The organism is Pseudomonas sp. MB-090624 (assembly GCF_003205245.1).
Taxonomy (GTDB): domain Bacteria; phylum Pseudomonadota; class Gammaproteobacteria; order Pseudomonadales; family Pseudomonadaceae; genus Aquipseudomonas; species Aquipseudomonas juntendi.
This window is the reverse complement of sequence record NZ_QJRK01000006.1, coordinates 1-55,117: the sequence shown is the minus strand read 5'-3', so window position 1 is coordinate 55,117 and position 55,117 is coordinate 1. Positions and strand designations below refer to the sequence as shown.

The window sequence follows — 55,117 nt, the reverse complement described above, 5'->3', positions numbered from 1 at the left end:
CGCCAGCAATCCAGTCTGCCGAAGAGCCAGCAGTTGGCTAAGGCGATGCTAGGCGGCGTGCCGATCATCGTCTGTACCTTGCAGACTTTCCCCTATGCACAAAAGGCCATTCTTGGGGAAACCAGCCTGCGTGATCGCCGCTTTGCCATCATCATCGACGAGGCGCACAGCTCCACTGGCGGCAGTACCGCCGATGACCTGCGCTATGTGCTGACCGGGCAGAGTGAGGACGAGTGGGACAAACTGAGCAAAGAGGAGCGTTTATCGGTATGGCAGTCATCGCGTAGCCGACCGGGCAATGCCAGCTATTTTGCCTTTACCGCCACGCCCAAGCATTCGACCCTAAGTTTGTTTGGCCGCCCGCGAAATGCGGCGCAGCCGGTGAACCAGGAAAATCCTCCGGCACCGTTTCACCTTTACACCATGCAGCAGGCCATCGAGGAAGGCTTTATCCTTGATGTGCTGAAAAACTACACCGGCTATAACGTGGCGTTCAAAATCGGCAGCGAGTTTGTCGACGACAAGCGTGTGGACGAGAAGAGTGCCCGGCGCAAGCTGGCCAAGTGGCTGTCACTGAATCCGGTGAACGTGGGGCAGAAGGTCGAGCTGATCGTCGAGCACTTCCGCAAGAACGTTGCACACCTGCTCGGTGGTCAGGCCAAGGCCATGGTGGTGACTAGCTCGCGTGCCGCTGCGGTGAAGTATCACCTGGCGCTGCTGGACTACTGCCAGCGCAAGGGCTACGACAACGTGCAGGCGATGGTGGCGTTCTCCGGTGAGGTGCCCAATAGCGATGTGCAGGAAACCGGCCTGCCTGCGGATCATCAGTTCAGCGAGACCAACTTGAACCCCGGCCTCAATGGCCGCGATATGCGAAAGGTGTTCGACACCCCGGACTATCGGGTGATGATCGTCGCCAACAAGTACCAGACCGGCTTCGACCAACCCAAGCTGGTGGCCATGTACCTGGACAAAAAAATATCGGGTGTGGAGGCGGTGCAGACGCTGTCGCGGCTGAATCGAACCTTTCCTGGCAAGGACAAGACCTACGTCATCGACTTTGCTAACGAGGCAGAAGAGATCCTGGCAGCGTTCAAGACCTTCTACCGTGATGCTCAGGTGGCCGATATTCAGGACCCGAACATTGTCTACGACATCAAGCAGCGCTTGGATGGCATGTTCATCTATGAGGTCGCTGAGGTCGAAGCGTTTGGCGAAGCCATCGTGAATCGCAATGTCACGCATCAGAAGCTTTATTCGCTGACTCAATCAGCCACCGACCGTTTCAACGGCAAGCTAAAGACCCTCAACGATGCCATCGACCAGTGGGAAAAGGCCTGGGAGGCCGCTCACGACAATGGTGACGAAAAGGGGATGGAGTACGCCGACGTACAAAGGGCGGAGTACTGCATGGCCCGTGATGAATTGATGATCTTCAGTGAGAGCCTGACCAAGTTCGTCCGCACCTATGAGTACATCGCTCAGTTGGTGGAGTTCGGCGACCCAGCGCTGGAAGCGTTTGCCAGCTATGCACGGCTGTTGCGTAAACGCTTGAAGGGCATCAGTGCCGAACAGGTGGACCTGGGTGATCTCAAGCTCAGCCACTACAAAATCAGAAAAGGCGAGGGGCTGGGTGGGCTTTCAGCCGTGGGCGAAACGCCCGAGCTATATGGCATTACCGACAACGGCCTGCGCGACGCGCGCGACCGCGAGAAAAAATACCTCACCGAGTTGATCGAAAAACTTAACAACGCCTTCGGCAAGGACATCACCGATACCGATCAGGTGGCCTTTGCCGTGCATGTGTCCGAGAAGCTGCGTGGCGATACCGTGGTCATGGCCCAGGTGCAAAACAACACCCTGGATCAGGCGATGAAGGCTGACCTGCCGAGCAAAGCCATCCAGGCCATTGCCAGTGCCATGAGCAGCCACACTAGCATGGCGACCAAGCTATTGAGCGACGAATCCACGCGGGATGTGTTCCTGACGGTGGTGTATGAGTTGCTGAAGAAAGATGCTGGGGCTGATCTGCTCGGTTCGGCGCGGACTTAAGCGGCAACAGCCAAAAGAAAAAAAGAAAAACGAGATTGAGGCAGGCAGGAGGCTCAGTAGCCCCCTGTTCGCTTCATGCCGTTTATTCGATTTTGGTTGACTGACCTCCTCAAGGCGTGAAGCTGCCGTTCACCAGCGGAAAAATGCTCCGCAACGGACTGTTGAATATAGCTCAGCGGAGAAATCAAAAAACCTCATCAGATCGTCGAGGTTTCAAGCGTATCGGCTTCATTGAACAGTTCGCGCATCACTACCACAAAAGCGTCAGCCGGACGGGACGGCTTCTGGGTTTGCGACGAGGCGATCACGACTCGTTGCGGTGGGATGCTAGCGTCAAATGGGCGACACACGATGGGTCGCCCATCGTAGCTCAAGTCTCCAGCTGGTCGAGTGACGAGAATCGACACTCCGTGCCCATGTGCCACGAGTGAGCGCACCATTTCCACCGAGCGCAACTCCATAATGACATTGGGCTCTACACCACCCGAGCGGAACAGTGACAGGAAATAGTCGCGACTGTGAGGCAGGTCTAGAAGGATGAAGGGCTCGGTTTGCAAATCCTGAATGCACAAGTTGGCTTTTGCTGCCAGATGATGCCCTTCGGGCAGCAGCACATAAGGTGATTGCAGTCCCACCGCCTGTAGCTTGACCTTACGAGCCAGGTTCATGTCATAGATCAGCGCTAAATCAAGGGTGCCGCGCTCCACCCGTTCGATCAGTTCCTCGGTGTCACCTTCGACAATGGCGACTCGTACCTCAGGAAAGCGCTGCTTGAAGCGCTCGACCATGGTGGGGACATGACGCGCGCCCAACGTTGCAAAGCAGCCAACCGAAAGGTCCCCCACCACGCTATCAGTCTCCTTGGCAGAGAGCTGCGCGGCACTTTGCAGTAGCTGCCGAGCTTGCTGATAACGGCGGGTTCCGGCGGAGCTGAGTTCGATTCCTTTGCCTGGAATCCTCACGAACAAGCGCTCATCCCATAGGGCTTCCAACTCCGCAATCGCGTTTGATATCGAGGGTTGGGACACACTCAGCGACTTGGCCGCATTGACGGTACTTCGACATTGGGCCGCTGCTACAAAATATTCGATTTGCCGAAGGCTGAAGTGAATCATTATTTTTAATTCGCAGTATCAAAAGTGCATATTTTTAATTATATACCCAGCTGCTTATCCTCAGTCCATCCACAGCCTGTGTCCTTCCAAAAAACGCGCTGATCTGGCGCAGATGCTGCACTAACAATATCGAGGATTCGCCCATGGCTCGTTCAACTGCGCCTGTTGCACCGAGGTCGGTGATTGAAACCCGCTCCATCGATTACATACCGGAAAACGAGCGCCATGGCAGCGCATTCGGTCAATTCACACTATGGCTGGGTGTGAACCTGAACATCACTGCCATCGTAACCGGCGCTTTGGTGGTGGTACTTGGAGGCGATGTATTCTGGTCATTGATCGGGCTTCTTATAGGTCAAGTGCTTGGCAGCATCGTCATGGGCCTGCAAGCCGCCCAAGGGCCGGCGATTGGCCTGCCGCAGATGATCCGCAGTCGCGTGCAGTTCGGTGTATATGGTGCGGTAATTCCGCTTGTACTGGTGAGCTTGTTGTACGTGGGGTTCTCGGCGGGCGGCACGTTGCTGGCCGGTCAATCCGTGGCAAAAGTGCTATCGATCGCGGACTGGCAAGGCATCGTTCTCTTCGGCCTGGTAACCCTGTTGTTGGCTACCCTTGGATATCGCACCATCCACTCCATTGCCAAAGTGGCCAGTGTGGTGGGCGTCATTGCCTTCATCTACATGTTCGGTGCGTTGCTGGCCCGGCACGATATCCATGCGCTGCTCGACAATCGTCACTTCGTCGCTGCCAATTTCGTGTTTTCAATCTCTTTGGCTGCGGCTTGGCAGATTTCGTATGGGCCATACGTGGCGGACTATTCCCGATACTTGCCCAGTCAGACTTCCAAGTTGAAGATCTTTCTGGCTGCATCGATGGGCACGGTACTGGGATCACAGGCAGCCATGACCTTCGGCGTGTTTGCCGCGGCCCTCGCCGGATCAGCCTTCTCGGGCCATGAGGTAGAGTTTGTTGTCGGCCTGGGCTCGACGGGTGTGTTGGCGATGATCCTGTATCTGGTGGTCGGCTTCGGCAAAATCACCATGATGACCCTCAACGCTTACAGCAGCTACATGTCCAGCGCCACCATTGTCAGCGCGTTCGGCGGCGTCAACAAAGTGTCTCTGACCCATCGCTTCATCTATGTGCTGGGAATGGTGTCCGTTGCAGTGCTGATTGCCCTGGCCGGTTCTCACAGCTTTATCAGTGCATTTTCTTCCTTCCTCATTTTTCTACTGGCGTTCATCACACCCTGGAGCGCTATCAGCCTGGCTGACGTGTTCTTCGTCAACGGCACACGTTATGACCTGGCGGCCCTCAACGATCCCGCTGGCCGCTATGGCCGTTGGAACTGGCCTGTTATTGCCACCTACTGCTGCGGGGTGCTGATGGAGTTGCCGTTCATTTCCAGCGGTTTCTACACCGGACCGATTGCCCGTGCGCTGAACGATGCAGACGTTTCCTGGGTGGTCGGCCTGCTGGGTACCGGAGCGCTTTACTGCCTGGTAAGCCGGCGAATGGTTGCCAGAGTGCCAACGTCCCTTGCGACTGTTGTCGACAGCAAAGTCTAACTGGAATGCCAATCCAATCAGCCTTCACTCCTCTCTCAGGTAGTCTTTTCATGACATCGGATGAATCCCGCTTCGCGCGCGAAAACTTGCCCGGCGACCCTTACGCAATGCTGTTGCACTGCGCGAACCGCTGGCCGGACAAGGAGGCGCTCGTATTTGACTCCACACCTCAGCGGCTGACCTTCAGCCAATGGTTGCTTGCTTCCCAGACACTGGCTTGTGCCTTGCGGCGGTGCGGGATTCAACCCGGCAGCTCGGTGGCATTGTGGGCGGAAAATAGAATCGAATGGCCAATCGCGCAGGTCGCCATTGCTGCCATTGGTGCGGTGCTGGTGCCGGTTAATACGCACTTTCGCGAGGACGACCTCCTGCATGTGCTGGACCACAGTCAGTCGGTGGCGATCTTGCTTTCCGCGCGCTTTCGGTCCAGTGACTATCTGACCATGACACTGGACACTCGCAACCGGTTACCCATTCTGCGCGACGTGATTTGCTTCGACGAACCTGAGCTTCACGCTGAGAGTTGCTGGAGTTACGCGGCACTGATGAGCGAAGGGCCGGAGTTGCCATTTCAGGCTTGGCCCTGGTCGCCTCGCGAGTTGGCCAGCATCCAGTACACCTCCGGCACCACAGGGCGGCCAAAGGGCGCTGAATTGTGCTTCGAAGGAATGTTGATGAATGCACGAGGCACCGTCGCGCGGCTGGCGGTTACTGCCGAGGATCGCTGGACTTCCATCATTCCGCTATTCCACTGCGCGGGCTGCATTATGAATGTGCTCTCAGCGCTGGCCGCAGGGGCCACGTATGTGGGGGTCAGTGCCTTCGATGCCGAGCGAATGTTGCGCCTCGTGGAGGCCGAGCGCTGTACGCTGCTGACGGGCGTTCCTACCTCTTATCTGGCCATGCTGGAGCACCCGCGACGAATACAATACGACCTTTCTTCGTTGCGGGCGGGCACTTGCGGTGGCGCAGATTGCGACCCGGCCTTGCTCGAACGCTGCGCTTCTGCGTTCCCGATTCCAGGCCTGGTGCAGGTGTACGGCCAGACCGAAGCCAGCACCCTTATCGCTTTGGACAGTTGCGAGAGTGCCCAGCGATTCACTACCGCGGGCATGCCATTGCCAGGCATGCAGGTGCGCGTGTGTGATCCGGACAACGGCCAGGTGCTGGCCTGCGGTGAGACCGGGCAGGTTCAGGTGCGCGGACCCATGGTGATGCTCGGCTATCATCGTGACCCGCTGGAGACTGCTCGCTGTATCGACCTCGATGGCTGGATGCAGACGGGGGATCTCGGACGCGTTACCGCCGACGGCCGAGTGGAGCTTGTGGGTGGACGGTTACGCGACATGATCATCCGCGGTGGCGAGAACATCTACCCGGTGGAGGTGGAGAACCTGCTACGCGCCCACCCGGCTATCACCGAAATCGCTGTATTTGCCATGCCGGATCCTTTCTACGGCGAAGTGGTCGCCGCGGCGGTCGAGCTGGGTGGGGCGCTCTCCGCTGCGCAGGTGAAGCAGGCGTGTGCCGGAAAAATCGCTGGGTTCAAGCATCCGTCCAGGGTGTTCAAGGTCAGCCAATGGCCCATGACGTCCAGTGGGAAAATACTCAAGCGCGAGCTGAAAGCCCAAGCCATGGCGATGCAGTTGGAGGAGTTACCATGAGCACACCGATCCTCGGCCATCAGCATCACTGCGCATTCGTACCAGGGCTTCAACAAACGGCTGCCGCCATCGGCAATGCCGGGGTGCAGGTGGTATCTACGCCGGCACTTATTGCTCTGCTGGAGGAAACGGCGGGCAGTGGCGTTCAGGCTTTCTGCGTTCCGGGATGGGGCACGGTTGGCACTAAAGTGGATATTGCGCATTTGAGCCCGGCCTGGCCGGGCATTGAGGTGCAGTGCGAAGCCGTGCTGGAGTCGACCAAGGACCGCACGTTGAGTTTCGCGGTGAGCGCGAGCCAACAAGGACGGTTAGTGATGCGCGGCCATCACGAACGAGTGATGGTCGACCTCAGCCGCTTCTCCATGCCGCAACCGATCAGCGCGGGCGAGCCAATTGAGTTTTTTTTCGATTTTCACAGTCCATGGTGCTACCTGGCTATGCCGCGCTTGCGAGAAATCGCCGCTGCCCATGGTCGAGCGATTCATTGGCGGCCCATGCACTTGGCCAACCTGATCGATCACATCGGGGGGCGGCGACCACTGGAAGCATCGCCAGCATTTGTGCGGTGGTTTCAGCAGGATTTGCAGGATTGGGCTCGACTGAGACGCTTGACGCTAAGCTACCACCCTCAGTTCCCATTGCGACCTTCCCGAGCTTTGCGTTGCAGCCTGTATGCAATCGAGAAGGGAAAGGGCGCGGAGTTCATCTTCAACGTGATGCGAGCTTACTGGACTGAAAGCCGGGATATCAGCGACCTGGACATCCTCGGTGATCTGGCGGTTGCGGCAGGCCTGGACCGAAGTGCAACTATACAGGCTGCTTCCGATGAGCGATTCAAGCTGGCACTGGAGGCTAACAACGATCAAGCGGTGCAGCTAGGCGTTTTCGGTGCGCCGACCGTCATCGCCGATTCGAAGCTGTTCTGGGGGAATGATCGGCTGGAAATGATGGGGGATTATCTAGCGCAGAGTAACGGTCAGAACAATTAATCTCTGGCGATGGAGGAGCGCTGAATCAGCCTTAAAGTGCGAAGGTCTCTGTATTGCATCATTTGACGAGCCGCTCCTCGGTTCATACACGGGGGCAAGTCGAGTGACTGCTATTGGCCGATTCTGTTGAAAAAGTCGGTTTTCCAGACTCCCCCATGCTGATCGCTGAAAACGCTTTTTTTGCGCGTCGCCACGCGAAATCTGAGCCCCGAATCCTCTGCTCAAAGTGAAGATTTCAATCTCACGCGCGTACTTTTCTGCCGAGAAAACCATGGCCGACTTTTTCAACAGAATCGGCCGTTCTCTGCCGACCCTGGTTACAAAACGTGCCGGTTAAATCCGATGCAATCGGTGGTTAGAACGACTGCAAATGACTGGTCGGGTCGAATGCAAACGGGTGTGGCAGTTTAGAGAACCACCGTATACGGCGGCGAGTCTGCGAGATTTTGGAAGGGGGGAGAGCGAGCGTTCAAGGAGCGTGCTCGGCGTTTACGCGTAGTGCTTTAGTCGGCTACGAATATCTCTCTGGCGATTGATCTCATAAAGGCTACTGCTTAAAGTGGTCCTCGCCATTGCGATTGACTGGACAGGCGATGCGATTATGCCCTTTGTCAAAAATAAAAACTGAAGTGAAGTCAATAGGGGGGCGTAAAGCCCCCTACCTCAGGACTAGCAAGGAGACCGTTTTGGCCCGTGCGTCTGTGCAGCTGTGCTCAGGCTTGTTATTGCAACAGATAGCCCATCGGCTGGTCATCTTTGTCGAAGCAGAGAATGGTTTCGCAGTGGCCGCCTAGCTGATCGGCATTCGATTCGCTGATGTCGGGCAACCATTTACCCAGTTCTGCGATTGGAACCCTCTTCTCGTTGATGTAGCAATCGTCGTCAGCGCGTGGGTTGCACCAAGCACTCTTCACGTCTGGCCATTCGGATTGGGCAGCGACCGTTTTTTGCACATTTCTCTTGGATGGCAGGTGTTGACCATTGTTTAGGTCAGTAAGGTACTGCTTGTAGCTGCCAACGTAATACTCGCCAAACAGGTTCTGTATCGTGCTTTCAGGTGCGCCAGCCGCTTCGTAAAAGCTATGGAGCAATTTCCCCGCCTCTACGTAGCTGAGGCGATCTTGGCCTTTGGCGGGGCCGCTGTCCAAGCGATAGGCGACTGGCTTGCCATCGGTGCTCTGGTCAATGTAGTACCAGAGAGACAGGCGATACGGGATATCGGCTGACCAGTGGCCGACAATGTTTCCGCCGCCATCCCGGCAGTTCCCTTTGATGCAGCGCCCAGAAAACTGATTCGAATAGATAACATCCTGCTGGCGCTTTTCGTCCCAGATCTTCACGTCACGAGGCTGGTAGTACCAAACGCATTGAAGGCTGTAGTTTTTGTCCATTCCATTGGTGAATTCCTTGATTCCACAAGGAATGGCTTGGGGCAAGCCTTCCATTGTTTGCTCGCTAGGGAAATAAAGTCCCAGGCCCTGGTAGGCGCTGGCGGTCATTGAAGTGATCGACAAGACAATAACGCTGATTATTTTTTGCATGAGATAGTTCCCTCTATGGTTTAAGTGAGCGCAGGGCGAGCGGAGCAGTCAATTTGTAATGACTGCTCCTTTTCGTGATAGGAGATGCTCGTTCAGATCGGAGTAAGCGTTATTTCTTGTATCGGACGGTCAGTTTCTTATTGACGTAGTCCTTTACGATTTCGTAATCGGGGTTGTAGGTGACGAGCGCATGACCGACGCCTGCCGCAACAGTGAATGCCGCCAGAGTTAATGTTGCTGGTGCTGACATTACGGTGGCTGCCGCTCCAAGCGCCCCACCGTGCATTGCTGCACCTTTCAGGTCGCTTACTACGCGGCACTTCATTCCCATGCTTTCAATCTTAGTTTCGACAAGTTTGATACCTGCCATGAAATTGCCCCTGAGGCCATGGATCTCGAAGGACGCTTTGCTTTTCACGAGACCTTCAATTTGCGCTTCATTCAGACCGGTTACGACGATCATGGCTTTTCTGAGCTCCCTGCAAGAGATAGTGTTTTAGAGAAAAAGTCGTATATCAACCTTTTGGGTTGAGTCTCGGTTTGGTAAGTCCTTCATGTCAATAGGTTGATGACCAACCATCCAAGTTGAATTGGAGGGTGGCATGTCAAAAACCGAATCGAAGCAGCTGGCGGAGCTTGTTGGTCAAGCAATTGCTCGCCAGCGGTCTCGTTGCAAGCTGAGTCAGGAGCAGGTTGCGGAAAAGCTTGGGATTGGAAGCGAGGCCGTATCCCGTATCGAGCGTGGGATCGTCATGCCTAACATCGAGCGTTTGGTCGAACTGGCGGAAATTTTTGGCTGTGAAACCGCCGACTTGCTGACGGCGGGCAGTTCACGCCCAGAAGACCAGGCGCGCAGGCTCTACGATTTGCTGTCCACGCTGGATACGGATGACCGCGCACTCGTCATGGGTGTGGTGGAGCGTCTTGTTGACCGGCTCGGTCGTGACTGAGTTGCTATTTTACGGCGGCTGAGGCGCTTGCTCAGAAGCTTCCTTCACCGCTTCACCGAATAAAGCGCCGCAGCGCAGGCACAGACAGTCGAAGCCTGCGAAGTGATATTTGGCGACATCCTCAGCCAATCGCAGCGCCGATGGGTAAGTCGGTGCGATGGCGGCCAGCCCACTCAGTAGCGAGTTGTATCCGAGGCGATCCTGCGTGCCCTGATTCGTGTCCTGAACTCCTCGTAGCGCGCCATCGGCCAGGCCGGCCAGCAGGGCAATGCCTCTTGCGGCCTCCTGGGTCAGGACGGCTCTTGAGTCGCAGATCAAACATTGTCTGATCATCGTTCATTCTCCTGATGGGTTAAGTGCGGCCATTCCCTGTCTGGCCGCTCATAAAGGTTGCTGAGGTCACCCCTGCGATGTGGGACTTCTCGTGGGATTGTCCTGGCCGGATGCGCGCAGCAGCTTGCACAGGCGGTTCAGAATCCAGCACGCAAGGACTACGGCGACCAGCAACGGCGGGAAACGCAGCATTAGCAGAATGCTCAGCACCAGTACGCCTGCTGCAGCCAGCGCCCCGATGAAAATGAATAGGCAGAATAGAAATCGAAGCAGGGTCATGACGGCTCTCCGAAAGAGCCTGCCTGGCCGATGCATTCAGTCCAGGCAGGAGTGGTATCAGTTGGCGTGCGAGGCGAGCGCTTCCAGCTTGCCCGCGAGTGAGTTGGGTGCCGGTTGCGGTTCGTCACTCTGGGCAGCGCCGGTGGCGGCATCCGTGCTCGAATAAAACTCCTCGATCACGGCGCCACCGTCTTCCTCACTGTCCTCGAACGCCCCGTTGCCGAGCCCATGCTTCGCTGCGCTGTCCAATGAGGCCTGATCGAAGCCCGCAGATTGCCGGGCTTCATCGAGCTGCCGAGCGGCGAACAATGCTTCCTCCATGCTCATGCCGCTGCGCACGGTGATATCGACGTAGAAGATCGGCGTGCCGTGGCTTTGCCGGGTGGACTTGCCGCGCAAACGCAGTTCCAGCGGCAGGCAGGCCAGGCGCTTGCCCGAGATGGCTTGGAAGTAATGCAGCCGAGCGGCCAGAGTGCGGATGCTATTGAAGCCGGTGGTACGGAACACGAAGCTGCCCAGCGGATCGTCATCACCGATGAGTACGTTCAGCCGACCATAAGGCTTGCAGGCCCCCCCTTTGGCCAATGGACACGCATCTGGCGAGGGGCAGGGCAGTGACTGCATGCCGTCTTGAGTGGCACGCTTGCAGGTCTCGCCATTGCCCACGCACAACGGCCTGCCAGACTGCCGGTCGAACAGGGTGTAGTCGGCCCGGAAATTCAGTTCCGGTTCGTTGAACAATAGGCGTACAGGAATGCTGCGCAGCTTGTCTTCCTTACTCGGGCGCAGTTCGTCGTTGAGTGGGTGTAGCAGCCAGCCATCCCTGCTTTGCACCTGGGATGTGATGGTGAACTGATCATCTTTCTCCGGCAGGCGTTTACCGTTTTTCTCGATGACTTTGCCGATGGAGATGCGTCCGAGCAAAGGGGGCGTCAGGGCTAAGCCTTTCAACATGATGGTTCTCCTGGAAATGAAAAAAAGGCCAGCCACACAGGGCGAACTGAATGGACTGGCCAAGGTGGAGGGAAGTGAGAGGTAGCGGAATCAGTTGATCAGGAAGCGGCGACTGCCTTCCTTGGTTTTGGCGTAGCGAACCTGCAGGTAAGGTTTCTCTTTCAGTAGGCGCTCGACATCGAGCACGGTACTGCCCTTGGATTTCTTCCAGCTGATATATCCGCTGGAGAACTCCGCTCGGGTGGCCTCGCCGATGGCTTGCTGCAGCATCTGCTTGAGTTGGGCCTCGCGCGTTTCTTTCTCGCCGATGGATTGGCGCACGGCCTTGAGCTCTAAGTAGGCCGCAGCCAATCCTGCATGGCCGCTGAAGTCGACGGTCTGACCGTTGTCCTCCGGGTACAAGCAGCGCAAAGCCGCCTCGGCCGATGCACTGCCGTCGACTGGCGGCGGGGTATCGGTTTCCACGTAGTTCCAGAACTTACGCTCCAGTTCGATCAGGCGGGCGATCATCTGCTCATCTCGCTCGATGCGATGGATCTCCAGGTGCTGACCGCCGAGCAGCACCGCCACATCTGCCGCCTGCTTGCCGGTGACTGCGAGTTGGTGCATCACTTGCAGTTCTACATATTCGGGTACGCCTTCCTTCCAGAGGCGTGCCCCGTTTATGCCGGCGGTCTTGCATTCGAGGATCTGCACGTCGTCTGCGCCGATTACCTCGCGGTCGATGTTGGCTAGCATCCAGGACAACTCGGGATTCGGATGCTGCAGTACGGCATTGATACGACGTACCCGGTTGCCGCTGCGTTTGCTGTAATGCCAGGCCACGATGGGCTCCAGCACATTGCCCCAGTAGGCTGGACTCTCATCATCCTGCGGGTCGAGCTTGGGAAGTGATGCATCTCGACCGGTTTTCTCCAGCCACAGTTCCAGCTGGGACTTGTACGGATTGAGGCCGACGGCGGCGGCAGCATCCGAGCTGCCGATGCCTTGCTTGCGCACCGCGAGCCAATCTTCACGAGGCAGGTCCTTGGTGCTGATCAGGCGCAGCGCTGGACGAGCCTTGCTAGTGCTGCGCAACGGAGTAGCGTTCATAGCGTTCACCTTGCAGAAATACAAACGCCTGATCAGCAACCAGGCTGATCGGGCGTTATGGGGTGGAGGAAGTAACCGGTTAGGCGACAAGTTGCAGTGCGGTGTCCAGCGCACGTTGTTTGATCTGGGCCCCTTGGCCGAACCACGCCGAGTCCATGCGGTACTCATTGCTACGGGCGCGACGTTCGTGGTCGACGTACTCAGTTACGGCATTGAGCAGGCCCCAGGCGGTACCGCGAGCCGAGTTCAGCTGACTGCCTCGGCCGCGACCTTCGTACAGCTCCTGAACCTTTCGCAGGGCACGTTCATTGGGCAGTACCTCTGGCAGTGCGCCGGTCGGATTGGTCTCGCACAGCACGTTCATAAAGAAGCCCAGCGCCTCATGCCACTGCACTTTGCGTTCGGCCAGCGCACGCATGCGGTACATAAAGTCGTCCCATTGCGAGACGGCGATTCCGAGCTGCTTCTTTACTGCCTTCGGGTCGAAGCGGGTGTTGTGCGGCACCTTGATCGCGCGGCTGGTGCCGTCCAAGGCGATGGTCAAGGTGTTGTTGCAGACCACGCGTACGGTAGTGGGTGTTGCCGTGGTGGCCAGGGTGCCGTCGCAGGACGTGGCCAGCAGCAGGTAACCGTTGACCTGATCGTTACCCTTGAGCGCAGCACCTTGACCGGTACGCGCCAACGCCCAGAACTTGCGACCACCTTTGAGTACCCCCGCAGTCTCCAGCGCGTAGCCGGAGACCTCGGTGAGGTCACGATAAAACTCCAAAACTTCCCGAGGCTGCACGGTGTGGTAGCGCTGGGAAACCACCGACAGCGGTGCTTTGGTGTCCGAACGGAAGAGCACCTTCTGCTCGGGGAAGGAATGGATCGCGCCCAGGTGGCCGACGGTCTCTGATTTGAAGAGGACGGGGCTTTCCTGGATCGCCCAGTCCATGCCGGCTTCGCGTTGCCAAACTTCGATGGGTTGCTTTTGAGTGAGCTGATTGCCCAGGCCATGCCAGGGAGTTTCGCCAGCATAGGCCATAGTTTCGATGAGATGAGCCATGGTTGTAATTCCTTTAGGTGCAAGCCGGCATAAAGCGCCACGCAGAGCGCAGCACCGTCCGGACGTAATAAATAGAAGGGAAGTTGACTTGGTTAGGTCGGGAGGTTGAAGCGGTGACCACATAGCAAGCAGAGGTTGTGGGCTAGGACGTGGCGATCGAGCGACTCACCCAGTTGGGCGCCGAGAGCACAGCCGCCGACACCGCCGGCCAACCCGCCGAGGATGGCACCCGATACCGAACCGAGTGTGATACCGACAGGGCCGGCGATAGCGCCAATAAGCGCGCCCGCTTGGCCTCCAGCTAGCGCAGCACTGACGCCGCGCGCAGCACCACCCACGGTGCCGATGGCCGCGCCGACTTTCATGGCGTGATGGAAAGAAGCGACTTTGGGGGAATGACAGCGAGGACACTGCAATGACATGGGGCGAACCTCCTTGATGGTGTAGTCAAGGTGGTTATGTAGTGTTAAGTATTTTTCGAGTCGGATTTTTAAGTTAGGCCTACAGTGAGGGTATTGGTTAAGCGCAATTAATCGACTTAATGCGAAGTAGTGGCAGCGGGCTTCTACACGCCTTTGATCCTGTTATGCTGGCTCCTCATTCTCTGGTCTGAGAGCCAGGATCGATTGCTTAGGAGGAGCCATGTCGGAAACCGTAAACGTTGGTGAGATTGCCGAGAAGCTTTCAGTCGATATCTTCAGCAGCTTCTTTTGGCAGATGAAGGGCAAGTGGAACGAGAATTTTGACTGCCACTGTCCTTCTCACCTGGGTAGCGACGACAAGCCGAAGACAAAACACCCTGGCGATGCCATCTTCTACTATGAAGACCCCTACCTCGGCAGTACGATCTACTTGCACACCGACCTCAAAGCCTACAAAAAAGAAAGCATCGGCAAGCAAAAGCTGCGCGACGCCTTCAAGTCTTTGGCGATCACCGTCGAGTGCGCCAGGGATTCAGACTCCTGGCGAAATACTTTCGCAATTACTGACTGCGGCAACTATGAAGTTCGCGGGCTTCTCTTCGTGCACAACCATGATCACGGTTATGAGAAACCATTTTACAGTCTGATTGAAAAAATTGGCTTTGACTCAATCTCGATACCGCCCAATGTCTATCTTCACTACCTTGGGCCGCATGACATCAATCGTCTCTTTACTATTGCCAACGATATGATTCGCCTGACGAGTCAGAAGAAGATGTCCAGTGAGTACACCTTTTACTATCCTGACCTAGTATTGCGTCGGCGGCAGGGGGACGTGTGGGGACAACCGGCAACTATTGAAGCGCTTACCAGCCCTTACTTGATTGTCCAGCACAAAGGTACGGACAAGACCGAACCAGGTTACGTGGTGTACTACAATCGCCCGGGCGCCTCGCATACTGAGTTCGAATATTTTTTGGACAGTCTGTCGCGATATCAGATGTTGGAGTCTGGCAAGTCAGTTCAGATTCGGGTCACAGTGCCTAGTACCGACCCTCAGATGGTAGCGAACTTCAAAGCCGCTAAAGAGAGATACGCCAAGGCTTGGGGCTTCGATCCGATTCGGGAAACCGTTCTTAACGCGATCAGCTTTGAGGCGGTGACTGCAGTGACTGACTCGTATAATCCAGGTTGGATGGGGTGGCGCAATTGAAGAAAAGGACTTTCGGCCCAGCCATGTACTATGCGTCGGACAAAAATGTCTTCGATGCTCTGATTCAGCATCGGGTGGACTCCCCCACCTTGGCCGTGCTCTTCGAGCGCCGCAACATGATTGTCTCCAAAAAGACTCCGAGAGACGATCTGGCTGAGTATTTCTCTCGTCTTCCTCATGACTACTACGACCACAAGATCATATCGGAGAAACTGGGCATTCTTCCTCGAAGGGAGCGCACTACCTCTATGGATCTTGTTGGTACCATTGATCCCGAGGAGCTTAAGTTCGCTCTTGAAGAGATCAAGAAGCAAATCGTTGCCAATGGAGATATCGCACATATTGTTAGGAGTGGTAATGATTTTTCTCTGAGGATCCAGTATTCACTCATTGATTACAAGAAAACTGAATTTGCGCAGCAGCAGATAAAAGATGGGGTTGTCGAGTTTATTAAGACTGCTGAAGGCTATTTGATCAACAACGCACAGAACGAATTTATGAGCTCTGTGCGGGATGAAATTGTAGCGAAGGTGGACTCGGTAGTACCCGATGAAATTGAGCGCGTCACGGTAAACCTGTATGACGTGATTGATCCAAAGATGAGAACGCGTTTCTTTATTGAACTCAGTACAAGCCTAGAGGGCTTCAGTCGTCGCGATGTTTCAGACGTTTATGTATATAAGCCGAAGATAAACGCCGACGATGAGGGGCTAGCCTCTGATGAGCACGAAACACATATCGAAAAAGTATTGCTCAAAGGTAATGGTATAACACGATCTTCCTTGCTTCTTGATCTTGTACATGAAGATGCATTCTATATATTCAAGATGTGTTGGACTGCGCAGCGAGTCCTTGGCAATGGAGATGTAATTAGCGTGGAGGTTTTGTTTGCAGATCCAATAAGCTGCACAGACTTCTCGATCCTGATCAAGTCTGTATACCCATACGTAGATGGCAAACTAGGCAAAAGGCGCGCGCCCTTGAAAGCTGAGATTGACTCAATGTCCAGGTTGATTGAGAAAACTGCACGTGAACAGATGCAGAAGCTTAGGGCTGAATGCACTCAAGGAGATGAGTAACTATGATTTCACGCTACAAGTGGTATCAGGTTCGCCTACCCTACTCTGTGGCTGAGTTCTTCACCAAACTACGAGACGTAGGTTACGACAATGCCAGCACAACAGGCTTTCTGTGCGACGCAAGCGAGTCGACCTTTCGCTATATCTGGCCATCTACTATCAATGCTGTCCGCCTGGATAGTGATGGGAATTATGAGTATCAGCAGGTCGCTACCGTCAACTCCCAGTATGTTACTGTCCTCAACGAGGGCTTCACCATCTTCCGGATTGAGAGTCCAGCAAGGTCAATACGTGAAATGTTGAACGCGCTGGAGGCTGCTGTGGGGTTTGGCTTTGCTTGTGAGCAGATCGTCATCAGTGACAGGTTGGTACAGGCGGCCTTGGAAAAAGCCACTAGCAAAACCCTAAACAGCCTGAAAGTTTCAGGAGCGATTCCTAGAGCCAATTCGCTCGCTCGGATTGAGTTGGCATCCAAAGAGGGTATCAATACAGAGAATGTGAAACTACTGGGGTTAGCTGATTTCCTAGTTGAAGCTGCCTCCTATGAAGTCGTCTACAAAGGAGTTAAAGGCCAGATAGGGTTTTCACGTTCAGCCGCCTGTAAGATCAGCGGCCCACTCACGCCATTTATCTTGAGCAGTATCGAGAACGCCCTGCAGGCGAAACGCTAGATCAGCTAGGGATGATCTGGTATTACTCCAGGGCTATATTTATTTCCCTTGAAAGTTTGAGTGAATCCAATGAGCTCGTTCCTGTTTCGCTTTTGGCATACTCAGAGAAAATCTATGGCCGTGCGGTTCCTATCCAAAGGTTGAATTTCAAGCAAAGATCGGGAGGGGCTTGGCTCCTCTCGGTAGGAGGCCCTTTGATCAGCGTATCGAAACAACGTTTTTATCTCGAATTTCTCTGATTGCCGACGCAGATAGGTTGCCGGTAGCAGCCTGTTGGATGTGTTCGCTCCACCAGGCCATCATTGGACGTCTGCGTTCTATATATTCGGCTCGGTTATAGGCGCTGCGGACCTCGTCTTTATCTACGTGGGCAAGCGTAACCTCGATCAACTCAGGATCCCAGCCGTGTTCGTTGAGAATAGTGCTAGCCATTGAGCGCATGCCATGGCTCACCAACCGACCTTCGAAGCCCATGCGCTTTAGCGCCATGTTGGCGGTCTGGCTGTTGCAATGGGTTCGAGGGTCTCGGTCGGCAGGAAATACATACTCCCGGTGTCCGCTGTATGGTTTGATTGCCTCCAGCAGTGCCAGTGCTTGATCTGTGAGCGGCACGATATGTATGCGGCGTTTCTTCATGCGCTCAGCAGGAATCGTCCAGATCTTCTTCTCGAAGTCGATGTCCGCCCAGCGAGTGGTGGCTGCCTCTGCTGGGCGGGTCATGGTGTTGAGCTGCCATTCGATAAGGCAGCGCGTGGTCCTTTTTATGCTGGCATTGGCAATTGCCACCATGAGTTCTTTCAGCTCATCGGGAGCAAGCGCCGCCATATTCTTCTTTTTCGGCTTCTTGAAGACGGATCGAATCCCACTAAGCGGGTTTGCGTGAATCAGTCCCGAGTTGACCCCGTAGGTCATGATCTCGTTGAGTCGCTGTGATAGCCGTTTAACTGTTTCAAGACTACCTTTGGTTTCGAGTGGCCGAAGCAGGTTGATGACTTGTGGTGCGCTGATGGCTGAGATCGGTGTGGTGCCCAAATCCGGAAAAACGTGCAACGTCAACGAGCGCCAGATGTCCTCGGCATAAGCTGGTGTCACTGCATCCCTCTTCAGTTCGTACCAGGACGTCGCAACATTCTGAAATGTGTACTCAGTTTCAGCTTGCTTTGCTTGCAGCACTACATCTCGTTGCTCTTTAGGATCGAGGCCTTGGGCAAGTACTTCCCTCGCTGCAATGGAGCCCTTTCGTGCCTGCGCTAACGAGACTTCAGGGAAGGTACCTAAGCCCATGTTGATCCGCTTCTTCGTCACGGGGTGTCGATAGTTGAAGTTCCATAGCTTAGAGCCATTGCTTCTCACTCGCATTTGAAGTCCGCCGCCGTCAAACAGGACGTAGTCCTTTTCAGAAGGCTTGGCAGATTTGATTTTGAGCTCAGAGAGGCGAGTAGCTTGTGCGCACATTGGCATTCCAGGATGGGATTTGGCATTCCAAAAATTAGCACTTATGGGCTTGGAATGCCATTTGGAATGCCAGAAAGCGTGGCTGCTCATGGATGTCCGTGGACGCAGATGGCGCTGAAAGCCCCGTATTTACTGGTTTTCAGGCACAAAAAAAGACGTCCGTGGACGTCTTTAGATGTAAGTTTGGTGGAGCCGGGGGGATTTTAAATGCGTTACTAAACTATTGTTTTAGCTAGCTTTATTCAATGGTTTCTTACTAAGTACCCCCATCGGTGCCCCCCTGAACTTATTTCCGATGAGCGGCTCTTTTAGGAGTTGAACTGGCGTCCTGAATTATCGTTTTGCGAACGTCGAGGCCAGCTCAACCACTGGGGAGCATTCACACTGTCACTCGAGTACAGCATAACCTCGATTATCTGGCCAGGAAGGTTTGAGCCTAGCTCAGACCAGGTGCTGGGTAGATGTCAGGTCTCGCAGTTGGGGTTTTTCCGCAGTAGCGCACCATGGGTTCATCTAGGACGATTTGAGCTGAGGTGCGGTATGAGACACTCGATGGTTACCTGCCACAACTGTGGCAAAGCGATGGTTCCGAGAGCGTCATATAGCCGTGGTTTCTGGGGATATTCGCCTTCATCCAATCATTGCCCCTTTTGTCTGAGTGAGAACTGGCACGGCGGAAACCCAGGCTTAGGGGCTTGGTTGTTCGCTTTGGTTGGTCTGGCTCTTGGTGTTCTCGCCTGCGTGTTGGTGGGAGCTCTTCTGTTCAAGGTGCAGTGGTGGCTTGGTGTCGAAGGACAGTGGCCTCTATTGACGCTGGGTACATGTGCTGTGTCGGTTAGCGCGGGATACCGTTTTTACAACTGGTTTGTTGATTGTTGACCGATGATCATGCTGTGAAAGGCAAAAATCGGCCAGAAGCAGGCAATCAGAAGTGCCCACAAAACCCAGGGCGATTCACTCTGCTAAGAGCTTCTAACCGTAATCCTATTGTGTCCCACTTGCGAGTCGGAGAAGGCCTCTGCAAAGGGCTGTCAGTGAGCGCTGCCAGGACCCAGGCAAGCCTCGATCATTTCCGCGACGTCAAGCAAGCGCTCGCGCAAAGCGGGAAGCCAGACCACTGCCACGGACGAGTTCCGCTGTGCCAATTCAAGCACTGCCTGGAGCGCATGGTCAGAATGCCGCATTAATTCAATCAAATGAAGGCCGCTTGGACCATGGCTACCCGCCAGCCAGTGTTTAGCCGTGCGTTCACTGGCGTCGGTCCAGTGGCGCAGCGTCTTGATTGCGCGATGTGACGTGCCCAATTCGGTGCGTAAGGCAGCAGCTACGGCATTGGCGTAGGTTTGTGCACAGATTGGAAATGAATTACCCATTTTCGCGATCATCTTTCCGTATCTCCTCTTTATATTCGTGAGTAGCGCATCTGATGTAGGCCGATAGGTGTGGTGCAGTCTACGGCTTGGCATGGGTGTCGACCCCAAGTCGCTGAGGGGGCATCGATCAAGAAATGAGACAATCACATCTATCCACGACCGAGGGCGGCAATAGAGCTGCTGCCTATGTCCGCATGTCGACGGAGCACCAGCAGTACTCCACTGAAAATCAGCTGGATGCCATTCGCGTTTATGCGGCAGCACATGAGCTGGAGATCGTCCGGGTGTACACCGACGCGGGTAAAAGTGGCTTGAGCCTGGATGGTCGGGAAGCTCTCCAGCAGCTATTTCGAGATGTCGACGCGGGTCAGTCCGAGTTCTCTGTAGTTCTGGTCTATGACGTAAGTCGCTGGGGGCGCTTTCAGGACCCTGATGTTAGCGCCAGCTACGAAGTTCGATGTCGGCAGGCGGGTGTCAGGGTCGAATATTGCGCCGAACAGTTCGTTAACGATGGCTCACCGGTGTCCAGCATCATCAAGAGTGTTAAACGCATGATGGCCGGTGAGTACAGCCGTGAGCTATCCGTCAAGGTGTTTGCGGGGCAGTCGCGCTTGATCCAGCTGGGATACCGACAAGGTGGCCCGGCTGGATATGGATTGCGTCGTCAACTTGTCGATCAGACAGGGCAGCCTAAAGCAATCTTGGATCGGGGAGAGTACAAAAGCCTTCAGACGGATCGGGTGATTCTTACGCCAGGTCCGGAGTCCGAACAACAGGTCGTTCAAGACATTTACCAGGCCTTTGTCAGGGAAGGTCGAACGGAAGCTGAAATTGCAACTCAACTGAATCGGCGTGGACTGCTTACAGACTTCCAGCGACCGTGGTCACGGGGCGTAGTGCATCAGGTCCTGATCAACGAAAAATACATCGGTAACAATGTCTGGAATCGCACGTCTGGCAAACTGAAACAGCCCCGAACTTCCAATCCGGTTGATCAGTTGGTGCGGGCCGACGGTGCCTTCTCCTCTGTGGTCGACCACGCTTTGTTTCTCGCGGCACAGGCCATCATCCGAGCGCGGTCACGGCACTGGACTGACGAGCAAATGCTGGCGACGCTGAAGCAACTATTTGCGGAGCGAGGTTGTCTGTCTGGGTTGATCATTGATGAGCAAGAGGATTGCCCCTCCAGCAGTTGTTATCGCCAGCGCTTTGGTAGTCTGCTACGCAGCTACAGCCTGATTGGCTATTCCCCCGCACGGGACTACAGCTTTCTGGAGGCCAATCGTCGGCTGCGAGAGCTGTATCCGCACATCTTGGTCGACACGCAGGAGCGCATTCGTCTTGTCGGTGGACACATCTCGGTCGATCCCAAGACCCAACTGGTTTGGGTTAATGATGAGTTCTCGATCTCGGTGGTGCTCTGCCGCTGTCAATGCTCAGAGTCGCCGCGCAGACGTTGGCAGCTACGCTTCGACTTCGGTTTGTTACCTGACCTGACGGTCGCTGTTCGCATGCTCCCCGGTGAGAAGGAGGTGCTTGATTACTACCTCTTTCCCATGATCGATTTGGCGGCCCCTCACCTGCGTCTGGGAGATACTAATCCGCGTGAATTCGAACTCTACCGGTTCGACAGCTTGGACATCCTGGCGGCCCTGAGTCGACGTATACCCTTGGGGAGCGCTGCGTAATGGCTGCATCGGGAGAGCATCTTGCACTTCATGTGGCTCAGGCGGCACCAATTGCGCAGATCCCACTCGCGGATATTCGCGTGCTCAACCCGCGTAGTCGCAATCAACAAGTGTTTGCACGCCTGGTAGAAAACATTGCGAGTCTGGGGTTGAAACGACCGATCACGGTGACCCGCAACGGTTCGAGTTTCGACCTGATCTGTGGACAGGGGCGCTTCGAAGCCTTCAAGGTCCTGGGGGAGGCGGCGATTCCAGCGGTCGTGGTGACGGCAGCTGAGGCGGACCGCTATCTCATCAGCTTGGTAGAGAATCTGGCGCGGCGCAAGCACTCGAACCGCGACTTGCTGATGGCGATAAACGTACTGCACGAGCGTGGCTACTCCATTAGGCAGATTGCCCAGAAAACCTGCTTGGACCGTGCCTATGTCGGCGGCATTCTGATCTTGTTAAGGCAAGGAGAGGAGCGTTTGATTGCTGCCGTCGAAAAGGGCTGGCTACCGATCAAAGTCGCGATCCATGTGGCACGGTCTGACGATTCCCAGGTCCAGGCCGCCATGGTCGAGGCCTATGAAAGTGGGCTGCTGAAAGGAGATGAACTCATCAAGGTACGCCGTCTGATCGACCGTCGACGCGTTCTTGGGAAAGATTATGGTAAGCATCAGGGAGGCGAGCGCATGACCACTCCCCGCCAGTTGCTGACTGCCTATCAAACTGAGGTGCGCCGTCAGCGCCTAATGGTGAAGAAGGCAGACATCAGCGAGCAACGATTGCTATTCGTCGTGACTGCATTACGTCGGTTACTAGCCGATGAATTTTTTCGGTCAATGTTACACAGCGAAGGCATTGATGATATGCCGCAGGTATTGGCCGAGCGTATTCAGGGGGACGCATGACTGTCGTCAAGCGTGCCTTTGGGCCTGATTTGATTACCGTCCGCCTACCGCTGATCCTACCCTCTCGCCAAGTCACCCACGATATGCTGACCTCCGTCAAGTATGCGGCGATTTTAGCTTCCATCCGCGAGCTGGGGGTGGTCGAACCGCTCGCGGTGCATCCCGAGCCTGTACACGGTGTGGGAGAGGAACCCCGTTATCTGTTGCTGGATGGTCATTTGCGACTGGCTGCGCTCGTACAGCTGGGAGCAAAAGACGCGTTGTGCCTGTTGGCGACAGATGACGAAGGATTTACCTACAACCGGCAGATCAACCGACTTACCCCAATTCAAGAGCACAAGATGATTCTGGAGGCCATTCGCAAAGGAACGACCGCCGAGCGGATTGCCGAAGTCTTGAGCGTCAACGTTGGACGCATCCGCGAGCGCCAGCATTTGCTGCGCGGGATTGCGCCGGAAGTCGCTGAGATGCTGAAAACGCGAATGGTCAGTCAGGCGGTCTTTCGCGTGCTGCGCAAGATGAAGCCAATGCGCCAAATAGAATTAGTCGAGATGATGATTTCGGCCAACTGTTTTACTGGGCGCTACGCCGAAATGGTTTTGGCCGCAACGCGTCCTGAACAGCTGGTCGAGGCAAAGAAAGTCAGTGAGGGCGTGACTGCTGAAGACATTGCACGCATGGAGCGGGAGATGGAAAAGCTCTACCACGACTACCGGTTGGTTGAGGACACGCTCGGCGAAACCATGTTAGTACTCGTGGTTGCCAAGGGCTATGTGTCTCGCATGCTGCGCAATCAGACTATCGCAGCTTACCTGGAGCGCTTCGAGCCTGACCTGGTGCGGGAGCTGGCCGGAGTTGTGGAGGCGGTCACCGCAGATGCTCGCAGTCTGGAGCGTGAATAAACCTACCTGCTGTGCTGAGAGGGAGGTCATCATTCGCTTTTGGGACATATCGTCAGTGCCATGTTGGCGAGGGCATGGGCTCTGGCTGAAATCGCGGCTTCGTTCCACGCAGAAGTAGCAATTAGTGGGGACATTGAAACCAAGGCTGGCATTGACATCAGCTTGTCGCCTTTCGCCGCGAAATCGCAGTGTTGCGCCGTCCTTTTGACGCTGAGCTTCAGCAGCGTCAAGTTGCCTAGCATCGGGATGCTCTCATGCTGTTCACTAATCATGAGCTGCCAGGGCGTCAATGTGCCGCAAGAGCGCATTATCATTTCGATATCCGACTCGTGACTCGTCGCTGTCGGCTGCCACGCTGCCTTCTTTCAGCGGCCAGTGGGACGTTTCAACTCCGCGGTAAAATATGGTCTATCTCAAGTGCTGATAGGTCTGGTACTTCTGGCTCTTCGCATTTAACGGATAGCCGTAAACCGCCCTCGAGTTCCGTTAGCAGCGAACAGGTTTTTGCGGTATCCAGCCGGTCTGAATAACGTGCGCTGATGCAGGCGTTACGGAAATTCACCGATCCCCATCAGCTGTAGTCGAACGTGATGAAGGACTGCGCTGGGTCGAATGCAGCGTTCGTTACGAGCAGCTTTTGGCCGGTAGTTGCCTGTCGCAATCGGCGGTTTGGGTCGATCCTAGCCTCTCGTGACGGCTAGAGTCCGCACCGGAGTTACCCTTGGCATAGGGTAAGTAACCTGCGAGACCGATCAGTTAGCGAAGTGTCACTATGCTATCACAGATGTTCCGTTTATCTTTGAGCTGGGTTTGCTCACGCCAAGGATTGCCGCATGATTGAAAAAATTCTGCTTCGCAACGTCTCCAGCTACTCTCCAGACTCAGCGGTGTCCATTGCCCCGCTCAAGCGCGTGAGTCTGTTCTATGGCCATAATGGGACGGGCAAGACCACTATCAGTAACTTCCTTCAGGCCCCTGCTGAGGCCTGCTACAGCGTTTGCGGAGTGGAGCCAGTAAAGGTTGGCCGGGAGGTCCTAGTCTACAACTATGCATTCATGGAGAAAAATTTCCATGAAGCCGCATCCCAGCCAGGGGTCTTCACCCTCAATGAGGGCAACATTGAGGCGGAAGCTGCCCTGGCAGCGGCCGAGACAGCAATCGCTGAATTGACGATCGCCCATGATTCTGAAATGGAAAAGGGCGTTAACTGCAAGAAGGCCCAGGAGCAAGCTCATCAGGCGCTGCTGGACAATGTATGGAAGCCTAAGCGTGACTTCGATAACACTGCTTTGGCCTACTGCTTCAGGTCGCTCAACACCAAAGAGCGTTTACTTGACGCAGTCCGACGCGTCCAGCTTGTGGAAACCACTGACACCGCTCAGGGGCTGCTCAGCGAGGCAGCAGAACTTAACGAGGCCAGTGATCAGGAGCTGCCCGGAATCGCTTCAATCACCTTCCAAGCGGGTAAGCTAGAAACCGATCCGATCATGCAGGAAGTCATCACTGGGTCAGGCGACTCCTACCTTTCTGCGTTCATTCAGCAACTGGGAAATTCGGATTGGGTTAAGCAGGCACTGCGCTATGAGGTCGAGGCAAAAAACCAGTGCCCACTATGCCAGCAGCCCTTGCCGCAGGATTTCTATGCTGAAATTCGTAAAGTTTTCGATAAGACCTATGAGCAGCGCCTTGGTTTGCTGCAACAACTCGAAAGCCGATACCGAGACGCGGCGGATCAATTCCTGCGAAGGTGCGAGGCTCCGGAATATCAGCTGCAAGCCATAAAGCTCCGTATCACCAGGCTTCACGCTGTGTTCCAGAAGAACCTGCAATCCCTTGCTACGAAGCTCGCCAGTCCATCCCTCACGGTTACGCTGGAGTCCACTGCAACATTGGTAGCCGAGTTGAACAGTGAGATCGCGGCTGAGCAACTGAAAATCGACGTTATCAATGCGAGGATAAAAAACAAGAAGCAGCATGAGGAGGACGTCAAGCGACGCTTCTGGAGCTGGTACAGAGCTTCGTGCGAAGCGGCTTTCGTGGCATTCGAAAAGGTCGATAAGCAGCAGGGGCGCCAACGCCAGGCCGCCAAGGATGAGGTTCAGTCTCTGCGGGATCGCATTCAAGCACAACGCGATATCATTGCCCAATCCAGGGCGGCTATCACGAACATCGACCAGTCGGTCGAGAGCATCAATAATTGGTTGCGGGTGCTGGGCCTGAAGGGCTTCGCGCTGATTAAAGAAGAGGGCCTGGTGCCGCAGTATCGTCTTGAGCGCCCTGGCCAGACTGAAGGGGTGTTCAGAACCCTAAGTGAGGGCGAGAAAACGCTGATCTCGTTTCTTTACTTTCTTGAGGTCTGCAATGGCGAGCTGGACACAGCTAGTGGGAGGCTCAAGCGTGATCGCGTCATCGTCATTGATGACCCAATATCGAGCCTCTCCCATAACTATGTTTATGATATTGCATCGCTGATCAGGCGGCAGGTGCTCATCCCGAGAGACCGGTTCAAGCAGGTGATCATCCTGACGCACAACCTTTTCTTCTTCCACGAAATGGTCAAGCTCTTGAAGGATGACGGAGAAAAATCCTTGGCAATGTTCCGGATCACCAAGTCCGAATATAGCTCGGTCGTGGCCATGGAGGAGCGCGAAATCCAGAACGACTACCAAGCCTTCTGGCAAACCATCAAGGACGCGTTACAAGGCCGAACTTCCCCTAATGTGATTCCGAACATGATGCGCAATATCTTAGAGTACTACTTTAGCTTCGTGCATCAGACGCACAGCCTGCGCCAGGCGTTGACTGATCTTAGCGAGGAGAATCCAGAGTACAGAGCGCTTTACCGATACATCAACCGTGAATCACATGCTGACTCGGTTAACCTCACTGATTTCGGCGAGATCGATCCGGCGATCTTCGTCGCGCGGTTTAAGGATGTGTTCATCAGAACCAATTTCGAATCTCACTTCGACAAGATGATGGCATAGCTAACCAAGCATTCTGGGAGGGCTGCGTCAACGCGTATGTGATCGCTCCTTCTACCGGGAGCGACCGGATGGCCCGGAATTGATGAGCGCTGATCTTTCCGTGTTCGGCATCAACTGATAGCATTTGGCCTGCAGCTACCACCAAAGGGCTCTCCTTCCTGCCTGGCACTCATCTGCTCGCTTTGCACTTGGTGTGTAAAGGCTATCAGCGGCCCGCTGAGATCAGATGGAGAATACGCCATGACCGATCATGGGAAAGTTGTCCTGGTTCGCCAGTACAACCGTTTCCGGTTTGGGCAATGGGAAACCGTGTGCATGCACATGCGCTCCCTACCGCGCCGGTAATTGAACGTACCTAGGTGGTAGCTGCACTTCTTTTTCTACACCTACTTCGCTCTCTGATCAGCGTTCCTTTCGATTTGCCTCCAGCGCGCTACAGACAGCAATCGAAGGACTGCTTCCAACATGTTGATCTTGTTCCGCCAGGGGCGAGGCTGCCGTCGTCATCTGTTGTGCATCATTTGCACGTTATGTTTTTCTGCGGCTGACATGTAGTCATCCGTCTATCATCTTGGCGCGACGTAGGGTGACGGCCTGAGCCAGACTACCCCCTTTCGGTAGATTTCCGACGGCAGAACGGTCTGAAATCGAATTCCGCGTGCTCAGCGATCGGTCACCATTTTGGCTCTTATAGCGAAGAGAGCCTTAATGATGAGTAAAGAAGCACAAACGATAGTCACCCTCCTGGATCAGCAGTACGAGCAGCTGCTTGCGGATGCGAGACGCCTGGCCGCAAGCTACATCGAAGCGTCCATGAAGATATACAAAAAGACTGGGGTCAAATCTGTCGTGGCTGCTGTGTCAATCAAGCAAACGAGCCCGAACGCGTACTCGATTTACTGGTGCAGATTGGTGCCATTGCAAGGGCAAAAAAATAATTTCGCACCCCTGACTATTCCTAAAGGCAACGGCAAGTACAAATACCCGGCTTCCTCGTTTGAGTTTGTTAAATTCCCTTACCGTCGCCTCGTTTTACAGGTCGAGGAGCGTCTTGCTGAGATTCGCAGCATCGCCAGCGAGAATCGTCAGCTGCGTCGGACGTTGGTCGCCTATGAGAGGAAGCTATCTCGATATCAGGCGCTCGATCATGGCGATTTCTACTCGGAGGAGTAGGGGCTGAGTGCACTATAAGCAGTTCCGAATGGATCTGAGCCGATTTCAATGCCCGAAAGCTCCGTGTAGCATGGTCTGACGGGGCTTTCTCGTATCAGCAGTGAATTTCGGTGAGACATGCTGCTGCGCTTCGTCAGGAAAGGCGACGGGTACGGGCTATAAGCAGTATAGGGCGCTAAATCTAAGCGCCGTCAACAAGCAGGCCCCTGCAGGCAAGCGGGCGGAGACCATATTTGCTATTAGCAGTCACGCCTACGAACAAGTCAGCCGGCGAACTGTGATGTGTATTAGTAGTGAAGGGCTTCACTTTCATAAAATAATCTTTGGTAGGTGCCGGCCTAGCTGGTACCCGTGTCGCGTAGCGGGTGGTGACGGTAACGCGCTACTCCTCACTGGCTCGCTGCTGTTCGAATGCAATGCGGTTCATCACGCACATGGGGATGGGGTAGCCCTGTATGTGCGTCGTGAGGGCCTCGTTACCTTCGATCACCATGATGCAGGATAGGCCCCTGCGGAAGCGCATTCCTCGTCCGGAGTAGTTGCGCGGGATGATCTCCCAGGATTCGCCGTCGTAGTAACAACCAATGATTTCTGACCAGTGCAATTGAATGCCCGCACCTATGATGCCTACAGGGGTAAGGCAGAAAACTTCTACCTGGGATTCCTGCCCAAGAGGCACAGCGTAAACCCGACCGTTTGGTGCAATAGGTGGGAAGTAATGCCCGATACCGAGGTGACGAAATTCCATGGTGATGCTCCGGGTGGATGAGGTCGCTAGGCACTCTCCGGTAGCTTTCGGAAAACCCAAGATGAGGTGTTGCTTGCGAGTCGGCGGACGAGTTTCAGCGTGTTGGGCAAGCTAGCTCGCCACATGGCGGGTGTGCATGTCGCTGAACTAAACGCTTCGGCGCTCAGGTCACTTTCGCTATGGCGAGGAAACTGCCAGCCCTTCCAGATTCGTTCCATGACCTCATAGACTTGGACGAATAGTGCTTGTCGCAGCGGTAGGATGCCTTGCCGATGGGGTGTGTAAGCGCCCGCTGCCAAGGGGCAGCGGACAATTTTTTGCAGGGATCTGGTCGTTCCGCTGAAGACTCAATCGTCGTCGTGCTTCTTGTCCAGGTGCGCTGCGACCAGATATCCAATTACACCTGTGATAATCAGCGCACTGATGACGGCAAGCACGGCGTATACAAGCAGCTCAAAACCATCCATACCCTGACTCCTTTGATTCGAGGTCTGTCAAGGATAAGGGCGTCTGATGTAGTCCCAAACTGCTGTGATGGCTTAGCGACCGGTAGTGGCAGCTTCCTTTCGCAGGTTAGCTCGGGCACCGACGTATGCATCAGTTTCCCATATACGCAATTTCCCAAGCTCGTAGGCGACGTGATGTCGCGCCTCTAGATCCTCGATATTAGGAGCGCGCCCTCCAAGAATCGGGGCTTCATGACCGGACCACTGCTTGTAAAGCTCACATGCAAACGCTGCTCGGCAATCACAGAAACTCAGCCCATGAAAAAGCAAAATATCCTTGGCAGCAGGTAAGCTGTTCTGCTTCCAGAACCGCCATGTCTGCTTTGTTTGTGGATAGCGATGAACATCTTGGGCGGCGGATGCCGTCTCCAAAACGGCGATCTGCTTTGGCATCGAGATGTTAATTATCCTCTGTGTATACTTCCCTTCTTTGCCGCTTTCCAGGGGAATAAATCCATCCCCCTTGGCTGCCTCTAGAGCCGCTTGGGCGTCGAAGAAAAAAGCTTCACGTATTGATATGCCGAGATGCCGCACTAACATCAACACCACCGCCAGATGCTCTGATACGCGGGCCTGAACATCTTCTACTGCGGCTTCGAACTTCGCTTGATCAAGGCTGTGTGGGGCTGTAATCCGTGCATGGCCAGGAACGCCGATATCAGGCATCACGACATTCCAGTCACCGCTGGTTGCGAGGGCCATAACTGAACTCACTGTCTCAAGAAGGCCCTCCGCGGTCTGCACCGAAAGATTCCCGTGGTACACCTGCGTACAGAGTTCTTCGCCGTATTGCCGCACCAGTTTTTCATTGACGAGCTCCAGGACATCCACCTCATGAGACTCCTTGGCGTAAATACTAAACTGTGCCCACTGATGGTCGTGGATCATTGCCTCGTGTTGACTGAGGAGCCCGCGTCGGACTGCCTCATTGAGGTTCGCCGAACCGGCCCTCGCCAAATCCCGGTCAAAATGTGAGTAGAAACTCTGCTTCATGGTCATTCCTCCGTTCAGCTCGGGTGCTGAGCTGCTAAAAAGAAATGTTGAGCGAGAAAAAATATTCTGAGGTTCGTTTTCGGTCGCTTTCAGCGCCTGAAATTGACGAGGCCGACAATCCGTAAACGGTCGTTTTTGGTACACCTATTCCAGACGAGCTACTGGACTTGGGATTTCCCGTTTTCCTGTCACTTTTCTCGTACCGAAATCAGTGTGAGAAAAACGCATGGGAAAGCGGATTGGATATGCCCGAGTGTCGACTGATGATCAGAACCTCGACCTGCAGCGAGATGCACTTGCTCTGGCTGGGTGCTCAACAGTCTACGAGGAAACCATGAGCGGCAAGTCGGCAGACAGGCCGGAGCTGGGGCATTGCCTCAAAGCTCTGCGTAACGGTGACACTCTGGTTGTCTGGCGACTGGACCGCCTCGGTCGCTCTTTGCCTGACTTGGTTGGGATTGTCAGTAGCTTGGAGCAGGAAGGGGTGGCCTTCGAATCGATAACCGAGCGAATCGAAACCACCAGCGCTGCCGGCAAGCTGATTTTTCACGTGTTCGCTGCCCTGGCTGAGTTTGAGCGCAACCTCATTCGAGAACGAACTCGTGCAGGACTGGCTGCGGCTCGTGCCCGTGGGAGAAAAGGTGGACGCAAGCCTGCGCTCGATGATCGTCAGGTGCGTGAGATACGAGCTCTTCTCAGAGATCCTGAGATACAGGTAACCGATGTTGCCCGACGGTATGGCGTTTCTCGAACAACGCTTTACCGCTACGTCGGTTCGCCGAAATCATCTGCGGTCGTTTAAGTGGTGGTGTTATTTACCGCTGAAGTTGCCCAGATAATTTTTGGGCGCTATGACCTAGCAGGCAAGTGAAGGATGTCTCTGGCGTACTACGTGTGCTGGAGAACCACTGAATACATAGGGAGTTTTCATGTCGATGCTTTTTTCTGTGAAGGGATGCGTTGGTACCTTGCTGTTGGTTGTGATGGTTGGTTGTTCCAGTACCCCGAGGGTCATGTTGCCAGAACCTAAAGATGTTCCTCGCGAGAAATGGTCCGATGCCATGCTGGTCCTGGAAGCCATGCGCATCGATGGTCAGCGCGATATTCCAAGTGAAATGGTTGGGAATGAAGCAGATAACCTGAGCGCGCCGCGGTCTTCGGGAGGCTCAGGAGGTCTAGCGACGGCAGGTTTGGGATACGTGTCACCTCCAACTGGGTTTAGCAGCGCAGGAGCAGCCTCTCTTGGCGTCGGGTTGTTCTTGCTGGGTGGTGGCAGCGCTGGCCCTGTCTATCATTACCAGGTTGCTGCGTGGGTGCCTGAGGAACTCGCGTCTAACCCAAAGGAGGCATCTGCGTTGGTCAGGTCGGCCTGGCTTGATGCGAGAGAGAAATACTTCGGTGGAAAAATCTCAAAGTTGCGTCATGAGCCGGCTAAGTATGCTGACGGATCAGGCAAGAAATACGACAGGCTTGCAGATTTGGCTGCTGGGAATCCCGCGCCGTTCGACGCTCCGGCGAGCGCTGCGCCAGCGTTCATTTCGGCCGAGAAAGCCTACGGCCCGATTTTCCTGACCGATCCCTCAGGCGAGCTATTTGCTGACGCTAGCAGAGCTGATAAGGACGGCATGGATGCGCTGGAGGGTATTGCTCGTCACCTGCCCGAATGGATGTATGCATACTATCCTGGAAGGAATTGGTCTAAGGACTTTCGACCTGCCGCGATTTACAACAAGAACGGCAATCTCTATTTCATTGGGAAGTAGTCGTGGTCGACCTGTGCGACTGGCGTGCCGGGATTTTATCTGAGGAATCAGGCATACAGACTCTCTCGCGAGTCGAAGGCGTTCAATAAAAACGAAGGTGCTCAACACAAGTATTGAGCACCTTCGACGTGCGTTGAGCGCCTTCAGGAAGCGGTGGGAAGCTCCCATGCCCATCCGCCCTGCATACCTGTTTTGTGTGAACGTATACCTAGCTGTTTCTGGGCTCTGCGAAGTGACGCCGAAGAAATGCAACGTTCTTCAGCTAAAGCCATCAACGCATTGATTGCAACAGGCCCAGCTTGCAACGTCTCCTCGAGAAAGCTGCACGCCTCTTGAGTAGCTGATGCTGGTCTTTCGCCGTCCGCTCGCTCGATATCCGCCAAAATAGTTTCAGCACTACCTTCGACGGCCTCTCCCCACCGGATGCAGGTTGTTTCCAACTGCTCGTTTATCACTAAGGGCTCAACGAAGTACTCTATCCCCCCACTATCAATCGAGACGTTGGATTTCGGTCGGACAAGCACTCGCGCTTCGGAATTTTGAGCTTTCCCAGCCACCAGTACCGTGCGAGCAAGCGCTGAGAATGCCTGGCTGCCGATTACGCGATCAGCTACGGATGACTGGGATGTACCTTTGCTCAGGTGAGATATACCGAGGACAGCGCAACAATGCTGCTCTGCGAAATCCACTACCATTTGTAGCCCCTGCCGAACTTCGTTTGCCCGGTGCATATCCCCACGAATGAGATTGATCAGTGGGTCGAAAATCAGCAATGAAACGCCGTCAATCCTTGCGGCTGCTTCATCCAAAAGGGAAAAGTTGGCTGCAGGATCAAACTGTCGTCTGTTCCCACGTTGATCTCTGAGCCCCTCGATAACGTGCACGCGGGTTAGGTCTGCATCTGCAGCCGTAAGGCGGGGAATGATCGTATCAGCGATACCATCCTCGCCGCTCCAGATTACGATGTTGCCTGCTGCCTCACATTTGCTGCCGTCTGGCCAGTCACCACCTCTGCTGAGCGTGGCGGCCAGCGAGATTGCCAGCGTGGTTTTGCCGCATCCACCTGCGCCGGCAAGAATGGATAACTTTGCCTTTGGCAGCCAGCCTGGCCAAATCCACTGGATTTTTTCCGCTGGAATATCGACCGCTGCTGTGAGTTCTATCGTCCAGCCCGGTTGTTGAGGTGTTCGGCGCTGCATTACAGCGCCTCCCTTTGCCGAATCCAAGCCTGGACTTCGCTGTTACGCCAACCGACGCTGGAGCCGCACAAAAGGCGCTGTCGCGGGAAAAGGCCTTCCGATATTTTCCGATAGATCGTTGAACGTTTTAGGCCGACGATTGCTTCGACATCGCGCAAACGAAGAATCTTGTCATCGTCGCCGACGTCGTCAAAGTTGCTAACGTGCTTTGCCATAGGTTTTGAGTCCGAGGTTCTGAAGCGTGGGGCAGCGTCCTCCGGCACTACTGCTAAAAAGGGTAAAAGACGGGTATCGGCTGGCTATATAGCGAGCAGGGGCATTTGCCACACGCATAGGTATATGCGCGTTTCCGAGATTCATGGTCGGTAGCGTCGGAGGTCGTTGTGGGCTACAGAAGTTCTAGGGTACTAAGGCTTCTAGGGACAGAACGGACTGCGAGTGTTCTGACCAGGTACGCAAATCAGCCAAAGGCAGCTGATGCGGCCCGTTCAGCTGATGCGAACGAGGCGAAAGTTTTTAACGTCGTTACCGGGGCGACGTGGCGGCCCGTTGCGGATCGATAGGGAACGCTTGGGACGGACACTATTTAACATGAGAGTGCCGGGCTGGCAATCAGCAGGTGCTCTACCTTGGTCGGGAAAGGGTGGCCCAACCAAGGCAGTAGTGACTGAATGCTTAGTGTTCTATCTGACTCAACTAGTCATCTGTGCCGATATCGAGTTTGGGCAGCGCCTTGACGATTTTCTGAGTTTCCAAGCTGACGGTGACCACGCGCTGGAACAGCTCGAGTGGGTACTTGGGGTTGCCCATGGTTTCCACGGCCCAGTCGTTGGCGTCGTTGACGATGCCGCTGGCCTTGTCGGTACGCACCGCTTGGCGCTCCATCACCCAATCGAGTGCGGCTTTGCCGTTGACGACGTAATCCCACGCCGCTTCAGGAATGCCCTTTAGGGTGATGCGGTGGTTGTAGATGACGGTGGTCTTGTCGCCCTTTTTGGCGAACTTCATCTTCTCCACTCGGTAGTCAGCGGCGGAGAGTGTGCCTTTGGCCTCGATGGTCAGCGGGTAGGGCGCGACGGTTTCGTAGTTCAGGTGAAGGTCGGCCAAAGCGCGCCCAGCCTTACTGAACGCCCAGAAGTCGGCTGCTTCCTTCACTGCCGGAATGCGTGGCAGCTCCTTACTCAGGTTGTCGGCAAAGCGCTCGCGGTAGTCTGGGGAGTGGAGGATGCCGTAGACGTAGTAGAACAGGTCTTCCTTACTGATCTGCTCGTCGGGATAGGCGCTCCGGAAGTGAACCAGACTAGCGTCGGTGATAGCTTCACGGCGGCGCAGGCCGCCTTCAACTGGTTCAGCAAAGAGGTCGTCTGTTGAGGCTTGGGCTGCTTCGTCGTAGAGGTAGAGCGGAAAGCACTGTGAACCTTCAATGTCTATGAAGTGAAGGCTTGGCACATGGCGTGAAATCAAGGCGCTAAAGGCAACTTTCTCGCCAGAAGCAGAAACGCCAATCACCAGATTTCCCGCGCTAGCACTGGGGAAAAGGCGCGGCATCTGTAGCACCATCTCGTTAAAGGCGCGGTTGAAATACAGCCACTGCTTAGTGAATGGTCGGTAAAGACCGGTCACCAAACATTCGCTTTCAAACGTGAACGTGCGACCCTTCCCGAGGTTTTGTTTCAAAGCACGAGACCAACTGATACGTGCCGGATTGACATCAATAAAGTTGTTGACCAGCTCTTGTCGAGCCTTGGTGTCCAGCCCTTTATATGCCGCCTCAAAGCGAGCCACTTCAGAGTTGTAGAAGCCGATCATACTACTCATGTTGACTTCTAGCTTCATACGACTGGCGTTATAGGCCCAAGCGTCGCGTGCAGTCACAACACCAAGCGAGAAACTGTCGAAAAGCTTGATGCCATCATTTTTCTTATCCCCTATAGCAATGAATTGACCAAAACTATCGTCGCGCTGCTTAAGCCAATCGCCATGCTCGTCCGGGGTGATCTGCTGCCATTGCTCAATACCAGCCACGCTGGCGTAGTTTGCAATTTTCTCTAGTTTTTCTTCTCGACTCAGGTAATCGCCGATGTCGTTGAAAAAAATCTGGCCTTGAAACTGTGCGTCTGGATTCTTTACCAGCAGTGAGATGGCGATAGGGGCGCGACTGCCACTGCCGAAGATCTTGCCGCCTTCCTTACGAGAGGTTTCACCGCTGGTTCGCTGGTTACCACGCAGGTGGAACACATAGAGGCTGGAAAACTCATCCGCTAGGCACTTACGTATTCCATCCTGTGAGGCAGCGTCCAAAAAACCTGCGTTGGTCACAAAGCCGATAATGCCAGCATTGCCGATGCGGTCACTGGCCCAGCGAATAGAGCGGATATAACTATCGTAGAGGCCTCTTGAAAGAGTGGCCTCAGAAAGCGCAGCGTAAGTTTCCTCAATGCGGCGATCCAATGCCGGGTAGCTTACGTTCTGGTTGTTATCGTTCTGGCTGCCCTGTCCTATGGAGTACGGTGGGTTACCCACAATCACTCTAATATCGAGCGCCTTCTGCCGCTTACGCCTGGCACTGTTGTCCACCAGCAGTGCCTCTACCAGATCTTCCTTCTCATACATCTGGAAGGTATCGGTCAGGCAGATTCCTTCAAACGGGGTGTACTCGTCGATCACTTCTCCGTGGTAGGCGGCTTCGATATTGATGGCGGCGATGTAGTAGGCCAGGAGTACCAGCTCGTTGGCATGGATCTCGTGCCTGTACTTGTGCGCTAGCTCTTCCGGCTTGATCAGACCCGACTGAATCAAACGGGTGATAAAGGTGCCAGTGCCGGTAAAGGGGTCGATGATGTGAACGCCCTTGCTGCCGAGGGTTTGGTCAAACTCTTTTTGCAGCAGGTGATTGACGCTGTGGAGGATGAAGTCCACCACCTCGACCGGGGTGTAAACGATGCCCAAGCGCTCGGTCATCTTGGGGAAGGCGTTGCGGAAGAACTTGTCGTACAGCTCGACGATGATCTTCTGCTTGCCCTGGGCGTTGTCGATACCGGCAGCACGCTGACGCACGCTGGCGTAGAACTTCTCTAGAGTGTCGGCTTCCTTGGCCAAGTGATGCTCATGTAGCGCGTCCAGCACGCCTTGCATGGCTTTGGACATGGGGTTGTGGCTGGCGAAGCTGTACTCCTCGAACAGCGCATCGAACACCGGCTTGGTTACCAGATGCTGGGCGAGCATTTCGACGATCTCGCCATCGCTGATGCTGTCGTTGAGATCATCGCGCAGCTCAGCAGCGAAGGCCTCGAAAGTCGCTCTCTCTTGGGTATATTCAGGGTTTTCCAAAATGCCCTGGATACGATCGATATGGGTGCGGGCGATCTTGGCGATATCGTTGGCCCAGTCTTCCCAGTGGTGGCGGTTGCCGCACTTGGAGACGATCTTGGCGTAGATGGCCTTCTCGATTTCCCCCACCTCATAGGCCAGCTCGGCCTGCTGGGTCATCTGACCCTCGACATCGTACTTAGTACGTTTCTCACCAATGCCGTACTGCCCTTTGCCTGCCTGGCCGTTGCTGGTGCCGCTAGCTTTCCTGGCCTTTTTCTCGGCCTTGTCGGTGATGGCGATGACTTCCATCTTGCGCGGGTCAGAGCCGATCAGGTCAAGCTTGTTGACCATGGCGTCGAAGCTGTCGTCGTGCGAGCGCAGTGCCTGAAGCACCTGCCAGACCACTTTATAGGTCTGGTTGTCATTGAGCGCTTCGTGGGGCTCCATGCCGGCCGGAATGACGACGGGCAGCACCACGTAGCCGCGCTTTTTACCCGGTGCGTTTCGCATCACCCGGCCCACCGATTGCACCACGTCCACCTGGGAGTTACGCGGGGTGAGGAAGAGCACGGCGTCCAGCGCCGGTACGTCCACACCTTCAGACAGGCAGCGCACGTTGCTGAGGATGCGGCAGGTGTTGGCAGGCGGTTCTTCCTTAAGCCAGGTGAGCTTGGCTTCCTTGGCACTAGCGTTCATGCCGCCATCGACGTGTGCGGCTTCGCAGATGATGCGTGAGGCCTCATCGATGTTTTCTGACTCCTGATAAGCCTCCACCACCGACTGGAACATGCTGGCGATGTTGATCGAGCTGACCTTGTGCTTGGTGCCCTTGTAATTGGGCGAGATGACCTGGCAGAAAGCTACAGCGCGCCTCATGGGCTGATCATCACCCACCAAGTTTTCGGCCAATCCCTGCTTGGCCAGCGCCTTCCAGCAACCGACTATCTTGGCGGCGTCGTCTACCTTGAGCTGGTTGTTCTCGTCCTTCAGCATCTCCTGAAGGCGGCGGCTGATGGTGCTCTCCTCGACGGTGAGTACCAGCACCTTGTAATCGGTGAGCAGGCCGCGCTGAACGGCCTCGGAGAAGTTGATGACGAACAGCTCTTTGCCGTAGAGCGCTTCGTCATCCATCGAGCACAGGGTGACTTCGCCAGACTCGGCCTTGAGCTTGGCGTTGTCACCATAGATGCGCGGCGTAGCGGTCATGTACAGACGTTTGGTGGCGCGGATGTAGTCGGCATCATGAACGCGCACAAAGTTGCTTTCGTCATCGTCGCCAAAGGTGGCACCCGTGGTGCGGTGCGCTTCGTCGCAGATCACCAGATCGAAAGCGGCCAGGCCATGATCAGCCTGGGCGCGGCTGATTACGTCGATGGAGTGATAGGTGGAGAACACCACGCTCATGTGTTCGGCATCGTGGCGCTTGAGCATTTCCGCTGCGAGGCGATCCGCCTTGGTGGTGGCCGGGTAGCGCAGCTCGTGGGTGAACACCTGAACCGCGTCATCCTCTGATTTGCGCTTCTTGCCTACGTCGCTGTCGGAGCAGACGGCAAAGCTGTGGAGCGGGGTTGCGCTTTCCTGCGTCCACTCGGTGAGGGTTTGCGATAGCAGTGACAGGCTGGGCACCAGGAACAATACACGCTTGCCCTTGCCGGCCTGCTGCTCGGCAATTTTCAGGCTGGTGAAGGTCTTGCCGGTGCCGCAGGCCATGATCAGCTTGCCGCGTTCGGCGTCCTTGAGGCCAGCGGCCACGGCATTCAGCGCGGTTTGCTGGTGCTCGCGCAGCTGCTTCTTGGCCTTGAGCGCGACGGCTTGATTGGGCTGGTACTTGGCCCAGTCGATCTGGCTGTCTTCCAGGGCTTGCAGGTCGATCTTACTGACCGGGGGCTGCTGGCCCTGCAACGCGTCCTCGGCGTGCTCGCTCCAGTTGTTGGTAGTGGCTACGATGATGCGGTGCGAGAACGGCGCCTTGCCCGAGGCAGTGAAGAAGCTGTCGATGTCCTTCTTCTGAACGCGGTAATCCACGGCATACAGCTTACACTGGATGGCGTGGTACTCGCCGGTACCTTGGGTGCGCGCCACCAGGTCGATGCCCGCGTCCTTACCGCTAAGGCCCTGCTCCTTCGCCCACTCCGCATATGCCCATACCTTGTCGTACAGGTCGCGGTAGGTGGCTTCGTTGCGGAGGTAAGTGCAAATCAGCTCTTCGAAATAAGTACCTTTTTCGCGTTCGGTGACAGAAGCGCTGCGGTAGGTATTCAGCAAAGCTGATAAGGCTGACATCGGTAGGAATTCCTTTTGGACTGCGCCTGGCGCACTACAGGCGCCAAATCGGCGCAGTTTAGCAATTCAGCCAGTACTGGAGCGATAAGATAGTGCTTGTATTAGCTTGAAGGCTTGCTGGCTGATGGGGGCGCTTGCATTCAGCGTTTTATCGAGTCCAAAAAGTCGGCCCAGATCTGCATCATTTCACGCCGCTCCGGCAAGAAGGTGGTTCGATCGTACGCACGTCCCAGCGGATTTTTTACCGTGTGAGCAAGCTGATGCTCCAGAAGATCGGGGCGAAACCCCAGCACCTCAGCGCCTATGGTTCTCGCTGTCGCACGAAAACCGTGCCCAGTCATTTCGTCGCCGCTGATGTCCATGCGGCGTAACGCGCTGAGTACGGCATTGTTGGACATCGGCCGGTCGCCTCCTCGTGCCGAGGGGAAGGCGTACCGATGTCTGCCGGTGAGTGGTTTCAGCTCGCGCAGAACAGCGATTGCTTGCTGGCTCAGGGGAACCAAATGATCCGGACGATCCTGTTTGGTGGCAGTGAGCCCTTTCATCTTGTGGCCGGGTATCAACCACTCGCCCGCATCCAGATTGACCTCCGACCACTCCATGTGGCGCAGGTCACCGGGTCGGCAGAACAGCAATGGGGCCAGTTTGAGTGCACAACAAACAGGCATTGTTCCCGTGTAGCTATCCAGTGCTTTGAGCAGTGCACCGAGTTTTTCAGGATCGGTCACGGCAGCAAAGTGTTTCACCCGCTTGGCTGGGAGCGTCCGTGAGAGATTCCCTATCTGGTTGGGCGGGGTGATGCCGGCAGCTCCGGCGAACTCAAAAATCTGTTTGTAGATCTGGGCAACACGACGGGCCGTCTCGCGAGCACCGCGCTTGATAATGCGCTGCAGGTTTTCGACCAGCATGGGTGTGCTGATGCTGCTGATTGGGAGTTTTCCCAACCAGGGGTAGGCATTGAGCTCAAGGCGCTGCCGTACCGTGCGGGTGTACTCCGGATCCCAGGTTGACTCGCGAATAGTGAGCCATTGCTTTGCGACCGATTCAAAGGTGTGTTGGTGATCGAGCTGGCTGACCACCTTGGCCATGCGTCTTTGCAGCGAAGGGTCTTGGCCGCCGGCAAGCTGAACGCGTGCATCATCACGCTTGCGTCGGGCCTCCTGCAGGCCGACCTCAGGATAAACACCAAGCGCAAGGCGCTTTTCCTTTCCCAGAAAGCGGTACTTCAAGCGCCAGTAACGGCCTCCGTTGGGTTGCACTTCTAGGTACAACCCCTGTTCGTCGTACAGGCGATACGGCTTGTCCTGGGGCTTGGCGTTGCGGCAGTTGGTGTCTTTCAGGGGCATTGGGGGCACATCCTCTCCGAGCGAGCTGATGAGCGTTTTATGCCCCCATATATGCCCCCGTCAACCGCGGGTTGCCCTGGGATTAGGTGGGAAAGCGTGGGCAATAAAAAAGCCGTAAAGCTTTGATTTCTTTAGGCTTTACGGCTTTTCTGGGTCTTCCTGGGAAGAAAAATTGGTGGAGCCGGGGGGATTTGAACCCCCGTCTAGGCTTTGTTTTTCGCTACTTCCAGCACCGAAGCCGTCATTTTGCTGGCATTTCTCACTGGCCGGCCGTCGCAGCCATTTCGAGGGTACGCTTGATTTCGGGACGATGGCAGTCGTGATAGGACAAACCCGAATTACATGGGCACCTCCTTGAGCGACGTCCCCTGTCCTTGAAAAGATGCGGTAGCAGCCCAGTTGCGGCGTCAAGACGCCCGCCTATGATTACCTGCCACTGGTCCAACCTGGTTCCGTTGGCTATCGCGCCGAAAATCCTGTGCTTGTGGTCTCCCGCGGCGATAAAATCCCTAACATCTTCATTGTCTGCAATTGCGTGGCGAACGTTATTGATCCGCACGCCTGTGAAGTTAACCGTTGGGTCGGGAAGGAACGCTATCTTGCTCTCCACCTTTGGTGTTACATCATAAAGTTCGTAATTGGGAGACTGCCATATTGCATGCGCTTCAGCTTCTGCAAACACTCCCGGCCATTCCCATATCTGCCAGCCTAGAATCTGCTCTCCACCGTGCATTTCAACCATCCTGGCGACGTTCGAAAAGCACTCATTTGGCAGTGCTCTTTCATTAGCTCGAACTTGTATGTAAATAATATTTGAACTTTTGTTCAAAGAGCGCGCGAATTCAAGCGCATCGCTATCAAGATTCTTTGGAGTTGTGAGCACGTTTTTCATTTATATAATTCATCCTTGAGCGGAGCTTGTGATTTTAGCCACCTCAACGGACGCCCACAATGACTCCGCTTTTCCTCCCGCATCTGCATCTGCCGATGGCATCCACCGACCATAGACTCGCGCGATCATTGTCCAGTCGCTGTGCCCCATTTGCTTTGCCACCCACATCGGGTGCTCACCTGCTGACAGCATCATCGACGCGTAGGTATGCCGAGTCTGGTAGGGGCGCCGGTACCGGACGCCGGCTTTCTTCATTGCCGGATGCCACATGGTTTTCCGGATCGGTTGATCTCCTGCCCAGCGCTCAAGCGTCCGCGGGTTCTGGAAGACCTCGGCATCAGCCAGGAACGTGTGCGCCTTCTGCGCCGTGAGGGCTTCGAGAGCAGGGCGGAGAAGCTTCACCGAGCGCCGGCCGGCGGCCGTCTTGGTGACCTCGGCCTCTCCACCTGCGGCCTGGGTCATTGCCCTGCTGATCATCACTTCACCCCGGACCCAGTCCACGTCCCCCCATTCGAGCGCCACCAGCTCGCTGGTGCGCAGACCTGTCCACAGCGCGAACTGCACCATGTTGCGCGCCTGGCCGGTCAGCGCAGCCAGGATCGCTTGCTGTTCTTCGGGTGAGAAGGGGTCCACATCATCATCCCGCGGTGGCGCCTCCTTACGGGCATACGTCCAGCCGGCCAATGGGTTCATGTCCAGCAGCTCCTCGTCGACAGCGTCGTTAAGCGCAGAGCGCAGGCAACTCTGGATGTTGCTCAGCGTTTTGTTACTGACCTCAAGGCCATCGAGCCAGTCCCGCACCATCTTGCGCTTGAAGTCCACGACCAGGTGGTGCCCGAGCGAAGGAACAAGCCTCAGTTCGACGATCTTTCGATATCCTTCGAACGTGCTGCTGGAGACGTGTTTCCTCTTTGCCTCAAGCCATCGCGTGAGGAAGCCGCCAACAGTCTCCCGGCTCGACTCCGGCGCGAACTTGGCCGCGCGTGACGATCCTGGGAACGTGACGGCATAGTCAAACGTCCCCTGGGCGATGGCGTGCTCGATCGCCGCCTTGTGCTGCTGGGCTTTCTTCAGATTAGTGGCGGTGGGCTTGAGCGCGACGCGCTCGCGGCACCTAACACCCCGGTACATGAACGTGATCTCGATGCTCGAGTCTGAGACTGCCCTGACACCGCTCCCGCCTCTACCCATGTCTCGTATCCTTCCAAGTCAATCAGCGTCCGGCCGTCCGGCGCTTTGATCCAAATTTCACCCAGCCGCCAGATCCCGTCGCGGATCTTTGAGCGGATCGCGTCCTCGGTGTAGCCAGACTCGCTGGCGAACTTTCTGACGGTCATGTAGCGCATTGATCTACTCCACCTGACGCGCCAGGTTTTGGTTGTCACGCTGACCTGTCACAACAGCCGTTGCCAGTGCCGCCAGCTCAGCTACCAATGCGTCCGTGCGTCCGTAGAATTTGCCGGTGTCCTCGTTCACGAACCGCTCGAGCACGGTGGCCACAGCGTGCTGGTTGGCCAGGCCGCGCAAATCGGCGCTGGGCACGGCCGTATCGGTCGACGGAGCGTGGACGAAAGCCTCTTGGCTGATCAGCAAGGTGCGCACCGGCCTGATGCCCTTGCACTTGCTCACCCAGTTCGTATCGGGCACGCACCAGGGCAGCATGTGCAGGCACCAGGCGGTCGCTGCGTTCGACTTTTGGCTGCTGCTCCAGTACTCGCTCAGACTGAATGCCTGGACAGCACCCCTGACTGTATACGACCCGTCGTGACCCCAATCTGGGAACTGCAAGAGATTGCAGCGCAGCACCTGCAGCTCCTCGATCGACGGGATGTGCCAGCCCCAGGTGCCACGGATGTTCATGCCCAGCACCTTGCGGGCGATAGCGCTGCCCTCGGCGGCCATGGCCTGGGTGTTCGCCAAGCCGTCGAAACGCGACGTGGCACCCCGGATGCGTGGGCGTGGGCCTTCCTCCTGCCACCAATGGGCAGCCACTTCGAACTCCCGGCCTGCGTCGATGACTGCGTGCTCAGCACCATCGAAGAAGAGACGGCCGGCGAAGAAGCCGCCGCCCAGGGGCTGGCCGATGGCGGGGAGGGCGGCGGGATTGATTGATCGGCGCTTGATCATTGGAAACCTCCTGAAACTATACTGGCGGCTCTGGGCTGGAGGATTATTGACAGGCGAGTATTTGGCTTATAAACCTTGAAAGGCATGAAGTTAATGCTCAGAACACTTCTAGGGATGGGGGAGCTATGAAGAATCGAGGTGCTAGGTTTTGGGAATGGGCAGACCATCAACTTCACCACCGTAGCCATGACGAGAAACTCAGCGATGGCACCACGATTGATGTTCAGAGCCGCCTCTCTCGTACCGGTGTGGCTCAACTCTTTATCGGTGTATATCGCGTTGACGGGCTGCTCCTTCTTGAGGAGTACTACCCGAGCAGGCCGGGCGAGACCATTAGCAAAGCGCTCACCTGGGGCACTGATCGGGCCCGCCTGTTCGCAACGGGCGGCAATTTGGCTGTTGCCGACGACGGGGCCGCGTAGGAACCTAGGCCGTCCGTGTCCAAGTTGTGAGTCGAAGTGATCGGCCAGCACACGGCGCCCATCCAGGCCACAAGCGGCAGACAGGTCGAGCACTTGGCCAAAGGTGGTTTGGCGCTGCTGCAGGGCATCCCACAGCAGCAGAAGCAGGCCGGCCTGGGTCATGGCTGCTGCTCCTGCACCACCTGCTGCTGCATGGCATTGAACCCGGCCAGGAAGATCAGGTAGTCACCATGTGTGCGTTCATCAACGAAACCGTTGCGGCCCTTCTGCAGCTCCGTTTCGCTGGCGCCAATAGGGTTGGCGGCGATGAATAGGTCGCGAGGATCTACCGGTGCAACTGCAGGACGAGGATCAGCCAGGCGGCGCTGGTGGATCTCTTCGCGATCGACGACCACTCCACCCGGCGCAATGATGCCGAGGCGAACTTGGGAGCCATTCACGCCGGCCACGGTCACGCGAATGTTGCCGCCGATGACGATTGCCTTGCCGATATTGCGACTGAGCATGAGCATTTCGTGAATCTCCTTATTTCAGGCGAGACAGAGCCCGCCGAGTAACTTGGCTTTCGAGTGAAGTTGCGGTGTTACTGGGCGGAAGTTGCGCCCGATATCTCAGTGAAGTTGCAGTGCTTGCTGCCCATCCTTTTCAAGCTGGATGATCTTCCCCTCAATGACCGGCTTCTTTAGCTGCCACCGGCGCATTGTCTTTCCGGCGAGACTCGCTAGGCCCTTCTCCTGCTTGAACTCAGCCACCAGCATGTGACGTTGCTGCTCGATCGATAGCGAACGGTCCTGGAGTTCGCGGGCCATCCTGTTGAACGCCTCGATGAACGCTTCTTTCCAGGCGGCAGCCTTTTCCCCTGTGAAACCCATGACAACGAACATGAATCCATCCTTTGTCATGTTGAACATGCGCTGAACCTTTCCCTGTTCGTCGATGTAAGAGGTCTCCTCAAAATTGAGGAGACGAAAATTCGCAGAACATTTGACGTTGTCGATCGCGCGCAGCACGTTGTCGTGACGCTTGCCGAACCGCTTGGCCACCCTCACCGAGTCGGTGGTCGGCTCGTCGCCGCCACAGGTCACAAGCTCGCCATAGTCGACCTCGGTCAAAATCAAATCAGTCATCCAGGCTCCCCTCGATTGGATTCATCCTCGCAAGTCCATTCGCTGGCTGGTTGGTCACCGCGCAGGGCTCTCGCTGGAAAGCCCTCGACGCTGACCTGGCCATGTCAGCAGTACCCGTCAGCCTGGCGGGCTTCGAGGATCTGGCGCACCTGGTCCTTGTCGAACACCAGCGCCGTTTGGAACCCGCTGGAGGCAGTACGCGCCCGCTTCGGCTCGTAGCCCAGTCGCATCACGTAGCGACGTGCTGCGCTGCGGTCCATCTTCAGGAGATCGGCCAGTTCTTTGAGGGTGGTCATCTTCCCTTGAGCTGGAGCGAGGGCTGGGCCTGCTGCCGCCTGGCTCGATTCCGAGCTGATACCGATAGTCACGCTGATCATGGAGTGCTCTCGCTTGTGAGTTTCGTGGTTAGGCTACTGCCACCTGCTGCTCAACCCGCCGCGCCGCAACGCGGAGCTCGACCCGGCGCTCGCCGCCGTTTCCACCTCGGCGGATGCGCATTGCCACGTCATCGCCGATCATCGAGTGAAGGGTCAGCACCAGCGCCAGGGCTGTGGCCATCGGGCTAATCAGACCCTTCTGCATGGCTACGGCAACCAGCTGTGCCCGCCGGGTGACGCCGAGTTTCGTGGTCGCGCTGAGCACCCGCTTTTTGATCGAGTCGGGCTGAACACCGAGCTCGCGCGCCAGTTCCTTCGAGGTCTGACCTGCAGCAATACCCAGCACGCACTGGACTTCACGAGGGGAAAGCTCACGCCCCAGGAAGCCGGTCCAGCCATTGGCGGTTATGGTGGTTGCTGCGGTCATGGTGGTGCTCCGTGCTGTGTGTTGGTGTCAGTAAAATTAGCTGTGCTTTATTTTTATGTCAACAGCGCAGCTAATTTATTTTCTGATGGGTGCAAAAAACCCGCCGGATGGCGGGTTCGTGATGAGGTGATCTGCCTAGATCCTGCTGAGAATCTTGCTTGGTGCCAATATGTTCCCGACGTAGTGGATTTTGTCTATGTCTGACCAGTCTATGGTTCGGCGTTCGTATGCCGAGTTCACGGACATCACACTGACTCCATCCTCGCTTTCGAAGAGAAGCTCCTTGACCATGCTCTGCCCGTCGGAAGTGGTCACCATCACATACTCCCCTGGAACGAGCCGATGATTAGGCTCGCACACCGCGACCCACCCACTACGAATAGCTGGGGCCATTGAATCGCCCTTCAGTCGCAACGCATAGGCATCCTCATCCCTAGACCAAGTTTCTACCCATCCGTCTGAGTTATCCAAGCCAACCCAATAGCCATCATTCCCAAGCTGGGCGGTACCCACGATTTCGATCCTTCGAGGTGCGGTTGTGATTGGAGGGCCTGGCTCCACGTTGCCAGCTTGAATGGACGGGTAGGTGAGATGCTGAACACTCTGGGCGAGCCTGGGGCTAACATCTTCTGGCGCGAAATCCAAAGCTTTGGATAGCCGCATGAGAGCATCCAGATTCAGAGCAAGCTTACCAGTCATATATTGGTTAACAGTGCTCTGTGGGGATTTCCACTCACACCGCTCCCCGATCTCTGTCTGAGTAAGAGCGATCCCTCTGCTGCGGGCCTCTGATTTTCGCTTGTTGTAGATGTCCTTGAGCCTTGCGCTCTCGGCAATCTCTTCAGGCGTAAGTGGGCGTCTGTGTCTGGTTATCATGTGCGAACCCTATTAGCAGAGCTTATATCTTGCAACCAGCCTTGCTAATCAATGCTTGCGGCGAAAATAAAGCGTGGCTAATATTTGGATGAGTTCCTGATCGAGAAGTCATCATGAAAGAAATTAAGCTGGCTGACTTCCTTCGGTGCAAAGGCACCCAGCCGCAGCTCGCCAAGGCCGTTGGCGTTACCCAAAGCGCGATTTCGCAGATGGCTAAATCGTCTCGCGATATTCGTGTCCGCGTTTTCGAGGATGGACGCATTGAGGTCATTGAGTTCCGGATCCTCAACCGTTGTGCAGCTGCCGGCAATGAGGCTCCGCCGACCTTGACGCAAACGATACCCCCAACCTCCAATCTGCGCAGCTCCACTGGGGTGGCTGTTCACCCATCCAGTACCGCGCAGGCCTCCCCATGAAGGCCTCTCAATCCCTCTTTTTGCTGAGCGGTTGACCTTTTCGACCGCCCACAAAAAAGCCCAGCCTTAGCTGAGCTTCTTAGTCGGCACCCGCGCCAACGGGTGTCTTGGTATCACTTTGCTTCGAGAAAACCAAAATGAAATCAGAAAATACCACCACGCCATCACCGGCGCAACCCATCCTCACCGTCGAGACCGGCTTCTTGGATACGCCGATCGATAATCGGGGTGTGCATCTGCTCACCGTTGCGGCTGGCACGAACGCTGAAGACGCACTGCGGGCAGCTCGCACGCTTTCATCAGGAATGAGTCAGCTCTGCCGGCACCTGCACGACAGCTTGAACATGGGCGAGCTGTGCTACTGCGATGGCGCGGCGACTCTCGCGTTTCTGGGCGAGACCGTGAGCGCGCTGATCTGGTCGGTAGAGAAGAGCGTTGCCCGCGCAGCTGCCGGTGGGGGTGAGCAATGACTAATCAGCCCACAACGATAGCCCATCCTTTCGCTTCCAGTGGCGCCAGCGAAGTCTTTGAGGCAGTGGCGGGTGTGCCACTTCACGAATCCTTGGATGCAGCCACTGATCGCTTGGAAGCGGTTCTTGCTGGTCTCCGCGACTTGATGACTGAACCGACCGTTTCCAACCAAGCCACCTTGATTTACTTCGCCGCCGACGCAGCGCTCGCCTTGGTGTACAGCGCCCATGCCGGTGTCGCTCCCGAGCAGGGAGGTGCTGCATGAACGCAGACCAACTTCAGACCATCGCCCAGGACGCTACCTTCCAGGTCCAGTGCGCCATGTGCCAGATCGACTGGCTGCGCAGCGTCCTGCACGTGCTTGAGGACCGCCTCAATACGTCCGGCGATAAGCACGGCGCCAATTTGGCGAATCTGGCTATTTATAACGCCGATGACTGGCATAACGCGCTGGATGATCAGCGGGGGACCCTGGAGAAGCGCATCGACCAAGCAACCGCCGCGCCACAAAACCCTGCTGTTGCAAAACGTGGCGCGGGAGGTTCGGCATGAACCAGGTCACCATCCACAACACCCAACTGCCCATCGTCGAGTACCGCGGCCAGCGGGTTGCGTCCACCCAGATGATTGATCAGGTGCATGAGCGCCCCGATGGCACGACTCGTCGCAACTTTAATGAGAACCGTGGCCGCTTCGTTGAGGGGGAGGATTACTTCAAAGTTAGTGCCGAAGAAATCCGTACGCACAAAATCATGCCTATCTCCAACAGGGCGCATGAGGATTTCACCCTGTTCACGGAGCAGGGTTACTTGATGATCGTCAAGTCGCTGACCGACGACCTGGCCTGGACAGTCCAGCGCCAGCTGGTCAACAACTACTTCCGGCCGGCGCCAGCGCTGCCCACCGACTACATCATGGCCCTGGAGCACCTGCTGGCTTCTAAGCGTTCAGAGCAGCTGGCGCTCGAGCAACGTGACCTCGCGATCGCGACCAAGGCGGAGATCGGCAACCGGCGCGAAGCCACGGCCATGGCCACGGCCTCCGCAGCGGTGCGCAAGGTCAAGCACCTGGAAAACGAGCTGGGCCGAGGCTGTCAGCACGCGACCGTGACGGCGGTGGAGAAGGCCGCCCACCGGAGTTTCGGCAGCCAGGGTTTCCGCCCGCTCAAGAACTGGTGCGACAGCCACGGAGTGTCCGCCCCGAAAGTCCAAGACCCTCGATTCGGCTGGGTTCGCTCCTGGCCTGCTGCCGCCTGGACGGCTGTTTACCAAATTGACCTGGCCGAACTGTTCGGCGCCGCAGGAGACCACGAATGAAAGCCAAGCCTACCCATGCGCAACTCATGACCTTGATCGCCGAGGCGGCTGTAGAGTTCCAGCAGGCCGAGATTCTGTGCAACTCCCTGAAGCGCGAGCTGAGCGCGATGTATGCGACCTACTTCAGGGCTCACGGTCGCCCAGGCAATGGCGAGCGCACCCGTTTCGACTTCGAAGACCCGGCGTATCGCGGTGTGGTCCAGTTCACCGAGGGGGCGTACAGCCGCTGGTTTGACCAGCGTGCTCTCACAACGAAACTCAAGCGCAAGCTGCGCAACCTGGTTGAGCGCCTGGAGCGTGCCCAATGAGCAAGGTGATCAACAAGGCCTACTTCGAGAGCTTCTCCAATGCGGCTCTGATGTTGCTGTCCTTCGAGGCCGTCATGGACGCAATCGAGGTGGTCAGCGATGGCGCCAAGATCCGCGAGTTTGACGAAACCTATGTCGGCCTGGTCGGCGCCAGCTTGGCGTTGAGCGTGCTGTTCGAGCGACAGACCGGCAGTGATGCTTCGGTCGTCTCGGGAGAGCACCTCGAGCAGGAGCGTCGGCATCTGCTGGAGGGTGGTGAGCCGCCAACCTTCAGCATTCCGATCGTCAACACTCTGCGCGAGCCACTGCGGCCCGAGGTTTTCGACCATCTGACCACTCTGCAGCTCGCCAGCGCGTCGTTCAACTATGCCGACAAGGTGTTCGAGACGATCAGCAACCACTCGCCCCAGGCGCTTGAAATGGCCGAGGCGCGGGTTTCTTCGCTGGATGCGGTGACAGCACTGCGTTCGCTCGTTCTGCGCCTTTCTGGTGGCTCGCTGACTGACCTTGCCCAGCACGTTGCCAAGATCACGGGCGCTGGTTCGGAGACTCTCCAATGACCAGACCGTCTACCCCCCCCCAGGCGCTCCAGCAGCTCGTTGGCGCGACGATCATCACCGGCCCCTGGCCGACCTACAGCCAATTCAAGGGGTTTGCAGAGCGCGAGCGCTGGACGCTTTACGAACTGGCCAAGGCCGGGCGCCAGGCCATGGAAGACAAGGGCTTCGAGATGGCCGAGAGCTACGACGCCTTCGTGCGCCGTATCTGCACTGAGTTGGACCTCTGAGCCATGCATTACTACAAGTTCAACATCAAGGATTGGACGCGGGATACCGCGCACCTCTCTGTGGAAGAGGAGGGCGTCTACCGGCGCCTTCTCGACCACTACTACGAGAGCGAAAAGCCGATCCCACAAGAAACCAAGTCGGTTATTCGTCGGTTGCGATTAGCGGGCCACGAAGAATCGGTCGGGGTGATTTTGGGGGAGTTTTTCACCTTGGAATCTGACGGGTATCACCATCATCGGTGTGACGAAGAGATCGCGAAGTACCACGCGAAAGCGACTGCAAATCGTGAGAACGGAAGCCGTGGCGGGAGGCCAAAGAAACCCACTGAAAACCCAAGTGGTTCCCAAGACGAACCCGACCATAACCTTAACCAAGAACCACTAACCATTAACCAAGAACCAGAAGATCAAGAGCAGTGCGCCGCTGGCGCGCCGCCTGGTCAGGTTGAGCCAAAGCAGGATGGTCGAAAGCGCGGTACTCGCCTGCCTGATGACTGGGAGCTATCTCCGGAGCTGGCCGCATGGGCCAGGTCTGCGCGACCTGAACTGGACGATCGCATGATCAAGGCGATGGCCGATTCATTCCGGGACTTCTGGATCTCCAAGACGGGCAAGGACGCCACGAAGCTCAACTGGGCTGCAACTTGGCGCAACTGGGTGCGTAACCAGAGGGTCGGCGGCAACCAGCGAGCTAGCCCAGGGCCAGGCCAATCGCATCACACCGACCTCGACAAAATTGACCACACCGAAGGCCTAGTTCGCCAGCCCAACGGTACTTACCGGGTAGCAAGATCATGACCACTCCAAAAACCCTGGAATTCAAACCTGGCCAGTGCCGAGTGCACGGCGATTTCACAGACGAGCTGATCGAGTCGTTCTCGGGCGATCACTTCTGGCAAGGCTGCACCCGCTGCCAGTTCGACGCGCTGCATTCTGCCGACGAAGCGGTTCGCAAGCAGGCCCAGGCCATCCGGCATGACTGGGCTATGAACGCGAGCCTGATGGCATCGGATACCCCGCTGCGCTTCCGTGGTGCCACCCTGGACACGTACCGTACCGACACCGAAGGACAGGCGGTGGCGCTGACTGAGTGCCGCGACTACGTGGATGGGTTTGAGCGCAACTGGGAGCTTGGCCGCTCGATGATGCTGCTGGGGGACGTGGGTACCGGGAAGACGCACTTGGGCTGCGCTGTCGCCCAGCAGGTGGTCCGCAGCTACGGCGCGTCTGCGCGTTACACCATGGCAATCGAGATCATCCGCGACATCAAGATGACTTTCGACAAGAAGTCCGAGCAGACGGAGCGCGATGTATATGTCGGCCTGCTGGCGCCTGATCTGCTGGTGATCGATGAGGTTGGCGTCCAGCACGGCAGCGACTTCGAGCGGCAGGTGCTGTTCGAGGTGATCGACTCGCGGTACCGAAATCTCATGCCGACCATCGTGATTTCCAACTTGGGCCTGGCCGGCCTCCGCAAGTGCTTGGGCGACCGCGCTGTTGATCGCCTGACCGATGCTGGTGGGCCTGCTGTCCTGTTCACCTGGGCCTCGGCGCGAGGTGAAGCATGAGCAACGAACTGGTAATGGGCTACCCAGAGGCCGAGCACGGCGTGCTGGGGGCAATCATGCTGGCGTCTCTCGATGGCAATGCCTCGCTGGTGGATGACATCGTGAGCCAGATGGCCAGTGGCGACTTCCTCTACGACGACCACGCGGCTCTGTTCGATGTGATCCGTGATTGCCTGGATCGCGGGTTGCCGGTCGATGCGGTAACGGTCGGGGATGTGCAGCGCACTCTGCCAAGCGGGCAGAGCACCCTGGCCTTCGCGGCCGACCTCTGTCGGAACGTGCCTTCTGTGGCCAACGTCATGGCCTACGCCAAGCAGGTCAAGCAGTGGGCGGTGATCCGCCAGGTGGTCGACCTTGGACATTCTGCGAAGGCTGCCGTTGCAAGCGGCCTGGTGCCGGACGAGATCATTGCCCAGGCCCAGCAGTCCATCGCTGACTTGCGTGACCTCCAAGGCTCCGAGAAGGCCGGGTACAAGCGCATGGCCGAGGTGCTGCCCAAGGTCTTTGACGGCATGCAGGAAGTGCTGGACGACCGAGCACCACCGAAGCTGTCGACCGGCCTGACTGACCTGGACAAGCTGATCGGCTTCCTGCGCCCCAAGAGCATGGTGGTGATTGCCGGGCGCCCAGGGAGCGGCAAGACCATGCTGGGGCTCCAGATCGTCAACCACGTAGCCATCCGCGGCGCCGGAGTGGGCCTGATCTTCAGTCTGGAGATGGACGAGAAGGAACTCACTGTTCGCACCATCGCCTCTCAGGGCGGCGTAGACCTGCGCCGCATGGAGGAGGTCAAGAGCCTCGACGAGGACGAATGGCAGCGCATCGGGACCGCCGGCAGCAAGATCGAGGCTGCCCAGCTGTACCTGAACGACACCCCGGGCATGACCATGAGCGCGATCCGTTCGGACGCTCGCAGACTCCAGCGCGAAAAGGGCCTCGACATCCTGATGATCGACTACCTGGGCCTGGTGGGCGCGGAGGGCAAGAACCAGAGCCGCACCGATGCCGTGGCCAAGATTTCGATTGCCCTGAAGAACCTGGCCAAGGAGTTGAGCGTGCCGGTGCTGGTGCTGGCGCAGCTCAACCGGAACCCAGCGAGTCGCCCAGGCAAGAAGCCCCAGGCCAGCGACCTGCGCGACTCCGGCCAGATCGAGCAGGACGCCGATGCGGTGATCCTGGTCCACCACGACCCGGAGTCGGAAGCGGGCGAGCAGGGCGTTACCGAGCTGATCCTCGACAAGGGGCGCCAGGCCCCGCAGGGCTCATGCCTGGTACAGCGCCAAGGGCAGTACGCCCGATTTGTCAATTTTGCCGGCAACCGACTACCACCTGACGATGAAGTCGAGATGGCCCGCGTTCTGAATTTCTCCAAACACCGCAAGGGGAGCAAGCATCGTGAAACTTTCTGATCTGTGGCCGCGCGCTGGCGCTGGCAAACCTGCAACTCCGGTCCTCTCGGTAACCGTCACCAAGCGTGCTGGCGCTGAGCAGCCTGTTGCCACTGGCAATACCCCGCAACTCGCAGAAGCTCACCCACGCCTGGTGGGGCCCCGCGAGTTGCCGGAAACCCTTGAGGCCTGCGAGGCCCTGCACGAGCAGCTGGTGAGTGACGCAATCCGCCTGGAGCTGGCGCTGAGCCAGGCACAAGAGGGCGCTGTTCAGGGGCGCCCATACGACCGCAGCTGGTACAACCGGGCCAAGGCCGCGCTCAAGCACATCAACCATGACCGCACCCGCCTGCTGTACCGGTGCGGCCAGTTGCGCAAGGAGGCCAAGGCGCACACCCAGCAGCACATGGATCGGGTCATCCTCGACGTTATCAAGGAGGCAATGCCGGCTGACCAATTCCTGGGCTTTGTTCGAATTGCTGAGGCCCGCATGGCCCAAGGAGCCACTCGATGAGCAACGTTACTGCAGCGCTGCCGCGCCGAATGCTGGCTGACTTCGAACCGATGGTTTACCAGGGTGTAATGGCAGCGATCGTCAGGGTGCTGGCCGCAGACAGCACCAGCAACGCGACCCGGCAGAGTTGGCAGAAGTTGATTGACTCTGGTCCTCGAACCGGTGGGTTTCGAGCCTTGCTGTCGGCTCGCGATCAGTTCGACTATGACTGCATCTTGCATGCCCTGCTGCACCGAGAGCTCAGCCCTAAGCACTGGGATGTGTTGGTGGGCAAGTTCTCGACGCACAAGGCCAACCGTGTCAGTGCGATCGCCCGCAGCATTCCCCGGATCAGTTCGCCGGCACCGGCCCTGTTCATCTACAAGGCCACCACCGTGTGGTTCATCCCGAAGATGAAGGGCAAGCATGGTAAGCGCTCCTCCGATGTTGCGGTTTTGCCTGATGAGTTTTACGACATGAACACCTGGGATGTGGACGCGCGGCCAGACTCAACCCGCACCCGATGGCGCCGGGGTATTCACAAATGCCTTGAGGAGCTGGAGGAGGGCGCTGTCATCCATGTAACCGAGATCTTGGAGAGAGAGCAGCTAATTGATTGAGTCTCTTGACAATGGTGAGCGAATGAGCGAAATTGCCCACCATCCTCAGATCCCTGCGCATAAACGGGATTGAGACACAAAGCCCTGGCCATTAAGCCGGGGCTTTTGCGTTTCAGCGACCCAGTTTCTCCATGGCCGCGTCAGCCAGGAAAGACGACCGACTCTTCACGTTGTGGTCTCGCACATATCGGTCAATCTGCTGGATCACGAACCCCGGCAGGGTAACGTTGACCTTCTCGGTCTTGCCCAGGTACGGCGTAATGTCGATCTCCAGCATGCCCCAGCCCATGTCAGCGAAGTCGGGATTGTCCCGGTGGGCCGCGGCGCTGGTTGGCATCGGGATGGCCTGGCCGTTACTGGCGATCTCTTCCAGCATGATATGGGCGACCTCGACGGCAGAGGTATAGGCCTCCTCGAAGGTGTCGCCCGCGGTAACAGCGCCTGGAATATCGGGGATCTGAATGCCGGTGGCGGTGTTCTCGTCGCCCCACTCGATGCAGATTGGGTATTGCATGTTCGTCTCCTACAGAGGTGCAAAGGGTGAAGCCGGGTTATTTCAACCCGGCTCGTTCCTTGATGCTCTTTACCGTGCCGATCGGTAGATCCTTCTTGGGGTGTGGCACTGGTATCGAGTTTGGGTTGTTGGGGTGTTTGAAGATGTGGTGGCTTCCAGTGACACGTTTTAGAACCCATCCAGCTGCTTCAAGCTCCTTGATCAACTGCCTGCTTTGCACCTCCGTCTCCTTGTGTGGTTGATGTTGAAATTGTACCTCTAGGCGTATAACTCGTAAAGAGAAAAGATGCGCCTAGGGTTATTTTTATGCGGATGACACGCCCAGGCAGCTGGGCTAAGTCGGTAGTGGCGTCGTCTAATCCCGTGCGGACAATGGGCGGCTACGCGATGAGAGTCTGGGGTACGTGACCCAGCGATCCAGACCACGAAGCCGGGAAGCACCGGCCCTCCGCACCCCCGTGAAGTCCAGCCACGAGTTGCCCGCAAATTTCACTGAGCGCAGAATGCAGCTTTGAGTGAAGGAGCGTTCGGCATGGTGTTGCGTGGTATGGCGCAGATGCATTTTGATGACTTGGCCGAGAGGTTCCAAAACTTGGTTCGCACTCTCGGTGGCCCGGAGCCATTGGAGTTCGTTTGGGTTGTGTTCTACCAAGGGCGGGTCTTTGGTGCCTATCCGCTTGCAGAGCAGGCGCTGGTGAAGATTACCGAAATTGAGCACTGCATCAGCATTGATGAAGCCCCTGCCCCGCAAGCGTAAAGCTCTATCTGCGCTGAAGTAGCCCCCCTGAGCGCATAACCTACCGCTCCATGATGACCGCGCCGATGGCGCCTGACGCTATGGAGAGGCTGAGAGATTCCTGTGAGAAATCGAGGCGCTAGTCTTTCACGGTATGGCAATTGCCTAATGCGCCATGGCAATATCGAGATCCGAGCTTTTGCATAGCCGTAGCAGTCTATGTTGGCTAGTTCGGATTATCCGGCCGAAAGGCCGGTTTTTTTTTGAGCCTCGGTGTCTGCCGGGGCTTTCTTCATTCTGGAGGACGCATGGAAAAGCTACAGCTCGACGTAAAGGTTGAGGGCGCCGCTGACTTCCTACGCCCTCTGGCTGAAACAATCAGGTCACTTGAACAGTTTCCCGAGCTGCCGTTGCAGGTCTTTTGTGACCTTGTCGCTCACAGCCTTCATGAGCTTTCCGTAAGTCTCGACAGCGCCGCATTTGCCGCAGGTGACCTTCGAGTTGTCGTTCGGCCTAGCCGGAACCTCGAACTTATCACTGCCGCACTTGGCGCACTTGAGGGTTACCTTCATCGTTTTTCGCTCCGTGAAACGTCTTGTGTGGAAGCTCGACAGTAGTACGGGGCCACCTTTCGCATGTCTAGGGCTCGCCATTCAGGTGG

59 protein-coding genes (1 of these 59 cut by a window edge) are annotated in these 55,117 nt (G+C 56.4%); 30 read left to right on the top strand and 29 right to left on the bottom strand.

Translation table 11 applies throughout. The annotated features are described in order from the left end of the window. Positions 1-2,052: the 3' portion of a type I restriction endonuclease subunit R gene (locus DMX12_RS04755; protein ID WP_054882018.1), read on the top strand. It extends 1,131 nt beyond the left edge of the window; only the last 2,052 of its 3,183 coding nucleotides appear in the window; its start codon lies beyond the left edge, outside the window; the stop codon is at positions 2,050-2,052. A 197-nt stretch (positions 2,053-2,249) separates the two neighbouring features. Here the strand turns inward: DMX12_RS04755 and DMX12_RS04750 are convergent, their stop codons facing one another. Beyond that, positions 2,250-3,167, bottom strand: coding sequence for a LysR substrate-binding domain-containing protein (locus DMX12_RS04750; protein ID WP_054882017.1), 918 nt, complete (start codon positions 3,165-3,167; stop codon positions 2,250-2,252). Between the two features lie 143 nt (positions 3,168-3,310). Here DMX12_RS04750 and DMX12_RS04745 point away from each other — a divergent pair, with 143 nt between their 5' ends. The 3 genes from DMX12_RS04745 to DMX12_RS04735 are packed head-to-tail and all read left to right on the top strand — an operon-like array spanning position 3,311 to position 7,388. After that, on the top strand, positions 3,311-4,735 hold the full coding sequence (locus tag DMX12_RS04745) for a cytosine permease (protein WP_054882016.1): 1,425 nt from the start codon (positions 3,311-3,313) through the stop codon (positions 4,733-4,735). Between the two features lie 50 nt (positions 4,736-4,785). After that, positions 4,786-6,399: a class I adenylate-forming enzyme family protein gene (locus DMX12_RS04740; protein ID WP_054882015.1), complete on the top strand. Its 1,614-nt coding sequence runs from the start codon at positions 4,786-4,788 to the stop codon at positions 6,397-6,399. Beyond that, complete coding sequence (locus DMX12_RS04735; protein ID WP_054882014.1) at positions 6,396-7,388, top strand: DsbA family protein; 993 nt, start codon at positions 6,396-6,398, stop codon at positions 7,386-7,388. Before DMX12_RS04740 ends, DMX12_RS04735 begins: the two co-directional genes overlap by 4 nt. Positions 7,389-8,110: 722 nt before the next feature. Here DMX12_RS04735 and DMX12_RS04730 read toward each other — a convergent pair. Both DMX12_RS04730 and DMX12_RS04725 read right to left on the bottom strand, forming a co-directional pair. Beyond that, positions 8,111-8,929, bottom strand: a complete 819-nt coding sequence (locus DMX12_RS04730) for a hypothetical protein (protein WP_054882013.1) — start codon at positions 8,927-8,929, stop codon at positions 8,111-8,113. A 109-nt stretch (positions 8,930-9,038) separates the two neighbouring features. Next, on the bottom strand, positions 9,039-9,392 hold the full coding sequence (locus DMX12_RS04725; protein ID WP_054882012.1) for a hypothetical protein: 354 nt from the start codon (positions 9,390-9,392) through the stop codon (positions 9,039-9,041). Positions 9,393-9,531: 139 nt separating this feature from the next. On the opposite strand from DMX12_RS04725, the gene DMX12_RS04720 reads away from it, so the two are divergent. Continuing rightward, positions 9,532-9,879, top strand: coding sequence for a helix-turn-helix domain-containing protein (locus DMX12_RS04720; protein ID WP_054882011.1), 348 nt, complete (start codon positions 9,532-9,534; stop codon positions 9,877-9,879). A 9-nt stretch (positions 9,880-9,888) separates the two neighbouring features. Here the strand turns inward: DMX12_RS04720 and DMX12_RS04715 are convergent, their stop codons facing one another. The 6 genes from DMX12_RS04715 to DMX12_RS29775 form a co-directional block, all read right to left on the bottom strand. Continuing rightward, positions 9,889-10,212, bottom strand: coding sequence for a hypothetical protein (locus DMX12_RS04715; RefSeq protein WP_054882010.1), 324 nt, complete (start codon positions 10,210-10,212; stop codon positions 9,889-9,891). Positions 10,213-10,278: 66 nt separating this feature from the next. Further along, positions 10,279-10,491 carry a hypothetical protein gene (locus tag DMX12_RS04710; protein WP_054882009.1) on the bottom strand — a complete coding sequence of 71 codons (213 nt, stop codon included), beginning with the start codon at positions 10,489-10,491 and terminating at the stop codon, positions 10,279-10,281. Between the two features lie 57 nt (positions 10,492-10,548). Continuing rightward, positions 10,549-11,445, bottom strand: a complete 897-nt coding sequence (locus tag DMX12_RS04705) for a hypothetical protein (RefSeq protein ID WP_054882008.1) — start codon at positions 11,443-11,445, stop codon at positions 10,549-10,551. Positions 11,446-11,535: 90 nt separating this feature from the next. Beyond that, positions 11,536-12,537 (bottom strand): YqaJ viral recombinase family protein, encoded by a 1,002-nt coding sequence (locus DMX12_RS04700; RefSeq protein ID WP_054882007.1) that lies wholly within the window; start codon positions 12,535-12,537, stop codon positions 11,536-11,538. Positions 12,538-12,616: 79 nt separating this feature from the next. Beyond that, the gene (locus tag DMX12_RS04695) at positions 12,617-13,585 is read right to left on the bottom strand and encodes a DUF932 domain-containing protein (protein WP_054882006.1); all 969 of its coding nucleotides are present in this window, start codon (positions 13,583-13,585) and stop codon (positions 12,617-12,619) included. Positions 13,586-13,677: 92 nt separating this feature from the next. Then, positions 13,678-13,950, bottom strand: a complete 273-nt coding sequence (locus DMX12_RS29775) for a hypothetical protein (RefSeq protein ID WP_174446962.1) — start codon at positions 13,948-13,950, stop codon at positions 13,678-13,680. Between the two features lie 277 nt (positions 13,951-14,227). Between DMX12_RS29775 and DMX12_RS04685 the strand changes: the two genes are divergently transcribed. The 3 genes from DMX12_RS04685 to DMX12_RS04675 are packed head-to-tail and all read left to right on the top strand — an operon-like array spanning position 14,228 to position 16,970. Further along, the gene (locus DMX12_RS04685) at positions 14,228-15,220 is read left to right on the top strand and encodes a hypothetical protein (RefSeq protein ID WP_054882004.1); all 993 of its coding nucleotides are present in this window, start codon (positions 14,228-14,230) and stop codon (positions 15,218-15,220) included. After that, entirely contained in the window at positions 15,208-16,299 is a 1,092-nt protein-coding gene (locus DMX12_RS04680; RefSeq protein WP_207939749.1) for a hypothetical protein, read from the top strand. The genes DMX12_RS04685 and DMX12_RS04680 overlap by 13 nt, the downstream gene beginning before the upstream one ends. Before the next feature lie 2 nt (positions 16,300-16,301). Continuing rightward, the gene (locus DMX12_RS04675; RefSeq protein ID WP_054882003.1) at positions 16,302-16,970 is read left to right on the top strand and encodes a hypothetical protein; all 669 of its coding nucleotides are present in this window, start codon (positions 16,302-16,304) and stop codon (positions 16,968-16,970) included. 198 nt (positions 16,971-17,168) lie between these two features. Here the strand turns inward: DMX12_RS04675 and DMX12_RS04670 are convergent, their stop codons facing one another. After that, a complete protein-coding gene (locus DMX12_RS04670) occupies positions 17,169-18,425 on the bottom strand; it encodes an integrase domain-containing protein (RefSeq protein ID WP_110676542.1) in 1,257 nt (418 codons plus the stop codon). 1,031 nt (positions 18,426-19,456) lie between these two features. Beyond that, on the bottom strand, positions 19,457-19,810 hold the full coding sequence (locus DMX12_RS04665; protein ID WP_054881511.1) for a hypothetical protein: 354 nt from the start codon (positions 19,808-19,810) through the stop codon (positions 19,457-19,459). Between the two features lie 122 nt (positions 19,811-19,932). On the opposite strand from DMX12_RS04665, the gene DMX12_RS04660 reads away from it, so the two are divergent. Genes DMX12_RS04660 through DMX12_RS04650 form a run of 3 tightly spaced genes read left to right on the top strand, consistent with a single transcriptional unit; the run spans position 19,933 to position 23,281 of the window. Continuing rightward, complete coding sequence (locus DMX12_RS04660) at positions 19,933-21,486, top strand: recombinase family protein (protein ID WP_110676541.1); 1,554 nt, start codon at positions 19,933-19,935, stop codon at positions 21,484-21,486. Next, positions 21,486-22,379, top strand: a complete 894-nt coding sequence (locus DMX12_RS04655) for a ParB/RepB/Spo0J family partition protein (RefSeq protein ID WP_054881513.1) — start codon at positions 21,486-21,488, stop codon at positions 22,377-22,379. The genes DMX12_RS04660 and DMX12_RS04655 overlap by 1 nt, the downstream gene beginning before the upstream one ends. After that, a complete protein-coding gene (locus DMX12_RS04650) occupies positions 22,376-23,281 on the top strand; it encodes a plasmid partitioning protein RepB C-terminal domain-containing protein (RefSeq protein ID WP_054881514.1) in 906 nt (301 codons plus the stop codon). Before DMX12_RS04655 ends, DMX12_RS04650 begins: the two co-directional genes overlap by 4 nt. Before the next feature lie 29 nt (positions 23,282-23,310). Here DMX12_RS04650 and DMX12_RS29770 read toward each other — a convergent pair whose 3' ends face one another. Then, entirely contained in the window at positions 23,311-23,595 is a 285-nt protein-coding gene (locus tag DMX12_RS29770) for a DUF1524 domain-containing protein (protein WP_082438035.1), read from the bottom strand. Between the two features lie 519 nt (positions 23,596-24,114). On the opposite strand from DMX12_RS29770, the gene DMX12_RS04640 reads away from it, so the two are divergent. Continuing rightward, positions 24,115-26,268, top strand: coding sequence for an AAA family ATPase (locus DMX12_RS04640; RefSeq protein ID WP_054881515.1), 2,154 nt, complete (start codon positions 24,115-24,117; stop codon positions 26,266-26,268). Between the two features lie 708 nt (positions 26,269-26,976). Continuing rightward, entirely contained in the window at positions 26,977-27,441 is a 465-nt protein-coding gene (gene mobI / locus DMX12_RS04635) for a conjugative transfer protein MobI(A/C) (RefSeq protein ID WP_240523156.1), read from the top strand. Between the two features lie 382 nt (positions 27,442-27,823). On the opposite strand, the gene DMX12_RS04630 is transcribed toward mobI, so the two are convergent. Both DMX12_RS04630 and DMX12_RS04625 read right to left on the bottom strand, forming a co-directional pair. After that, positions 27,824-28,189, bottom strand: coding sequence for a hypothetical protein (locus DMX12_RS04630; protein WP_054881516.1), 366 nt, complete (start codon positions 28,187-28,189; stop codon positions 27,824-27,826). Between the two features lie 539 nt (positions 28,190-28,728). Beyond that, on the bottom strand, positions 28,729-29,688 hold the full coding sequence (locus DMX12_RS04625; protein WP_054881517.1) for a hypothetical protein: 960 nt from the start codon (positions 29,686-29,688) through the stop codon (positions 28,729-28,731). 226 nt (positions 29,689-29,914) lie between these two features. On the opposite strand from DMX12_RS04625, the gene DMX12_RS04620 reads away from it, so the two are divergent. Both DMX12_RS04620 and DMX12_RS04615 read left to right on the top strand, forming a co-directional pair. Beyond that, positions 29,915-30,490: a recombinase family protein gene (locus DMX12_RS04620; protein ID WP_017735523.1), complete on the top strand. Its 576-nt coding sequence runs from the start codon at positions 29,915-29,917 to the stop codon at positions 30,488-30,490. Positions 30,491-30,617: 127 nt separating this feature from the next. Then, the gene (locus tag DMX12_RS04615) at positions 30,618-31,451 is read left to right on the top strand and encodes a hypothetical protein (protein WP_243704011.1); all 834 of its coding nucleotides are present in this window, start codon (positions 30,618-30,620) and stop codon (positions 31,449-31,451) included. 143 nt (positions 31,452-31,594) lie between these two features. Here DMX12_RS04615 and DMX12_RS04610 read toward each other — a convergent pair whose 3' ends face one another. The 7 genes from DMX12_RS04610 to DMX12_RS04580 all read right to left on the bottom strand — a co-directional run bounded on the left by DMX12_RS04610 (position 31,595) and on the right by DMX12_RS04580 (position 42,610). Continuing rightward, a complete protein-coding gene (locus DMX12_RS04610) occupies positions 31,595-32,650 on the bottom strand; it encodes an AAA family ATPase (protein WP_054881518.1) in 1,056 nt (351 codons plus the stop codon). Next, complete coding sequence (locus tag DMX12_RS04605) at positions 32,650-32,865, bottom strand: AlpA family transcriptional regulator (protein ID WP_054881519.1); 216 nt, start codon at positions 32,863-32,865, stop codon at positions 32,650-32,652. The genes DMX12_RS04610 and DMX12_RS04605 overlap by 1 nt, the downstream gene beginning before the upstream one ends. A 481-nt stretch (positions 32,866-33,346) precedes the next feature. Continuing rightward, on the bottom strand, positions 33,347-38,245 hold the full coding sequence (locus tag DMX12_RS04600; protein WP_110676540.1) for a type ISP restriction/modification enzyme: 4,899 nt from the start codon (positions 38,243-38,245) through the stop codon (positions 33,347-33,349). A 140-nt stretch (positions 38,246-38,385) separates the two neighbouring features. Then, the gene (locus DMX12_RS04595) at positions 38,386-39,591 is read right to left on the bottom strand and encodes an integrase arm-type DNA-binding domain-containing protein (RefSeq protein WP_049296426.1); all 1,206 of its coding nucleotides are present in this window, start codon (positions 39,589-39,591) and stop codon (positions 38,386-38,388) included. A gap of 259 nt (positions 39,592-39,850) precedes the next feature. Next, positions 39,851-40,483 (bottom strand): SEC-C metal-binding domain-containing protein, encoded by a 633-nt coding sequence (locus DMX12_RS04590; RefSeq protein WP_146226813.1) that lies wholly within the window; start codon positions 40,481-40,483, stop codon positions 39,851-39,853. Positions 40,484-40,492: 9 nt separating this feature from the next. Next, on the bottom strand, positions 40,493-41,674 hold the full coding sequence (locus DMX12_RS04585) for a site-specific integrase (protein ID WP_110676538.1): 1,182 nt from the start codon (positions 41,672-41,674) through the stop codon (positions 40,493-40,495). Between the two features lie 159 nt (positions 41,675-41,833). Then, positions 41,834-42,610: a hypothetical protein gene (locus DMX12_RS04580; RefSeq protein WP_110676537.1), complete on the bottom strand. Its 777-nt coding sequence runs from the start codon at positions 42,608-42,610 to the stop codon at positions 41,834-41,836. Positions 42,611-42,735: 125 nt separating this feature from the next. On the opposite strand from DMX12_RS04580, the gene DMX12_RS29765 reads away from it, so the two are divergent. Next, the gene (locus DMX12_RS29765) at positions 42,736-43,032 is read left to right on the top strand and encodes a hypothetical protein (RefSeq protein WP_080709209.1); all 297 of its coding nucleotides are present in this window, start codon (positions 42,736-42,738) and stop codon (positions 43,030-43,032) included. 158 nt (positions 43,033-43,190) lie between these two features. On the opposite strand, the gene DMX12_RS04570 is transcribed toward DMX12_RS29765, so the two are convergent. The 5 genes from DMX12_RS04570 to DMX12_RS04550 form a co-directional block, all read right to left on the bottom strand. Beyond that, a complete protein-coding gene (locus DMX12_RS04570; RefSeq protein ID WP_050492198.1) occupies positions 43,191-43,544 on the bottom strand; it encodes a carbon storage regulator in 354 nt (117 codons plus the stop codon). 99 nt (positions 43,545-43,643) lie between these two features. Further along, entirely contained in the window at positions 43,644-44,159 is a 516-nt protein-coding gene (locus DMX12_RS04565) for a Rha family transcriptional regulator (protein ID WP_110676536.1), read from the bottom strand. Between the two features lie 104 nt (positions 44,160-44,263). Continuing rightward, positions 44,264-44,536 (bottom strand): hypothetical protein, encoded by a 273-nt coding sequence (locus tag DMX12_RS04560; protein WP_029885926.1) that lies wholly within the window; start codon positions 44,534-44,536, stop codon positions 44,264-44,266. Positions 44,537-44,564: 28 nt separating this feature from the next. Continuing rightward, the gene (locus tag DMX12_RS04555; RefSeq protein WP_029885927.1) at positions 44,565-44,963 is read right to left on the bottom strand and encodes a response regulator transcription factor; all 399 of its coding nucleotides are present in this window, start codon (positions 44,961-44,963) and stop codon (positions 44,565-44,567) included. Between the two features lie 135 nt (positions 44,964-45,098). Continuing rightward, positions 45,099-45,626: a S24 family peptidase gene (locus DMX12_RS04550; RefSeq protein ID WP_223809608.1), complete on the bottom strand. Its 528-nt coding sequence runs from the start codon at positions 45,624-45,626 to the stop codon at positions 45,099-45,101. A gap of 326 nt (positions 45,627-45,952) precedes the next feature. Here DMX12_RS04550 and DMX12_RS04545 point away from each other — a divergent pair, with 326 nt between their 5' ends. The 13 genes from DMX12_RS04545 to DMX12_RS04485 all read left to right on the top strand — a co-directional run bounded on the left by DMX12_RS04545 (position 45,953) and on the right by DMX12_RS04485 (position 53,206). Next, on the top strand, positions 45,953-46,255 hold the full coding sequence (locus DMX12_RS04545) for a Cro/CI family transcriptional regulator (protein WP_064590906.1): 303 nt from the start codon (positions 45,953-45,955) through the stop codon (positions 46,253-46,255). Between the two features lie 137 nt (positions 46,256-46,392). Continuing rightward, positions 46,393-46,725: a hypothetical protein gene (locus DMX12_RS04540; RefSeq protein ID WP_110676535.1), complete on the top strand. Its 333-nt coding sequence runs from the start codon at positions 46,393-46,395 to the stop codon at positions 46,723-46,725. Further along, a complete protein-coding gene (locus DMX12_RS04535; protein WP_110676533.1) occupies positions 46,722-46,991 on the top strand; it encodes a hypothetical protein in 270 nt (89 codons plus the stop codon). Before DMX12_RS04540 ends, DMX12_RS04535 begins: the two co-directional genes overlap by 4 nt. Beyond that, positions 46,988-47,278, top strand: a complete 291-nt coding sequence (locus DMX12_RS04530) for a hypothetical protein (RefSeq protein ID WP_110676531.1) — start codon at positions 46,988-46,990, stop codon at positions 47,276-47,278. The genes DMX12_RS04535 and DMX12_RS04530 overlap by 4 nt, the downstream gene beginning before the upstream one ends. After that, positions 47,275-48,042, top strand: a complete 768-nt coding sequence (locus DMX12_RS04525; RefSeq protein WP_110676529.1) for an ORF6N domain-containing protein — start codon at positions 47,275-47,277, stop codon at positions 48,040-48,042. Before DMX12_RS04530 ends, DMX12_RS04525 begins: the two co-directional genes overlap by 4 nt. Next, positions 48,039-48,350 carry a hypothetical protein gene (locus DMX12_RS04520; RefSeq protein ID WP_110676527.1) on the top strand — a complete coding sequence of 104 codons (312 nt, stop codon included), beginning with the start codon at positions 48,039-48,041 and terminating at the stop codon, positions 48,348-48,350. Before DMX12_RS04525 ends, DMX12_RS04520 begins: the two co-directional genes overlap by 4 nt. Beyond that, the gene (locus tag DMX12_RS04515; protein WP_110676525.1) at positions 48,347-48,910 is read left to right on the top strand and encodes a hypothetical protein; all 564 of its coding nucleotides are present in this window, start codon (positions 48,347-48,349) and stop codon (positions 48,908-48,910) included. The genes DMX12_RS04520 and DMX12_RS04515 overlap by 4 nt, the downstream gene beginning before the upstream one ends. Next, a complete protein-coding gene (locus tag DMX12_RS04510; RefSeq protein ID WP_110676523.1) occupies positions 48,907-49,137 on the top strand; it encodes a hypothetical protein in 231 nt (76 codons plus the stop codon). Before DMX12_RS04515 ends, DMX12_RS04510 begins: the two co-directional genes overlap by 4 nt. A 3-nt stretch (positions 49,138-49,140) precedes the next feature. Next, on the top strand, positions 49,141-49,935 hold the full coding sequence (locus DMX12_RS04505; RefSeq protein WP_110676521.1) for a DUF1376 domain-containing protein: 795 nt from the start codon (positions 49,141-49,143) through the stop codon (positions 49,933-49,935). Continuing rightward, entirely contained in the window at positions 49,932-50,705 is a 774-nt protein-coding gene (locus tag DMX12_RS04500; RefSeq protein WP_110676518.1) for an ATP-binding protein, read from the top strand. Before DMX12_RS04505 ends, DMX12_RS04500 begins: the two co-directional genes overlap by 4 nt. Next, complete coding sequence (locus DMX12_RS04495) at positions 50,702-52,114, top strand: replicative DNA helicase (RefSeq protein ID WP_110676516.1); 1,413 nt, start codon at positions 50,702-50,704, stop codon at positions 52,112-52,114. Before DMX12_RS04500 ends, DMX12_RS04495 begins: the two co-directional genes overlap by 4 nt. Then, entirely contained in the window at positions 52,101-52,607 is a 507-nt protein-coding gene (locus tag DMX12_RS04490) for a hypothetical protein (protein WP_110676515.1), read from the top strand. Before DMX12_RS04495 ends, DMX12_RS04490 begins: the two co-directional genes overlap by 14 nt. After that, positions 52,604-53,206: a hypothetical protein gene (locus DMX12_RS04485; protein ID WP_110676513.1), complete on the top strand. Its 603-nt coding sequence runs from the start codon at positions 52,604-52,606 to the stop codon at positions 53,204-53,206. Before DMX12_RS04490 ends, DMX12_RS04485 begins: the two co-directional genes overlap by 4 nt. Before the next feature lie 112 nt (positions 53,207-53,318). Here the strand turns inward: DMX12_RS04485 and DMX12_RS04480 are convergent, their stop codons facing one another. Further along, the gene (locus DMX12_RS04480; protein ID WP_110676511.1) at positions 53,319-53,720 is read right to left on the bottom strand and encodes a type II toxin-antitoxin system HicB family antitoxin; all 402 of its coding nucleotides are present in this window, start codon (positions 53,718-53,720) and stop codon (positions 53,319-53,321) included. Between the two features lie 37 nt (positions 53,721-53,757). Continuing rightward, positions 53,758-53,940, bottom strand: a complete 183-nt coding sequence (locus DMX12_RS04475; protein ID WP_016715573.1) for a type II toxin-antitoxin system HicA family toxin — start codon at positions 53,938-53,940, stop codon at positions 53,758-53,760. A gap of 312 nt (positions 53,941-54,252) precedes the next feature. Between DMX12_RS04475 and DMX12_RS04470 the strand changes: the two genes are divergently transcribed. Further along, positions 54,253-54,477, top strand: coding sequence for a hypothetical protein (locus DMX12_RS04470; RefSeq protein ID WP_054913365.1), 225 nt, complete (start codon positions 54,253-54,255; stop codon positions 54,475-54,477). Positions 54,478-54,839: 362 nt separating this feature from the next. Here DMX12_RS04470 and DMX12_RS04465 read toward each other — a convergent pair whose 3' ends face one another. Next, positions 54,840-55,028 carry a hypothetical protein gene (locus DMX12_RS04465; protein ID WP_054913364.1) on the bottom strand — a complete coding sequence of 63 codons (189 nt, stop codon included), beginning with the start codon at positions 55,026-55,028 and terminating at the stop codon, positions 54,840-54,842. Between the last annotated feature and the right edge of the window lie 89 nt (positions 55,029-55,117).

Excerpts from the sequence above, each read along its gene's own strand:
- DMX12_RS04715 (WP_054882010.1), bottom strand. The coding sequence starts at position 10,212 with ATGATCAGACAATGTTTGATCTGCGACTCAAGAGCCGTCCTGACCCAG.
- DMX12_RS04700 (WP_054882007.1), bottom strand. The coding sequence starts at position 12,537 with ATGAACGCTACTCCGTTGCGCAGCACTAGCAAGGCTCGTCCAGCGCTG.
- DMX12_RS04665 (WP_054881511.1), bottom strand. The coding sequence starts at position 19,810 with ATGATCGCGAAAATGGGTAATTCATTTCCAATCTGTGCACAAACCTAC.
- DMX12_RS04525 (WP_110676529.1), top strand. The coding sequence starts at position 47,275 with ATGAACCAGGTCACCATCCACAACACCCAACTGCCCATCGTCGAGTAC.
- DMX12_RS29770 (WP_082438035.1), bottom strand. The coding sequence starts at position 23,595 with ATGATAATGCGCTCTTGCGGCACATTGACGCCCTGGCAGCTCATGATT.
- DMX12_RS04495 (WP_110676516.1), top strand. The coding sequence starts at position 50,702 with ATGAGCAACGAACTGGTAATGGGCTACCCAGAGGCCGAGCACGGCGTG.
- DMX12_RS04670 (WP_110676542.1), bottom strand. The coding sequence starts at position 18,425 with ATGTGCGCACAAGCTACTCGCCTCTCTGAGCTCAAAATCAAATCTGCC.
- DMX12_RS04530 (WP_110676531.1), top strand. The coding sequence starts at position 46,988 with ATGAACGCAGACCAACTTCAGACCATCGCCCAGGACGCTACCTTCCAG.
- DMX12_RS29775 (WP_174446962.1), bottom strand. The coding sequence starts at position 13,950 with ATGAAAGTCGGCGCGGCCATCGGCACCGTGGGTGGTGCTGCGCGCGGC.
- DMX12_RS04620 (WP_017735523.1), top strand. The coding sequence starts at position 29,915 with ATGGGAAAGCGGATTGGATATGCCCGAGTGTCGACTGATGATCAGAAC.
- DMX12_RS04485 (WP_110676513.1), top strand. The coding sequence starts at position 52,604 with ATGAGCAACGTTACTGCAGCGCTGCCGCGCCGAATGCTGGCTGACTTC.
- DMX12_RS04610 (WP_054881518.1), bottom strand. The coding sequence starts at position 32,650 with ATGCAGCGCCGAACACCTCAACAACCGGGCTGGACGATAGAACTCACA.
- DMX12_RS04535 (WP_110676533.1), top strand. The coding sequence starts at position 46,722 with ATGACTAATCAGCCCACAACGATAGCCCATCCTTTCGCTTCCAGTGGC.
- DMX12_RS04705 (WP_054882008.1), bottom strand. The coding sequence starts at position 11,445 with ATGTTGAAAGGCTTAGCCCTGACGCCCCCTTTGCTCGGACGCATCTCC.
- DMX12_RS04595 (WP_049296426.1), bottom strand. The coding sequence starts at position 39,591 with ATGCCCCTGAAAGACACCAACTGCCGCAACGCCAAGCCCCAGGACAAG.
- DMX12_RS04730 (WP_054882013.1), bottom strand. The coding sequence starts at position 8,929 with ATGCAAAAAATAATCAGCGTTATTGTCTTGTCGATCACTTCAATGACC.
- DMX12_RS04605 (WP_054881519.1), bottom strand. The coding sequence starts at position 32,865 with ATGGCAAAGCACGTTAGCAACTTTGACGACGTCGGCGACGATGACAAG.
- DMX12_RS04750 (WP_054882017.1), bottom strand. The coding sequence starts at position 3,167 with ATGATTCACTTCAGCCTTCGGCAAATCGAATATTTTGTAGCAGCGGCC.
- DMX12_RS04560 (WP_029885926.1), bottom strand. The coding sequence starts at position 44,536 with ATGATCAGCGTGACTATCGGTATCAGCTCGGAATCGAGCCAGGCGGCA.
- DMX12_RS04555 (WP_029885927.1), bottom strand. The coding sequence starts at position 44,963 with ATGACCGCAGCAACCACCATAACCGCCAATGGCTGGACCGGCTTCCTG.
- DMX12_RS04500 (WP_110676518.1), top strand. The coding sequence starts at position 49,932 with ATGACCACTCCAAAAACCCTGGAATTCAAACCTGGCCAGTGCCGAGTG.
- DMX12_RS04480 (WP_110676511.1), bottom strand. The coding sequence starts at position 53,720 with ATGCAATACCCAATCTGCATCGAGTGGGGCGACGAGAACACCGCCACC.
- DMX12_RS04540 (WP_110676535.1), top strand. The coding sequence starts at position 46,393 with ATGAAATCAGAAAATACCACCACGCCATCACCGGCGCAACCCATCCTC.
- DMX12_RS04465 (WP_054913364.1), bottom strand. The coding sequence starts at position 55,028 with ATGAAGGTAACCCTCAAGTGCGCCAAGTGCGGCAGTGATAAGTTCGAG.
- DMX12_RS04520 (WP_110676527.1), top strand. The coding sequence starts at position 48,039 with ATGAAAGCCAAGCCTACCCATGCGCAACTCATGACCTTGATCGCCGAG.
- DMX12_RS04630 (WP_054881516.1), bottom strand. The coding sequence starts at position 28,189 with ATGGAATTTCGTCACCTCGGTATCGGGCATTACTTCCCACCTATTGCA.
- DMX12_RS04615 (WP_243704011.1), top strand. The coding sequence starts at position 30,618 with ATGTCGATGCTTTTTTCTGTGAAGGGATGCGTTGGTACCTTGCTGTTG.
- DMX12_RS04710 (WP_054882009.1), bottom strand. The coding sequence starts at position 10,491 with ATGACCCTGCTTCGATTTCTATTCTGCCTATTCATTTTCATCGGGGCG.
- DMX12_RS04470 (WP_054913365.1), top strand. The coding sequence starts at position 54,253 with ATGGTGTTGCGTGGTATGGCGCAGATGCATTTTGATGACTTGGCCGAG.
- DMX12_RS04650 (WP_054881514.1), top strand. The coding sequence starts at position 22,376 with ATGACTGTCGTCAAGCGTGCCTTTGGGCCTGATTTGATTACCGTCCGC.
- DMX12_RS04725 (WP_054882012.1), bottom strand. The coding sequence starts at position 9,392 with ATGATCGTCGTAACCGGTCTGAATGAAGCGCAAATTGAAGGTCTCGTG.
- mobI (WP_240523156.1), top strand. The coding sequence starts at position 26,977 with ATGATGAGTAAAGAAGCACAAACGATAGTCACCCTCCTGGATCAGCAG.
- DMX12_RS04565 (WP_110676536.1), bottom strand. The coding sequence starts at position 44,159 with ATGACTGATTTGATTTTGACCGAGGTCGACTATGGCGAGCTTGTGACC.
- DMX12_RS04585 (WP_110676538.1), bottom strand. The coding sequence starts at position 41,674 with ATGGGTAGAGGCGGGAGCGGTGTCAGGGCAGTCTCAGACTCGAGCATC.
- DMX12_RS04640 (WP_054881515.1), top strand. The coding sequence starts at position 24,115 with ATGATTGAAAAAATTCTGCTTCGCAACGTCTCCAGCTACTCTCCAGAC.
- DMX12_RS04685 (WP_054882004.1), top strand. The coding sequence starts at position 14,228 with ATGTCGGAAACCGTAAACGTTGGTGAGATTGCCGAGAAGCTTTCAGTC.
- DMX12_RS04740 (WP_054882015.1), top strand. The coding sequence starts at position 4,786 with ATGACATCGGATGAATCCCGCTTCGCGCGCGAAAACTTGCCCGGCGAC.
- DMX12_RS04675 (WP_054882003.1), top strand. The coding sequence starts at position 16,302 with ATGATTTCACGCTACAAGTGGTATCAGGTTCGCCTACCCTACTCTGTG.
- DMX12_RS04625 (WP_054881517.1), bottom strand. The coding sequence starts at position 29,688 with ATGAAGCAGAGTTTCTACTCACATTTTGACCGGGATTTGGCGAGGGCC.
- DMX12_RS04745 (WP_054882016.1), top strand. The coding sequence starts at position 3,311 with ATGGCTCGTTCAACTGCGCCTGTTGCACCGAGGTCGGTGATTGAAACC.
- DMX12_RS04655 (WP_054881513.1), top strand. The coding sequence starts at position 21,486 with ATGGCTGCATCGGGAGAGCATCTTGCACTTCATGTGGCTCAGGCGGCA.
- DMX12_RS04510 (WP_110676523.1), top strand. The coding sequence starts at position 48,907 with ATGACCAGACCGTCTACCCCCCCCCAGGCGCTCCAGCAGCTCGTTGGC.
- DMX12_RS04580 (WP_110676537.1), bottom strand. The coding sequence starts at position 42,610 with ATGATCAAGCGCCGATCAATCAATCCCGCCGCCCTCCCCGCCATCGGC.
- DMX12_RS04720 (WP_054882011.1), top strand. The coding sequence starts at position 9,532 with ATGTCAAAAACCGAATCGAAGCAGCTGGCGGAGCTTGTTGGTCAAGCA.
- DMX12_RS04695 (WP_054882006.1), bottom strand. The coding sequence starts at position 13,585 with ATGGCTCATCTCATCGAAACTATGGCCTATGCTGGCGAAACTCCCTGG.
- DMX12_RS04660 (WP_110676541.1), top strand. The coding sequence starts at position 19,933 with ATGAGACAATCACATCTATCCACGACCGAGGGCGGCAATAGAGCTGCT.
- DMX12_RS04600 (WP_110676540.1), bottom strand. The coding sequence starts at position 38,245 with ATGTCAGCCTTATCAGCTTTGCTGAATACCTACCGCAGCGCTTCTGTC.
- DMX12_RS04550 (WP_223809608.1), bottom strand. The coding sequence starts at position 45,626 with ATGCGGCTATCCAAAGCTTTGGATTTCGCGCCAGAAGATGTTAGCCCC.
- DMX12_RS04735 (WP_054882014.1), top strand. The coding sequence starts at position 6,396 with ATGAGCACACCGATCCTCGGCCATCAGCATCACTGCGCATTCGTACCA.
- DMX12_RS04515 (WP_110676525.1), top strand. The coding sequence starts at position 48,347 with ATGAGCAAGGTGATCAACAAGGCCTACTTCGAGAGCTTCTCCAATGCG.
- DMX12_RS04590 (WP_146226813.1), bottom strand. The coding sequence starts at position 40,483 with ATGAAAAACGTGCTCACAACTCCAAAGAATCTTGATAGCGATGCGCTT.
- DMX12_RS04505 (WP_110676521.1), top strand. The coding sequence starts at position 49,141 with ATGCATTACTACAAGTTCAACATCAAGGATTGGACGCGGGATACCGCG.
- DMX12_RS04570 (WP_050492198.1), bottom strand. The coding sequence starts at position 43,544 with ATGCTCATGCTCAGTCGCAATATCGGCAAGGCAATCGTCATCGGCGGC.
- DMX12_RS29765 (WP_080709209.1), top strand. The coding sequence starts at position 42,736 with ATGAAGAATCGAGGTGCTAGGTTTTGGGAATGGGCAGACCATCAACTT.
- DMX12_RS04545 (WP_064590906.1), top strand. The coding sequence starts at position 45,953 with ATGAAAGAAATTAAGCTGGCTGACTTCCTTCGGTGCAAAGGCACCCAG.